The sequence below is a fragment of the Roseimarinus sediminis genome, assembly GCF_050433125.1.
Taxonomy (GTDB): Bacteria; Bacteroidota; Bacteroidia; order Bacteroidales; family Prolixibacteraceae; genus Roseimarinus; species Roseimarinus sediminis.
In genome coordinates this window covers 1-40,737 of the sequence record NZ_JBNPXV010000021.1, presented here as the reverse complement: position 1 = coordinate 40,737, position 40,737 = coordinate 1, and the positions used below count along the sequence as shown (strand labels likewise).

Annotated in this window: 32 protein-coding genes; 3 read left to right on the top strand and 29 right to left on the bottom strand. The window is 36.1% G+C overall.

Annotated features, from left to right (window positions below; translation table 11 throughout):
- Positions 1–366: 366 nt before the first annotated feature.
- The 9 genes from FHS86_RS18230 to FHS86_RS18190 form a co-directional block, all read right to left on the bottom strand.
- The gene (locus tag FHS86_RS18230; RefSeq protein ID WP_429417210.1) at positions 367–750 is read right to left on the bottom strand and encodes a TetR/AcrR family transcriptional regulator; all 384 of its coding nucleotides are present in this window, start codon (positions 748–750) and stop codon (positions 367–369) included.
- A 7-nt stretch (positions 751–757) separates the two neighbouring features.
- Positions 758–1,654, bottom strand: coding sequence for a hypothetical protein (locus FHS86_RS18225; protein WP_429417208.1), 897 nt, complete (start codon positions 1,652–1,654; stop codon positions 758–760).
- 3 nt (positions 1,655–1,657) lie between these two features.
- Positions 1,658–2,107: a DUF2141 domain-containing protein gene (locus FHS86_RS18220; RefSeq protein WP_429417205.1), complete on the bottom strand. Its 450-nt coding sequence runs from the start codon at positions 2,105–2,107 to the stop codon at positions 1,658–1,660.
- A gap of 1 nt (position 2,108) precedes the next feature.
- Complete coding sequence (locus FHS86_RS18215; protein ID WP_429417203.1) at positions 2,109–5,198, bottom strand: efflux RND transporter permease subunit; 3,090 nt, start codon at positions 5,196–5,198, stop codon at positions 2,109–2,111.
- An 8-nt stretch (positions 5,199–5,206) separates the two neighbouring features.
- Positions 5,207–6,259, bottom strand: coding sequence for an efflux RND transporter periplasmic adaptor subunit (locus FHS86_RS18210; RefSeq protein WP_429417200.1), 1,053 nt, complete (start codon positions 6,257–6,259; stop codon positions 5,207–5,209).
- A gap of 13 nt (positions 6,260–6,272) precedes the next feature.
- A complete protein-coding gene (locus tag FHS86_RS18205) occupies positions 6,273–7,628 on the bottom strand; it encodes a TolC family protein (protein ID WP_429417197.1) in 1,356 nt (451 codons plus the stop codon).
- A 6-nt stretch (positions 7,629–7,634) separates the two neighbouring features.
- Entirely contained in the window at positions 7,635–8,186 is a 552-nt protein-coding gene (locus FHS86_RS18200; protein WP_429417195.1) for a hypothetical protein, read from the bottom strand.
- A complete protein-coding gene (locus tag FHS86_RS18195; RefSeq protein WP_429417192.1) occupies positions 8,183–8,773 on the bottom strand; it encodes a TetR/AcrR family transcriptional regulator in 591 nt (196 codons plus the stop codon). Before FHS86_RS18195 ends, FHS86_RS18200 begins: the two co-directional genes overlap by 4 nt.
- Before the next feature lie 77 nt (positions 8,774–8,850).
- Complete coding sequence (locus tag FHS86_RS18190; RefSeq protein WP_429417189.1) at positions 8,851–9,264, bottom strand: histidine phosphatase family protein; 414 nt, start codon at positions 9,262–9,264, stop codon at positions 8,851–8,853.
- Between the two features lie 288 nt (positions 9,265–9,552).
- Between FHS86_RS18190 and istA the strand changes: the two genes are divergently transcribed.
- Positions 9,553–11,100: an IS21 family transposase gene (istA, locus tag FHS86_RS18185; RefSeq protein WP_429417187.1), complete on the top strand. Its 1,548-nt coding sequence runs from the start codon at positions 9,553–9,555 to the stop codon at positions 11,098–11,100.
- Positions 11,101–11,117: 17 nt separating this feature from the next.
- A complete protein-coding gene (gene istB / locus FHS86_RS18180; protein ID WP_429417184.1) occupies positions 11,118–11,858 on the top strand; it encodes an IS21-like element helper ATPase IstB in 741 nt (246 codons plus the stop codon).
- Between the two features lie 216 nt (positions 11,859–12,074).
- Here istB and FHS86_RS18175 read toward each other — a convergent pair whose 3' ends face one another.
- From FHS86_RS18175 to FHS86_RS18080, 20 genes are all read right to left on the bottom strand, one after another.
- Positions 12,075–15,644: a hypothetical protein gene (locus tag FHS86_RS18175; protein ID WP_429417182.1), complete on the bottom strand. Its 3,570-nt coding sequence runs from the start codon at positions 15,642–15,644 to the stop codon at positions 12,075–12,077.
- 48 nt (positions 15,645–15,692) lie between these two features.
- Positions 15,693–16,835 (bottom strand): Pycsar system effector family protein, encoded by a 1,143-nt coding sequence (locus tag FHS86_RS18170; RefSeq protein WP_429417179.1) that lies wholly within the window; start codon positions 16,833–16,835, stop codon positions 15,693–15,695.
- Between the two features lie 7 nt (positions 16,836–16,842).
- Positions 16,843–18,165 (bottom strand): adenylate/guanylate cyclase domain-containing protein, encoded by a 1,323-nt coding sequence (locus FHS86_RS18165; protein WP_429417177.1) that lies wholly within the window; start codon positions 18,163–18,165, stop codon positions 16,843–16,845.
- Between the two features lie 217 nt (positions 18,166–18,382).
- The gene (locus FHS86_RS18160) at positions 18,383–20,833 is read right to left on the bottom strand and encodes a DUF5686 and carboxypeptidase-like regulatory domain-containing protein (protein WP_429417174.1); all 2,451 of its coding nucleotides are present in this window, start codon (positions 20,831–20,833) and stop codon (positions 18,383–18,385) included.
- A gap of 17 nt (positions 20,834–20,850) precedes the next feature.
- Positions 20,851–21,444, bottom strand: a complete 594-nt coding sequence (locus FHS86_RS18155; RefSeq protein WP_429417171.1) for a CDP-alcohol phosphatidyltransferase family protein — start codon at positions 21,442–21,444, stop codon at positions 20,851–20,853.
- A gap of 53 nt (positions 21,445–21,497) precedes the next feature.
- A complete protein-coding gene (locus tag FHS86_RS18150) occupies positions 21,498–22,610 on the bottom strand; it encodes an SDR family oxidoreductase (RefSeq protein WP_429417169.1) in 1,113 nt (370 codons plus the stop codon).
- A gap of 37 nt (positions 22,611–22,647) precedes the next feature.
- Positions 22,648–23,322, bottom strand: coding sequence for a diacylglycerol/polyprenol kinase family protein (locus FHS86_RS18145; protein WP_429417167.1), 675 nt, complete (start codon positions 23,320–23,322; stop codon positions 22,648–22,650).
- A 10-nt stretch (positions 23,323–23,332) separates the two neighbouring features.
- Positions 23,333–24,061, bottom strand: a complete 729-nt coding sequence (locus FHS86_RS18140; protein WP_429417165.1) for a phosphatidate cytidylyltransferase — start codon at positions 24,059–24,061, stop codon at positions 23,333–23,335.
- A 22-nt stretch (positions 24,062–24,083) separates the two neighbouring features.
- On the bottom strand, positions 24,084–24,881 hold the full coding sequence (locus tag FHS86_RS18135; RefSeq protein WP_429417163.1) for a sulfite exporter TauE/SafE family protein: 798 nt from the start codon (positions 24,879–24,881) through the stop codon (positions 24,084–24,086).
- A gap of 15 nt (positions 24,882–24,896) precedes the next feature.
- Positions 24,897–25,607, bottom strand: coding sequence for a DUF6134 family protein (locus FHS86_RS18130; RefSeq protein ID WP_429417161.1), 711 nt, complete (start codon positions 25,605–25,607; stop codon positions 24,897–24,899).
- 158 nt (positions 25,608–25,765) lie between these two features.
- A complete protein-coding gene (locus FHS86_RS18125; RefSeq protein ID WP_429417159.1) occupies positions 25,766–26,104 on the bottom strand; it encodes a cupin domain-containing protein in 339 nt (112 codons plus the stop codon).
- A gap of 11 nt (positions 26,105–26,115) precedes the next feature.
- Entirely contained in the window at positions 26,116–26,703 is a 588-nt protein-coding gene (locus FHS86_RS18120; RefSeq protein WP_429417156.1) for a TetR/AcrR family transcriptional regulator, read from the bottom strand.
- 577 nt (positions 26,704–27,280) lie between these two features.
- Entirely contained in the window at positions 27,281–27,736 is a 456-nt protein-coding gene (locus tag FHS86_RS18115) for a hypothetical protein (protein ID WP_429417153.1), read from the bottom strand.
- Between the two features lie 369 nt (positions 27,737–28,105).
- On the bottom strand, positions 28,106–30,664 hold the full coding sequence (locus FHS86_RS18110) for a TrlF family AAA-like ATPase (protein ID WP_429417150.1): 2,559 nt from the start codon (positions 30,662–30,664) through the stop codon (positions 28,106–28,108).
- 511 nt (positions 30,665–31,175) lie between these two features.
- Positions 31,176–32,729, bottom strand: a complete 1,554-nt coding sequence (locus tag FHS86_RS18105) for a hypothetical protein (RefSeq protein WP_429417147.1) — start codon at positions 32,727–32,729, stop codon at positions 31,176–31,178.
- Positions 32,722–34,377 (bottom strand): hypothetical protein, encoded by a 1,656-nt coding sequence (locus tag FHS86_RS18100; protein WP_429417145.1) that lies wholly within the window; start codon positions 34,375–34,377, stop codon positions 32,722–32,724. The genes FHS86_RS18105 and FHS86_RS18100 overlap by 8 nt, the downstream gene beginning before the upstream one ends.
- A 1-nt stretch (position 34,378) precedes the next feature.
- Complete coding sequence (locus FHS86_RS18095) at positions 34,379–35,410, bottom strand: 3'-5' exonuclease (RefSeq protein WP_429417142.1); 1,032 nt, start codon at positions 35,408–35,410, stop codon at positions 34,379–34,381.
- Between the two features lie 2 nt (positions 35,411–35,412).
- On the bottom strand, positions 35,413–36,426 hold the full coding sequence (locus tag FHS86_RS18090; RefSeq protein WP_429417139.1) for a DUF1848 domain-containing protein: 1,014 nt from the start codon (positions 36,424–36,426) through the stop codon (positions 35,413–35,415).
- A gap of 417 nt (positions 36,427–36,843) precedes the next feature.
- Complete coding sequence (gene asd / locus FHS86_RS18085; RefSeq protein ID WP_429417136.1) at positions 36,844–37,728, bottom strand: archaetidylserine decarboxylase; 885 nt, start codon at positions 37,726–37,728, stop codon at positions 36,844–36,846.
- Positions 37,729–37,904: 176 nt separating this feature from the next.
- Positions 37,905–39,320 carry an ATP-binding protein gene (locus FHS86_RS18080; protein ID WP_429417133.1) on the bottom strand — a complete coding sequence of 472 codons (1,416 nt, stop codon included), beginning with the start codon at positions 39,318–39,320 and terminating at the stop codon, positions 37,905–37,907.
- A gap of 461 nt (positions 39,321–39,781) precedes the next feature.
- On the opposite strand from FHS86_RS18080, the gene erm reads away from it, so the two are divergent.
- The gene (gene erm / locus FHS86_RS18075) at positions 39,782–40,582 is read left to right on the top strand and encodes a 23S ribosomal RNA methyltransferase Erm (RefSeq protein ID WP_088653487.1); all 801 of its coding nucleotides are present in this window, start codon (positions 39,782–39,784) and stop codon (positions 40,580–40,582) included.
- Positions 40,583–40,737: the final 155 nt, after the last annotated feature.

The window sequence follows — 40,737 nt, the reverse complement described above, 5'->3', positions numbered from 1 at the left end:
ACCTTCTTTAAGTACATAGCACCGTAGCGGGATGGATGTAGTTCAACCGAAACTCCTCACTGGGCGCTGCGCGCCGCTCAGAGTTCTATTTATTACCGCCTGGTGTTGATTCATTACAGTCTTGTAAACCATTGTTTTTATTTCCTTTACGATTCATTTTTGTATTACATTTAGTCTTTTTTGATTGCAAGTGCAGCGTTTTTTATTTTTTAAATGTCGTCAAATTTTTGGAAATTTAGCACACCGCGCGTTGGCTTTGCAAGCTCTTTGAAAAAGCTTTGGTTGTAGCGTTGGCTGGTGGGGCTTTGGCAATGTGCTTGCAATAGTAAGGATTAATTAATAAAATTTAATTTTTGCCTCGTGAGTTTAAAATATTTTCTCAATTTCGAACAAGACTACTATCTGATGTTGTTTTTTCCTCCAGTCGTTTGGATACAACTCTTTAATTGTATTTTCAAAAAGGTTTTTGTTATTGTACATTTCAGTAAAAAGAAACCAATTTACATTTGAGTTCACGTCACGCGTTCGTGCGTCAGTCCAGTCAGTCGATTCTATTAATAGAATAATCTCCCTCAAAATTGTCTTGTATAACTTTTCCTTCGTACGAAAATAATAATGAATAACCGATTTGTTCACTTTGGCACTTTCGGCAACCTGTTGGAGTTTTGTGCCGTGATAGCCGTATTTCAGAAAGGTTTCCCGGGCGGCGTTAATAATTCTATCTTCTGTACTCAAGGCAGTTCTATCCATTGTTAATTTAAAATCTTAATTTCTCTGTCATAAAACCAAAGCGAAGCACATCCAGCCGGTGGTCGAAATACATGTTGTAATAATCGGAACCATGATAATACTGAACAAAAAGCCCGATGTCTTCCAAAAATTTTGGGTGATAATAAAAAGTAAGGCTCAGATTTAATCTTTCGGCGGAAAAGGCATCGAGTTGATTGTAATCTCCAAACATCCAGGTGGTTTCCCCTTTTAAGGAAATGGCTGGTCTTTCTCCATTGGAAGAAGGTGAGCCTGAATTTAGCTTAAAAATTGAGAACGAATTATGCCATCGGTAACGACTGTAAATCCCCATTAATTCTTCCTGAATAAAACCTTCGGGGTGAACTTCGAACGAAGTTTTGAAAAACTGGTAGGCATTAAAACGTGTATTTAAATTGGTAGCAATAAAACCCAGTTCTAAAAAGTTGGTGGCAAAACTCCCCGATTTTGTATTAATACTGCCATCCTCCAAAAAGAAATTCCCTTCCTGTCCGTTTGAGTGGTGAGCGACACGGCCAAACAGATTTAAAGCCGGTGTTTTATCCAATTCAGTGAGCCGGTAATATACCGTTAGTTGTGGCATGTAACTGGGCGTGCGCACCGGGAACGATTCTTCCTGGTACATCCTGATGATTATTTGGGGTGTTAAAACCCCCATTAACCGGGAGTTCTGACTTTGCCGCAAATAGAAATTCGGTATCACATTTCCTTCAAACCAAAGCGGTTCAATATTCCCAATATCGACTGGAAAGGTGATGTAACTGTTCCCCTGGTTCACCTGCGAAATCAGAGGTAATCCGATGCCTGCAATTGTTTCGTTTTTTTGTGCGGAAACTGACAGTGAAACAAAAGTGATTAGCAGAAAAAGATAAACCCGATTTTTCATTTTTTAGAAGTATATAATCCTGACATTCATTTTTAAATCATCCAATAATTCGAACGAAGCCTTTTGAAATACCGGGCGGTTTGAAATTCCAATGGATTGGTAATTTGAAAATCCGATTCCTTCTTTTGGAAGCAGTAAGCCCTTTTTTATTTTTCCGTTGGAATCCTCGTCGTGCAGAATATTCACCGCGTATTTACCGGCAGGAAGGTTTTGAAAAGTTAATTCAGAATTCCCGTTTTCTATTTTTGCCGTGCTTTTTCGATAGTATTTTTTGTAGTGTTCATCGGGAAACCCATCCGGGGTGGTGTACAAAGTATATTGCACCACCCCGTTTGAATTTCTCAAATTATTTACCCTAATCGTCAACGCAGGTTTTGGTTCTTCTTTTTTATGAAAGGAAGTGAGTAAGAGAAAAACCATTTGCAGTTGGATTATTATCAGCGCATTTTTCATTTTAGTTCTTTTTGCTGAATTTTTCTTTTACCGAATCCACGGCATAATAAACCACCGGAACCAGAAATACAGTGAGAATCAGGGAAGAAAGCAATCCGCCGATTATCACCCAGGCCAGTCCGTTTTTCCATTCGCTGGCGGTTCCCTGGGCAAGTGCAATCGGCAACATTCCAATGGCCATGGCAAGCGTTGTCATTAAAATGGGGCGCATGCGTTCCTTCCCGGCAATGATTAATGCCTCTGTGTAATGTTTGCCTTCGGCTTTTAACTGGTTGGTAAAGTCAACAATTAAAATGGCATTTTTGGTGACGAGCCCCATCAACATAATTAAACCTAACAAAGCAAAAAGTGTAATGTCGTTGGCCGATAAATTTAGTGCCAGAAACGCGCCAATACCCGCAACCGGAATCCCGAACAGCGCCACAAACGGATAAATATAACTGTCGTATAAAGCCACCATAATCAGGTAAATCAGAATAAATGAAATCAACAAAACCGAACCAAGCGCACCAAAACTTTCGTTTTGGGTTTTTATGTCGGCACCCCAGGTTAGTTTCACATTTTCGGGTAGCGGGTGCGATTCGAGGTGGGCAATAACATCGTCGGCCAATGTTCCCGACGGCCGGCCAAACGATTCGGCGGTGAGTGTTACCGAAGCCTGGCGGTCGAGCCGTTCGAGCAGCGAGGGCGAATTATCCTGTTTTACCTCGGCAAACTGCGAAACCGAAATGGGCAGGTTCATCGGATTTATAATGGTCAGGTTCTGAACATCTTCAAAATTTTTCCGGTTAAAATCGTCGAGCCAGATGCGTACCGGATATTCAGTGCCGTTTTCGGTTAACGAGGCGTTTTCATTACCGGTAAAAGCAGTGCGTAAATTCAGCCCCACATAGGCGGTAGTTAAGCCCAGGCGCTGCATTTTATCTTTATCGGGAATCACTTTGTATTCCGGATTTCCTTCAACCACCGAAAGTTGAACATTATCAGCTCCGGGTAAATTTTCAACCACAGCCTGCAAATCTTCGGCGCTATGCATTACCTCCTGCAGATTGGCACCGCTGAGTGTAATTTTAATGGGCGCCGACTTGGGCAACAAACCAATAAAAGCCATGGAAAAGTTGATTCCCGAAAATTCCGATTCCAGTTCATTCCGCAGCGATTTCATAAAAGCCTCTGTTTTTACATTCCGCTCTTCATCGGGTTTTAGCTGAATGGTAAATTCCGATTTATTGGCCGAACCCACGCCCAAACTTCCAATTCCGGTGCTGGGGCCGGCAATGTTGCTAAACAAAGTGGCTACTTCATCGTGTTGTAAAATGTAATTTTCAACCTCTTGCGAAACAATGTTGTTTTGCTGAACGGTGATGGTTTTATCAAATTCAAGGTTCAGGCGAAATTTGCCCTGGTCGCCGGTCGACATCATTTCTTTCCCAATGATTCCCTGTTTCATCATTCCGGCAGTAAAAACCAGCAATAAGAGCACAATTCCTGTAAAAACAAGTTTGTGGTTTAACACCGACTTTAATTGTTTGCCGTACCACTCTATAAAGGTTACCAGCTGGTGTTCGAACCATAGTAAAAAGCGGTTAAAAATATTGGTGGGCTGCAAATCTTCTTTTTTCCCAATGCGCGACGCCATCCAGGGAGTTAAGGTGAAACCAACCAGCAAACTGGTTAAGGTTGAAGTGATTACCACCACGGCAAATTGTTTGAGCATGTCGGCAATAAACACCTGTAAAAACAAAATCGGTAAAAATACCACCACGTCAACCAGGGTGATGGAAAGGGCCGAAAAGCCAATTTCCATACGTCCGTCCATCGAAGCGGTGCGTTTTTCCTTGCCTTTATCTAAATGTCGCTGAATGTTTTCCAGAACTACAATGGCATCGTCAACCAAAATTCCAATAATCAGCGACATGGCCAGCAAGGTCATCAGATTTAAGGTGTAGCCCAGCAGCCACATCACCGCGAAAGCCGTTATCAGCGAGGTGGGAATAGAAATTAAAACGATGAGCGAATTCCGGTAACTGCGCAAAAACAGCAGCATCACAATTGACACTAAAATTACCGCAAGAATTAAGTCGTGCACCACCGAATCAACGGCAGCAATGGTATTGTCGGTTGAGTCGTCGGCAATAATAAATTTTACCCCGGCTTCCTTGTTTTGCTCTTCAATGCCTGCCAGTTTTTCACGCACCAAACCCGAAACATCAACGGCATTGGCATCGCCCTGTTTTTTCAGCAAAAGCCCAATTCCGTTCACACCGTTATAACGGCTTACCGATTCAATTTCCTTCACTCCGTCAATTACATGGGCAACATCTTTTACATACACCGGACTTCCCGGAAAAGGCATGGCAACCTGAACATTCATAATATCGTCTACCGTGGCAAACTTTCCGGTGAGCCGCACCGAATTGTTTACTTTGTCCGACTGCACTTTTCCGGCAGGTAAATCCAAACCCGAACGGTTGATGGATTCAACTACCTGAGCGAGCGAAATTTTATAGAGCCTGAGTTTTTCCTGGTCAACTTTTACCTGTATTTCCCGTTCTTCACCACCCAGCATCGTAATTTCTGCCACACCTTTCAACTGTTGAATTTGCGGAAGAAAATCATCTTTCATTTTCTGAAAAAATTCTGTTTCCGGCAAATTACTGGTAGCACTAATTGAAATAATGGGCAAATCGTTGGGCGAAACCTTACTCATTACCGGACTCTGAATGTCGGCGGGTAAATCGGTGCGGATGTTGTCGATATAGCGCTGCGCATCCTGCATGGCATTGTCTACATTGGTTCCGTATTTCAGGTTGGCAATAATCACCGAGGCGTTGGGCATCGATTTGGTTTCGAGGTAATCAACTCCTTCGAGGTTCGACAGCGCATCTTCAATTTTCCGCGAAACCGAGGTTTCCACTTCCTGAGGCTCAGCGCCCGGGTAAATGGTTTTAATTACCACAACCGGCTGGTTAAAATCGGGCAGCAGTTCGTAACTCAGGTTTTGATACCCGATAATTCCCAGCAGCGCAAACACGCTGAAAAGCACAATTATCAGGGATGGTCGTTTTATCGAAATTTCTGTAATATTCATCGTTCCAGTTATTTTAGTGTGACTTTGGCTCCGTCGAACAAATTGATAAAACCGTTGCTTACAATTTGGTCGCCTTCAGAAATGCCTTCAGAAATAATTACTTTGTCTTCAAAACGTTCGGAAACAGTGATGTTTTGCAAAACGGCGCTTCCGTTTTTAATGACATACACCTGCGGCTGAATGGTGGTTCCAACCATTGCCGAAGCCGGAATACTAATTTGATTTTTGTTACCACCGGTTTTGGCAGCCACTTTGCCAAACATGCCGGATTTGATTTTTAAATCGGCGGTGTTTTTTAGCGCAAGTTGCACAGGGTAACTGTTCCCCATATTTGCATGGCTTCCTACCATCGTAACTTTTCCGTCGAATAAAAGTCCGGGATATACATCGGCCGAAACCTGAGCGATTTGTCCTTCGTTAAATCTCGACAAATCGTTTTCAGGTACATTCACTGTAAATTTTAAGTTCGAAATATCGGTGAGTTGAAGCAAGGGCATTCCGGGGGCGGCAAAAGCACCCACTTCGGTCATTTTAGCAGTGATGATTCCGTTAAATGGGGCGCGAACAGTGGTTTTGCTGATTTGTTCCAGCAGCGTTGCTTTTTGCACCTTGGCTGTTTGTAAACCCAATTCGGCTTTTTCGAGTTGAACGCCCTGGATGGCATCGGCTTTGGCCAAAACAGTAAAACGCCTGACATCTTTTTCCAGTCCTTCAATTTGAATTTCTACACTTTGAAGTTGTAGTTTTAAAAGCGAATTGTCCAACTGAATAAGTGTTTGTCCTTTTTGAACGGAACTTCCCACATCCACCAGCACATCGGTTACTTTTCCCTGAATATCGGCACTCAATTTACTTTCTTTATTTGGTCCGAAAGTGCCTGAATAAAGGGTTTCCTTTGCTGAATTACCTGCGCTAACCGAAAGGACCTGAACGCTGATTGGTTTTTCTTTATCGTACTGATACACTCTTTTCTCTGTGGTTTCCTTGTTGCTTTTCAGTTTAAAAACGGTAAATGCTACAAGTGCCAGAATGACAACGGTATAACTAATTTTTTTTAACATGATGTTTCTGTATTTAATTTTTTAATGACATATTTCCACTTAATTTTTTTAATTCCAAATCGGCTTTCAGGTAGTCGATTATAGCCGATAAATTGCTGGTTTGTGCTTCCCGCACCGCGTTGTCGGCCAGTAAAATATCAGTCAGGGTTGCTGTTCCTTCTTTTTGCTGCAACACCATTTCGCTGTAAACCGTGTTTGCCAGTTCTATCTGATTTTGCGTGTTTTCAATGGTTTGTCTGTTCACCAACCGAAGTCGTTTGGCATTTTCAATCAGCATCTGGTTTTGGTCTTTTACCAGGTCGATTTGTAACTGGTTGTTTGCAATTTCAAGGTTTTTCTGGTTGATTTTTCGTTTGGTGACGGTTCCGTTAAACAGCGGAACCGACAATTGCAACCCTGCAAAAGCGCTGGGGTAAAAGTTGAGGAAATCGTTGGGTTTTTCGTCGTAACCAAAGCCGGTTTGTCCGTAACTTCCAAACAGCGATATTGTGGGTAAACGGGAATCCTTCAGCGTACTTAATTCGCTCGATAAAAGTTTGTTTTGGGTAAGGGCAATCTGCAAATCAACCGGAAGCGAATTGGGGTAGTCAACCTCCTCCTTGTTTTTAACCGCAGTTTCAATTTGTATTTCCTGCTGAATCGGAATTCCCATCGAAAATTTCAGGGCATTCATTACCTGCTCAAAATTGTTCTCCACCAGTTGGCGCTGCGTGTTTAACTGTTCCTTTTGTAATTCCACTTTCGAAACATCACTTTTTTTAATCATTTGCTGCGTGTGCAAGAGTTTTAAATTTTCGAGCAGTTTGCCGGTGTTCAGCAAGTTGCTGTCGATAAACGCTTTTTGGTGAGTCAGTATCTGTGCATTGTAATACAGGTTCGAAATTTCGAAAAACACTTGTTCTTCGGTTTTTTTGTATTGCAGGCCGTTTAACTCCGAAGCAATTTTTGTGGCTTCAATGCCACCGTAAACCTGCGGGTTGTAAACCGGCATGGCCAGTTGAATGTTTGCACCCATGTTGTGAGGCACGCCCATTTGCACTTCCTTGTACAATCCTTCGGGACCGCCAAAAGCCGATTGCGGCATTAACTGGTATGGCAACCCGGCAAAATACTTGTAATCGGCATTCAGGCTGATTTTTGGAATAAGATTGGCTTTTGCCTCGCTTTGTTTTTCTCTTCCGATTTCCATTTTATTTCGGCTCATTTGTAGGTTTTTGTTGTTCACCTGGGCCGTATCGATACATTGCTGCAATGACCAGGTTTGTGCCTCCCCCGCAGAAAAAACGCTTAAGGCAAGCAGCAACAGGAAAGCGTGTTTTGATATGTGAACATTCACAAACCTGTTTGTCCAAATTTTTTTGATTCTCATTTTATTTTAATCTTTTGAAGTTTGTAATTTTTTCATTTCAAGTATAACTTCATGAAACCGTTGTTCGTCTTTCATAAATGTTCTAAAATCAGACAAGATTTTAGTCACCAAAACAGAAGTTGAAACCCTGGTTTTGAAAGTGTTTTCAGTTTTTCCTTTGTTAATAATATCCCTTAAATAATTTTCGGCCAGTTGGCGAATCCGGAGAAATGAATTCGTGATGCTTTTGTCCTTGTTTTTGAGGTTTTTATCAAAAATAATATCCAGGTAATATGGTTTTTGCAGAAACATAAAGTGCAGCTTTTTGAAAATCATTTTTAGTTTATTTTCGGGTGAATCGCTGCTTTGCTCCATACCACTTAAAAATTGAATAATGTCGTTTTCAAAACTGAGTAAAAGAATCAAAAGTATATCATCATCGTTTGTTAACTGCCGGTAAAGTTGGCTTTCTTTTATCTGAAGCTTATCAGCCAAATTATGAACGGTAAGTTCCCCAACACCCGAATTCATTATTATTCCGGCTGCTTTTTCTATAATTTCATTTTGTTGTGTTTTCATAATTCTTTATTTAAAATCTTTCTCCACATTGCGATTAGCTTTTTCCCATCTTTCTGTAAATCAAAATTATGATTGTTTAATTCCCATTTTTTAACCAACAATCTGAATGAACCCATTGTTAGCAAAGCCAAATCTCTTTCATCAATATCTGTTCTTATTTGGTTTTCATTTTGTCCCTGCAAAATAATTGATTCAATTGTTTTAGTTTGAAGCGTGACGGTTTCATTAATTTTGGCTTTTAACATTTCATCATTCTTGAAAATTTCTTCAGAAAAAATTACCGAAACCATTGACGGAGTTTGTGTAAACAAATCCAACATTCGTGAAAACAAAAAATCTAACTTTTCAGTTGCTGTTGCATTATAGTTTTCAACTATTTCAGAAAGCATAATGGCCATTTCTTTAAAATTACTCAGAACACCCAGTAATATATCTGATTTGCTGGCAAAGTGTCGATAAATTGCCGGCTCTGAAATTCCAATCTCTTTCGAAATATTTTTGATGGTTAACCCTTGAATACCTTTCGTATTTATAAGTTCCAGCGCTACCAGTATTATTTCTGCTTGCCTGTCTGTCTGATTATTCATTGTGCAATTATTTTATTTTCGACAAAGTTAGTGATTATTAACTAACATGCAAATAAAAAATTATATTTTATCGTTTGTTAATCATTTTTTTCAAAGTAGTTCACTGATAGAGTTGAAAAATCGTAGTGATTTATGGGCTTCCATCCCTGTTCTTTTAAAACCCTTTTAAGCTCGCGGTTTACCATACCATGGGCTACTACAATCGTTATTTCGTGTGTGCTTGTATATTCAATTAACTTTTGTGAATAATCCCGGAGCTCTCTTTTGCGTTGCTGGTAATCTTCTTTATCCTTACTGTTTATACCCATCATCCATGTTCCACGCGAAATGAGGAACCATACTTTAACAGGCATTTGAACCGCCGGAAACTTAACAACCGGGTAGTCGAGCTCAACAAGAACACTGTCTTTTTTAATTACCACATTTTCCCCAAATAGTATTGAAGCCGTTTCTGCCGCTCTTTTAAGCGGACTGCAAAAAATGGTATCCACGGTTTCGAAGTTTTCAATTTTTACTTTGATTTCGTTGGCATTGAAATTCCGGATTTGCGCCCGATTGTATTGTTCTTTGTATAAATGCGCAGCGTTTGGCTATTATGGATCGATTTGTGCCACCGATTTCGGTCGGTTAGTGCCAGGTATTTCGGTTCAAACTATGCCAATTTTTACGGTTTGAATTGTGCCACCTGAGATGAAGCCGATCCTTTTACGGTTCGTTTTGTGCCATTTTGAAAGATCAAGTTAAACCTGCTATATCGCAATAAAAAAAAATAAAACGATATGGCCAATACACTTGATTCGATGGACTTGAAACAAATTATTACTTTACACACAGATGGTTTAAGTAACCGAGAGATTGGAGAGCTTTTAGGTATCTCCCGGAATACAGTAAATAACTACATGCAGCTTTTTAAAGCAGGTGAACACACCTTTGAAGAGTTGTTAAAGATGGAAAATCCGCAACTCAAAGAGCTCTTCACTTTCCACACTACCATTAACAACAATCGGTATGATGAGCTAATGGGGTACTTTGACAAGGTTAACCAGGCCAGAAACCATCCCGGTTTTACTTTCCAGTTCCATTACGAGGAATATAGGTTACAGGTCAAGAACCCTTATAGCTATACCCAGTTTTTAGAGCATTACAAGAGAAAGTATGCCAAGATCAAAGGCTCAATGAAGTTGGAACACGAGGCTGGTAAAGAGGTTTATATTGATTTTGCTGGTAAAAAGCTTGAAATAGTTGATAAAGAAACCGGTGAATTAATAGCAGTCGAGGTATTTGTTGCTATCCTCCCGAACAGTCAATATACTTACGTAGAGGCTTGTTTAAGCCAGAAACGTGAAGATATGATCCATTGTATGGGAAATGCCCTGTCTTATTACGGAGGTGTTCCAAAAGCCATCGTGTCAGACAACCTAAAATCGGCCGTTACCCGGGCAAGCAAACATGAACCGGAGATTAACCGCACGTTTAAAGATTTTGCCCATCATTATGGGTGTGTAATAAACCCAACAAGAAGTTATTCCCCACAAGATAAAGCTTTGGTTGAAAATGCTGTTAGCCTTGTATATCAAAGGATTTACTATCCTTTACGGGATATGACATTTTTTAGTCTGGATGATTTAAACCGTGAAATCAGGAAGCTTTTAGGGCCATATAATGACCTGCTTTTTCAACGCAAACAAAGTAGCCGTAGGGAACTGTTCCAATCGGTCGAACGAGCTTATTTAAAGTCCTTGCCCCAAAACCGGTACGAGATGAAAGACTACTGTAGGGCAAAAGTCCAAAAGATCGGGTATGTTTACTTCTCACCCGATAAAAGCTATTACAGTGTCCCTTATCGGCATATCGGGAAATCAACCATGATACATTATACCAGATCAACTGTAGAGGTTTACTTTTACCATGAACGGATCGCTTTTCATAGACGCAATCCTGCCATGGGCGTTTACAATACCAACAAAGAACATCTTAGCAGTAGCCATAAAGCCTATACCGAGTGGAGCCCCGATTATTTTAAAAACAAAGCAGCCAAACATGGTAATAACGTTGTTGCGTTAATAAGTAAACTGGTCGACACTGCAGATTATCCGGAAACAGCTTACAAGAGATCTATGGGCATTATACAGTTACATCGCACCTATGGTTCTGAAAGACTTGACAAAGCTTGTGAAAGAGCTTTGTTTGCCGATACATGTTCTTATAAAAGGATCAGCAATATATTGAAGAACAATCAGGACCAATACCCTTTACCGGAGGAACAATTAACGTTACCTCATATCCCTTCCCATGAGAACCTGCGGGGGGCTTCAGCTTATAAATAATCATTAAAACAAATAATATGGACAATAATCAAACAATCGAAAAATTAAGGCAGATGCGTTTAAGTGCCATGGCCGACCTACATTTGCAACATGTGAAAAACAACAAATTAAATGATGCCACACCTGACGAGTATCTTGCCCTGCTCACTGAACACGAATGGGAAAACAAACAAAACCAGAAAATGAACAGATTAATAAAACAAGCTGGATTTAAACAAAAAGCAGATATTGCAGGGGTTGATCATGCTGTGCCAAGGAACCTTGACAAAAACATGTTTAACCGCTTAGCTACCATGGAATTTATGAAACGAAAAGAAAACATAATTATCACAGGTGCTTCCGGTGTTGGCAAGAGCTACCTTGCGCAAGCTTTAGGACATCATGCATGTATAACTGGTGACAGGGTTGTCTATACTAACACGGCAAGGCTTTTTACCAAGTTAAAACTATCAAAAACTGATGGCACTTACATTAAAGAATTGGAGCGATTGCAAAAAGTCAACCTATTAATTTTGGACGATTTTGGCCTGCAGGCTTTTGATAGTATGTCCCGTGAAATGTTAATGGATATTATTGATGACCGGTATAATAAAATGTCAACAATAATATCATCCCAAATACCGGTATCAGTTTGGTACGACATTATTGGCGAAGGAACAATTGCTGATGCTATTTTGGATAGAATTGTTAACTCATCGCACAGAATCGACCTAAAAGGTGAATCGATGAGAAAAGGAGTTTTAAAATCCGAAAACTAAAAATTTTTGTATTATTGTAACATCTTTCAAAGTGGCACTGTTTGACCGAAAAGAGTGGCACGGTCTGACCGAAATCACCAGCGTTTGAATTTCCCCAACCCGGGTTTTTAATATCAACCTTAGCGTGCCTGATTAAATATATTTTTGAAGGGGGCTGACTTTTACCCGTTAACATCAGTGTTGCAAAAAGCAAAAAAACAAAAATCCTTACCATGATTAAAACTGATAGTTTACAGTGAAATTCAAAAGCTGATCCTCGCTGCTGATTGCATAAGAAACATTTAGTGTTGCCATATCGAAGGGTGAAAACCAAAATCCAATGCCTGTGCCATTGTGCCAACGTTTTGATGTTTCATTTTTTAGCCAAACCCGCCCAGTGTCATTAAAGAATAAAACTCCGATGGTACCATTCATAAGATAAGTTTGAAACTGTTTCATCCGTACCCTGATTTCAGCGTTTAAATAAAGGCTTGCATCTCCATAAAAACGGGTTTCACGATGAGCTCTTAAATTCTCTTTATTCCCAAGTTTTGCCGCCTCATGAAAAGCATAATTGCCATAAAGTTTTTCACCACCTGCGCGGAGTGCATAAACCACCCTCGGCCTCTGCGAAAAACTCAGATAAGTAGTCCAATCGCCCGAAAGTTTGAAAAAATTATCGGTTTGCGCATTAAGTCCAACAAAATAACCGGCCTGCGTTTTTATATGCGTTCCACGGGTTGGAAATGCGGTACTTCCGGCAAATTCTTTTTCTGCTTTTCCATTTTGCCGGGCACCGGTATTTAAAATGTATTTAAAATAAATACCGGCATAAGAATGTGCCAACAAATCGTTATCACTAAGGTTATTGGAGGGAAGAGATATAAACCTGTCGGGAGTTTCCTCTGCATCTGCAAACAAATACCGGATTCCCGGCCCGGCTTTATGAACTTCATTGTTATCTATCCATTTTAAAAAATCCATTTGGGCAAAACTCCGTTTCATCTGCAAACGGTAAAAATCGATGTTGTTTGCATCTGAATTCCATGCGGTCTCATTACCCAAACCAAAAAAATTACCTGCATACCCACTTGAGTTGTAGCCAGCATTGAAATTAATTTCTACATGACGAAGCGGATAAATGTTATATGCATTAAACAGGAGATTATACGAATTAGTTGCCAATGCATAATTACCCATAATTTCGTATCTGCGTTTTTGGTAGCGCGAATATTTGGTAAAAATGGGGCCACCGCCAATATATATTCCATCATCAGGATTAAAACCAGAATAAATTCCCGGATACACAATGTCGTATTCAAAGTTTTCCCGGTCGTATTCCAATTTTTCTTTATCAAATTTATTTCTTATTCTTCTCTGGTTCCCTTCGCCAACTATTGTATTTTTTTTATCATAAAGTGAAACACCTTCCTGAACACCTAAGTTAAAGCCGACTACTTCATCATTATCTTCGCCCCCAATAATTTTTAATTTGATGTTGTCTGAACTGAATCCGTACTTTTCAAACCTGTCTTTGCCCTGCAGTCCATACAGGTTGATTATTTTGGTTTCGTCACTAGTAAATTTCCGGTCAAAAAAACATTCTCCTTTTTCTTCGTTATTCAATAATTTATACCCTCTAATTCGCAGATTTTCATCACCGTAAATAATTTCAAAAAAATCGTTTTTATTGGTTCCGTAAATGTTTACTTCTCTGGCAAGCGATAAGTATAATTTACGGGCCATTGTTTCCAGGTTATCAAGGCGGCTTTTTAAAATCTGCCCGGTTTCCTGGCCACAAATGGAGTAGACTTCAGGTGGAAAGGCCAGCATTGCAGAATCAATTTCACCATTGCCAAGCAGAATCTTTACGGTATCGATTTGGGAAAGCCAGTCGCTCCAACTGCAATTGATTAAAAAAGTACGGTCGAAATAACGTGCGTTAAACGATTGTCCGTCCATGTTTTTGGTCATTTCGTCGAAACCCTGAATTTTTGGGAGCAACCATCTTCGCGCGCTTATCCAGGGCAATATCCCTTCATTTAAGAAGAAAGCCTGATCGCGGTCGCGGGGTATCGGTTTATAAATTATTTTACCGTTTTGTTCAACTCCAGCCCATCTCCACTGGTCATCGTGCCGATCCCAATCGTTAATAAGAACATCGAAAAGACGGGCACGAACCACAGCATTTTTATCTATGGTATAATTGTGGTTTTTGGTAATATTCTCCACGAGGTCTTCGGTTGAAATAACTTTTGCAGAAATTCCGGCACTATCATTTATCGGGTAATCCTTATCAGGTCTCTCTTCAAAGAGAAAAAGTTGATTTGCCACATCGTTTCTGTAAATCCCAAAACGCGGGTCATCGGGTACATAAAATATCTCTGGATTTGTGTGTAAAATCCTGGACTGGTTGGCAAGCCTTGCCACAACCGGCGCTGCATAAGGGTTTGAAGCTGAAATCTGGTCTTGTACGATGTCAACTGCAAAAGTATTTCGCAGCTCTTTTGGCAAGGCCCCATCCACATTTTTATCGACAGATCGAAGCACATATTGCGCACCATTTGTATCCTCAAGCCGCAACGAGTAAGTTTGTTGCCCGCCACCGCGTTTTATAATTCTTAGTCCACCATTTTTGCTCCCAATATCGAAAACCGGAAACTTCACTGGTAATTCCCAGACATTACGGTAATTCTCTCCCAGCAATTTGTATTTTGATTGTGAAATTTTGTACCGATTGCTGGCAATTTCGCTAACACTGTCGGGCAACAAAAAGGTTTCGGTTGTGCCTTGTTTTTCATCCGACAAAGTTTTATTGTAAATTCTTTTAGTGAAAAGAACCTCTGAGCCACTTGAAAAAGTTAATGAACATTCGCCATTGGGGTTAAAATCAAGCCGGGCAAAACCTGTTTGACTGGCGCCAAATTCAACAAGATTTTTTCTCACATATTCCGGCTTGCCCCACGCACCGGAAATAACAAAATGCGACTTTTTGTATTGAAAATACTGCAAATTGGCTTCACCACCCGAAACATATAAAACATCAGGATATTTTTCAAGAATGGAAAGGATACCATTTCTGAATCCACGGAAATCAGGATGCTGGTTGTCGATATTTGTACCAGGTAATTTTCTGAAGAAAGTTTTAGGAGTTTCCAGCATCCATTGTTTTAGCGAAAAATAACCACTTGTATTCCCAAAACTTTTTAATGAATGAGAACCTGCCAAAACAATATGTTTTGACGAATAATTCCGGCGAATGGCATCTTCAATCTGCAACAAAACATCGGATTGAGATTCGATGCCGCACTTGTTAAAACGCCTGTCGAATTTATGTACCCACCAATATGTGTCGAGTAAGATTACTACAACATGTTCATCCAAAATAATTTCTTTTGGTCCCGGACAGGCAGCTTCGGGAAGGTAAACCGGCATTTTAAAATTCTCTTGTAATTCAGTCGCCATCTGAATGAGGAATTCTTTCCCGTTACCCGTGCCATTTAACCATTCAGCCTTTCCCGGAGCAATTAAAATTGGAATTTCAGAATCAGTACCATCAACAGGCAATTGTGGATTTCCTTTGCTATTGATGGTATTTCCGGTAAATAAACAGGCGATGTTGTTTGATTCGTTCAATTGTTTTTTCCATTCGGCCCACAAAGAACTGTCGTTTAGTTCATCGTTTGTGTTTCCGGTAATCAGGATGCTGAAACAATCAGTCTGCTGCGCATAAATATTGCTGCCTAAGAATATTATCCCTAAAAACAGGGAATAAATGAAAGTATATTTTAAACATGTATTTCCCATTCCTAAAATCCTTAACCAAAGGGAATTAATCAGATGAATTTCTTCAATTTAAATAAACACAAACAAAAACGCGGCAACGGTGATTATCAGTCCAACCATAAAAACGTTGTAAGCCCAGCGAAGCAGTTTGTATTTTCTTGCTAAAACTATCCCGAGCGAGTACTGGTCTTTTGTGAGTGTTGAATACAAATACGGATTGTTGTCGATCATTTCACTTATCGCCTTCTCGTAATCTTCAGGTTTCATTTGATAAAAATTTCCAAAAAACAGCAAGTTCACTTTCTGCTGCTGAATATCGTTTTTTGTGAATTTTCTTTTTGAAATATATGGGCGTGTTGAAAGTATGGCCAGCACAATTGTTGACAAACTAAACAAAATGAAAATGACGGTGGGAATAATAATTGTGGACTCTTGTTTAAACTTACTCACCAGGGCAACCAGGGCAATCGAAATTATTATCCCGTTGAGCGAAATCAGAATATTCGATTTGTTATCCGCAATCTGACTCAGGTTAATTTGGTTCCGGGCGGTGAGTTTAAACATAGAATCGACGCCGCGTGAATATTTTTTGGAGTAAATCGCCTTTTCTTCCCGCTTTTTAATCTTTTCTTTTAATTGTTCCAAATTTTTGGCTTTTGTTTCATCAAGTCTGTTTTTACAATAACCGGTGTAGTAAGAATGTTCTTCAAAAAACTTTACAGAATTTTTTTCGAATTCAGCCTTGCTCATTTTCCGGATTCCTGCATCTTTTTGTTCCTGAAATAATTTCGCGGCCAGTTCAAAATAGTTTTCTTGTCCCAAATGCATAAGGTCGGCATCGCACAAAACTTTTTCGGTTAAACAACCTGCATTTTGAGGATAAGTAGTGGCTAAAATACACGCACTAACTTTTGTCCTTATTTCAGAATCAACATTTTGATGCATTAGAAAATTGTCGGCTATTTTGGCGCTTTCCGCTTCGTGCCCCTGATAAGTTTTTACATATCCCGTATCGTGAAACCAGGCAGCAATGCGCAAAACAACCATTTCTTCCTCAGAAAGTCTTTCGCCGGTGCCAATTAAAACGGTATTTTCAACAACATTTTTTGTATGTTCCAGCGTATGATAGAAATATTTCTCTGGTGTTTCCTTTTGCAATAGATTGGCAACAAATACCGCTGCATCATTAAGAATTGTTTCATTTGTTTTCATCATGATATTAATTAAAATTTTTCATGCTCTCTTCGTTCAAAATATAAATTGAAAGTGTTTGGTTATACCCTTTAACCATTACTGGTTGCTGAGGGATAAAAACTACTTTTTCTTCAGGCTCAAGCTGTATAAATACCTCATCCGAAATAGTTAACTGAGCGTTGTATGTTTTGTTGAGTTGTTCGATTCTTGACGCGATAATAACAACACTCCCTGTAATTGAATATTGTTTTCGTAGGGAAGAACCGATGTTACCAATTACCGCCTGTCCGTAATGTAAACCAATTCCTATCTTTGTTTTTGGGATATTTCCTGCTTTATTTTCGCTTTTTACTTTTTCAATTATTTGAATGGCGGCTATTACCGCGTTTTGCGAAATATTACCACTGTCCACGGGAGCGCCAAAAGTTGCCATAAAACCATCGCCTAAAAACTGGTTAATTACCCCATTGTGCATTTGCACAATGTCAATCATAAAATGAAAGAGTTTATTCAGATAGTTCACCACTTCCTCCGGAGTATGGCTTTCAACAAAAGGGGTGAAATCGCGGATATCGAGAAACATAACACAAACCATTTTCCGGGCACCGGATAGTTCATCCTTTTTATCGAGAATACTCGCTGCAATCTGTGGTGAAATTTGCTGCCCAAACAGGTCGATTACTTCATTCTTTTCCTTTACGTTTTCCCAGGAAATTATCATCTTCATTTTAATTAAATTGGCTACAAAACCGGCTGCAATCCCCGAAATTATTAAGATTACACCCTGCCCCAGGTATTGCATTCCAGTTAAGTCGGGGTGAAAACGGTCAACCGGTACATTACTAAATTGGCTCGAATAATAAATTGAAATTGCAATAAATTCGAAAGCAGCCAAAATTCCGGTAAACACCGATAATTTCGCATCGAGCCGCAAGGTGGACAGAACAATAAAAATAAAATAAGTGAGGGTTGCCGGAGACTGCAAGATTACCGTTTGATGCGTATATTCCAAAATAAAAATGAATAAAACAGAAAGCAGGCTGATTTCCGAAAAAACATTGAAATAGGTAAAAACATAACGGTGCTTTATAAACAGTAAAATTCTTCTCCCTAAAAAATAATGAACAAACGACTCGTAAAAAATAATTATAACAGTAAAAATCAGTATAGCATAAAGCGCAATCCGGGTGTTAAACAATTCATAGTATTGTTCGCTGTAAAAAAGATAAATAACAATCAGAAGAAAGGCCTCGAGCGCTAAAAGACCGATTAAGAGCAATGCGCGTAAACGTTCACTTTTCGAAATTTCGATATTGAATAACTCATTGACTGATAAAGTCTCTTTCATCGTATTTGTGAATTACAATTTTATAATCATTCTGAAATTGTATGTTCTTTTTATAATACGACAAAGTTTGTTAATATTAACTAACTTACAAAGTTATTTATATTATTTTTTTTCATCTTTTCCATTTCATAAAGGAGTAATTGCAAAAAGGCTACGATATATTACTATTTTAAAGTTGTAGAATCTCAACTTTATTGTGATATGAAATAAAAATCATTTAAAAGCTCATTTCAGCCCTGAACCGAATTCCGCCCTTGTCGGCAAAACCACTGTTGATATAGGAATTTCCCAATTGACGGACATATTCTACTCGCAGAACTTTAAAAATATTTGTAACTCCAACACCAATTTCAGTATAAGGTTTTTGTTGTTCACTTGAATAATAATCAGGTAAATCGAATACTCCTTTGTAACTATTGTTCAATTTGCCATAATGCGATTTTAGCGAAACCATTTCGCGCAATTTCAAAGTTTTAATAAAAGGAATTTTATTAAAAATTACACCTCCTCCGTTGTAATCGATATGTATATTGGTGTATAAATTATGTGCGAACGAAGCGTGGTGCAAAAGGTTGAACCTGTATTTTGCAAAACCCAGCGACATCGAACCCACAGGCTGGTCGAGCAAATCGTAAGGTGCGTCTCCAAACAAATATCCACCGTTTACCATGTAACGCATAAAAGTTTGTCCCATATTTATTTTCCCCGAAATTGAACCATGCAATTGCGAATAAAGTCCTAACGAGTTATTTTCACCCGTGGGTAAATGGGTTTTACCAATGTCCCAGCTAATGTTAATTACAGGAATTTGGTCGATATAATAAACCCGAGTGAAATAATATTTGTCATAATACTGACCAAACGCCAGTCGAAGATTCATTAATATACCATAGTTTTCATACGTCTGATAATTAATGCCATTTCGTACAAATTGTACTTCGGGCGTACTTTTGCTTGAAAGAAAGTAGGGCGAAATTTCAAGTGTAACATCTTCACGGGCATTGTATTCAAATATCACATTAAAATTTGTTTCTTCCTTTAAGTACGGATTTCGTTCGTACGAAGTAAAGGCGGCAATAAAATTCCCGTTGCCCTTGGTGTTTGGGTTTTTCTTGATGAATCTGAGGAATTTATCTTGTGAAACCAAATTATAATCGTTGGAGTAATTTGCCCTTAAAACAAATTTGTCGGTGGGTAAAGGTTGGTATGCCGCATTTACACCAAATTTGAATTCGTTGTTTTTTGTTCCGTAACCCACGAAACCACCAACTGTAAAATTTGTAAACAGTTCTTCGCCTGTGCGAAGAGGAACGGTAAATCTGTGTCCCTCAATTTCGTTTGTACTGTAAATGTCAAATACAGGCCCGATTTCAATTTTGCCTGTGTTGATGTAACTGGTTAAAACCATGCCGCCAATCGCGTCAATTCCTTTTACTACATCGTTTTCTTTAAGTTTATCAATGCGCAGGTATGCATCTTCATCCAACTGAGTGGAAGTAAATTCGGGCTGGTTTTTCCATTCGCGTGCACGAACATTGTTTAGTCGTTTTGCGGTAGAATACTGCGTAGTTTTATTTACTAACCAATTTCCTGCCGAGATTTCGTTGATACGTTCGGAATCGTATTTCGAAACCGTATCTTTATTCATCGCCAATGACATATTAAAACTAATTTCTTGGTTGTTGTAAAACCAGATATTTTCGTCTTCCGTTTGTTTATATGAAACTGTTGCCTGAAAACCGTTAACAAAATTTATGTTTGCTTCTTTTTGAATGTATGCATAAATATGGGTAAGTGCAAACGTTTCTCCATCAACGGTAAAGCGGCCTGTAAACAGTGGGTTGTATTTATTTTTTGGAGTAAACGAAAAACTGTAAAACAACTTCCCGTCAACCATAGTGCTGTCGTTTAAAAAAATGTCGTAATTCAATCTTGCTGTATTACTAATGGGCGATGAGAAACCACGACCCAGAATATTTATCTGTTCCTGATAAAAATCGAGGTCAACCACTACATTCAATAAAATCAGGCTTTCGATGGTTTGGTTCAGTTTTGGAAAAATACCGTCTTTTTTAGTGTACACAATACTATCTTTATGATTTCTGTTTGAGGTTCCTAATTCAGCAAGGTAAATCGGTGAAAACTTTAAATCGTGCCCATCCATTTTGACGGTTACTTCATCTAAATTATTGATGATTCGTTTAGTACGGGCTGTCGAATCCAGTGCAACGTAAACGGTAGTACGGGCAAAAGTTTTGTAATTGTTTACCCGTTCCATATTTTCCTGATTTGATTTTTTGTGTTCAAGAATTTGTTTGAACAATACCTTTGCTCGGGAAACTTCTGGTTTTACGCGCACTTCGCCCAACTCTTTCACATTCTCAACCAACGAAACTGATATGGGCATCATAGTTCCTTTTTCAATTTTAATCTCCTTTTGAAAATAGCCCACCGACGAAAAGCAAAGTGTATCTTTTATCCCTAACGGTAATTTGAAATCGCCGTTAATATCTGACATCGTCCCCTGATTTGTTCCTTTAAACCAAATGTTTACAAAAGGCAAAGGTTCGTTTGTTTTTGCATCTGTTACATTTCCTATGATTTCATTGCCGAACACGCCAAATGAAGAAAATGCCAGAATAAGTAATATTAGGATTTTATACCTCATTATAAATAGAGAGATAACTATTGTTCTGTTTTCGATTTTATTAACCAATACAATCCTTTTACTCCAATTTTTATATCATCGAGCCGCAGCAACACAAGAATTTTTTCGACGTAAGCAAGCAATCCCCAACCCACAGCGAGATAATACATCCAGGGATAAAAGCCGAAAACAAAGAGTATAAAGAAAAAGATGCTTTGCACATAACCTGCCGAAACTGCTGAGTACAAATGCAAACCCGGAATTTTTCCAAAGCGGAAGAAAGAGACAAAATAGCTCAAAATAAATACACTTAGGAAAAGGTATAAAAACCAAGCGTGAGGTTCGATATCCACCCATTTAAAAACAAACAAACCCAGAATTGCCATTGCGTAAGTACAAATATCGGCGAGGTTGTCTAACGCCGCGCCAAAATTGGTTTGCAATTTGAAATATCGGGCAATATTACCGTCGAGTACGTCGCTTATCAAGCTTAAACAAAGTAATACCACAAACCAACTTTCACGACCGGTGAGCGCCATAAAAAGGATAACAGGAAATACTAAAAGACGGTATAAACTGATGAGGTTAGGAACGTTTAAAACGCTTTCCCCTTTTATAATTATTTTTTTCATTTTGATTATTTTAGAAAATTTAAAACAAGAATAAATATGATAACTTACACCTATTATAGTGCTGAAACCATCGCCCCTTTTTCTTTTTGTGCAGCAAGGTTTCCGATAAAATACTCCAGCATTTTGTAAACTGAATTTTCACTTACTTCGTGACCTGCAGCCATTAGGATTTTGTCTAAGTTTTTAGTGTCGAACTGCAAATTCGTGTCAATGTAATTTTCGGTAAAAGTCATACCTGCGGAGATTATTCGTTCCAAAGCGTTCATTTCGTTTCGTTCTAACCGTCTTTCAGGAACAATATTTACAGGTAATAACTCGCTAATGCTTCTTATGATATGAATGTTTTTTATCTGATTTTTGGCGCTGAAATTCATTATTGTCGGTACATATTTTACTTCCACCGTCCGTATTAGATAATTGACAACCGTATCGATTGGAATTAAATTTTGGGTTGACGTGGGATTAACATGTACCCGCACTGTTTGATTTGGGTGACGAAACGCCAGGCTGTGCATCCGTTTTGCAAAATCGAAAATACCATAATCTGTTTTTGTAACACCTGTTTTATTATCGCCAACCACTTGTGACAAACGGATAACATGTCCGCTCAACTCGTCTTTTTCTATGTGTTCTTTGACAATATTCTCGGCAATACGTTTCGATTGTTCATAATAATTTCGAAAGTTTTCTATGCCTTCGTTAGGGTAGAATTTCTCCTCGAAACGTCCTGTAAATCTTCCGCAAGAATAGGCGGTTCCAATATAAAAGAAGCGAGAATTTCCTTTAGCATATTTCAAAAATACATGGATTGAATTTTCAACACCCATAACATTGGTTGCAAAAATTTCATCTTTCGATTTTAAATCGAATTTCAAACTGGCGGCAAAATGGAAATAGTCCACCTCTTCGTTAAAAAATTTCTCTAACTCTTTTGTCGGAATCAAAAAATCATTACCTAACAGCGAGTAAGCAACTACTTTCAGGTTGGAGGCATTTACATATGCGCCATCGTTAATTTCGGTCAACATATTTATCATCCTTTCCTCAGATGAAGATTTAATGCCAGGCCGAACAAGTGCAACAACTTTATAGTTTCGTTTTAATAATTTATTGATGAAATTAGAGGCTACATATCCATTTGCCCCGTTGACAATAATTGTTTTCATAATTCTTTTTTTTTAAAATGGTTTAAATAATCTCATTTCATAGGAATAGGATTAAAATCAACACTACACTTAAAGGAATTGTTAGGTTGTCAGAGCCGCGCCAGCTAATCAATTCGGCAAATGTTCCTGTTATGGCAATAGTTATAGACAGCCAAAATGTTTTTAGGTCAAATACCTTAAAATGAAAATAGAATGCGATAACGCTGATAATAAAACCAGACACCAGAAATGCACCAGAACCCAAATATGTTTTTGCCAGTTTGCGACCAAAGATTTTAATCTTGCCATTATAATTTTCAATGTTAGTACCTAATATCGAAGCCATGGGGTCGCTAATTGCGAGTATTAACATGGGCAGAATGAACACAAACTTATTGTCAGATAAATCGGAAATTAGAAATGTGATATAAATTGAGAGCGGCAATAAATAACTCCCCATCGATTTACGTTCAATATCATGAATTGATTTTAATTGTTTAATCTGATGCGTAATAAAAAGTACAGCAAAAAATACGCTCGCCAGGATTAAAACGTACCAGTGCGATGAAAAAATATATGGAAACGGTACTACTGCAAGCGTTGCAGTAAAGTGTGCAAATTTTCGTGTGAATTCGCCCTTAACTTTGAGGCGACGATAGTTTAACTCATTGAAAATCAACAAAAGGCTGATTCCAGCCAAATAAACAAATGAAAGTATAATTGTATTTATCATTTCTTTTTCTTTAAATGTTTAAAACATATTGGTTGAAGGCAACCCATGCCCCGGCTACAATTAAACTGTCAAATCGGTCAAGAAAACCACCATGACCGGGGATTAAATTGCTGTAATCTTTCACATTAAATTTTCGCTTGTAAAACGAGGCTGCCAAATCGCCCGTAAAAGCAAAAAACACCACCCCCAGGCTAATTGCAGTTGTTTTTAAATCGGGTTCTGTAAAAAGATTGCTAAGAAAGAATGAGCTTGTAATAGCAATTAATCCGCCACCAATTAAACCGCCCAAAGTTTTATTGGGGCTGGTTTTTGGGAATAGTTTCTTGCTCCCAAAAAGTTGACCCGTAATCTGGCTAAAACTGTCGAAAATAGAGAGTACGATGAATGAATACAGGATTAGCTCTTTTTGCAAGTTGCCAAAAAGCAAAAAACCTGTTGAAAAAGTTCCGTAAACAAGGAGCGAAAGAAGGTAAAACCAGTTGTTCCGATAACCCGATTTCTGGAACAGCCGGAACATTTCAAAAAATCCCACGCCAATTATTAATATTGATAAATATTGAAATACAAGCGGATTGATGACAATACTAAAAAACAGGAAGTTGATGATAATGAAATACACTCCAAATTTAGTGTAGCTTTTTAGTGCAACTCTGGAGTCCTTTTTTCGGTTTATGATATAGAAACCTATCCCTCCCAGAAGAAAATAAATAAGAATTATATAGTAAATCGTTTGTATCATATTCAATATCTGGTTGTTTTGTTTAACCCATAATCATTAAAATTCCCAACACTACTATTATTGCGGCATACAAATACCTTAGTTTATTTTCCGATTTATCAGTTTTTAATTTTGACAGGAATTTGGGTCCGATTACAGCTCCAATAACCGAACCCGCAGTTAGAAAACTAGTTAATGTGAGGTCGATTTTTCCAATAAAAAAGTGTGCTCCAACGGCAAAAATGGTATTGCTCAAAACCACCAGTAGTGAAGTTCCGATTACTAATTTTAAAGGCATGCGAATTGCAAATAAGCCAGCCAAAACTGGTGCTGTTCCACTTGTTCCGAATGTTCCTGTTATCGCTCCAGCAAAAAACCCGAAAACCGAACTCTGCATATTTCTCGAAAATCCTGTTAATACCTGTTTTCCAGTTTTATTGTTTTCTGCACGTTTCTTCTTCCATGTTGTCACAAAAAGATTTGATGCAATTACTATGGAATAAATTCCAAAACCGATTTTAAGTTGGTCGGCGGTTATAATACTTGTAATTGATGCGCCAATAAATGCCCCTAAAATTCCTGCAATTGCAAATTTTAGCCCCACCTTAAAATCGATATTTCCTTTATTAAAATGCCCTAACGAGCCAACAATGCAAATGGGCAAAGTCGCTACCAGCGAAGTAATTACCGCAGTTTGGGCAGGTACTCCAATCAGTAAGGTAAGTATCGGTAGAATAAAAAATCCACCGCCACCGCCCAGAATTGTACCGAAGAAACCAATAAGCAACCCAATCAAAGGAAGGAGGTAATAAACGGATTCTATTTGCGAAAATTCAAACATTAATTTTACTTTTTATTACTCATTTACGTGTATTAACTCTACCGTTCCCAGTGCATGTCGCATAATCGCCTTTTGTAATACACCATTTTCATAGAAATACCTGTTAAGCAACTTTCCTTTTTCATTTTTTATAACATAAGTGTGATTGTCCTCCGGAGAAATTTGTCTCATTTCAGCATTCCTCTCTTTGAATATTCGTCTAGTGGTTTTGGGCTCATTGAAGTATATTAAACTCCCGCTATAAGTAATTAACCCGCTAAAATTTGTAGTGTCTCCATTTAGAATAAGCTCGTATGCATCATTCGTATAACTCATACTCATAATGGAATTCAACTTCCCATTTTTATAAGTTTCAACATTTGCATTTTGTAGAACTCCCTGATGGTATTCTGTTTTCTGAACATATTTAATTCGATAGGAAAAAAGAAGATTTATCTCTACCGCTGTAATCGCATCAATATTTACATTACCATCGATATTTGTCTGAACGACAGAGAACTCACCAACATTTGCGCCTAACATATATATATTATATTTGGCAATTAATGTCACTGGTTTTGCGGTTACGGAAGTAAAAAAAACAAAAGTAAACAACAGAAAGAATACACATTTCATGTGCTTTTTCCCCTTTTTTACAGAACAATCAATATTCGCAGTTGAACCATTTTTGGGCAAATTGTTTTTGGATAATTGCTTCCTGTTTATCCTTATGTTCACTTTATTCATACTTGCAAAAATTTATTGTCTTCGTAATCACTTTCTTCTAAATCTGATTGAAAAATTATATTGTCCGAATTCCATTATTTTTGGTTAGTTAATAATAACTAACTGATTTGTGTCAAAAAAAAGCTCAGCCGCCCTGAGCTCCTATTATTTTTAGCGCCTTACAACAATTTCGACTGAGTGCTTGGTTTAGGTGCTTTAACCACTAAAATACGTGCAATATTTTTGGAGTTATTATACAAACAATGCACAATCTCTTTTGGACTTTCGACAAGGCAGTCTGCCTGCACTTCAATTTTTTCTTTACCAACAAGAATTTCGGGTGTTCCTTCCAGTACATAGAAAAAAACATCGACTGGTGTTAGGTGTGGTTTTAGTGCTTCGCCGGGCTGTAATGTAATGTGCATGGCTTGGGCCGAATCTTTATCGTACAATTTCCGAACCTCAACTTTGTGCGGTGTTTCTTCCATTTTAATGTCGTTTACTATTCTGATTTCCATATTTTTAACTTTTATTTTTTTACTAATATTTCTATTGAATTTGAAAGTTCATTTCCTTTTTCGGGCAGATTAAATGAGTGACCTGACATTTGCCATTGTTTAACAAACAAACGAAGTGTTCCCATTACAACAATAGCCAAATGCTCCGCATCAACATCGGCACGGAGTTCGTTTTTTTCCTGACCGGCTTTAATAATGCGGGTTAGCGTAACAAAATTATTATTCATAATTTCAGAAACCTTCTTCACCAAAACCGCTTCATTTCTGAATAATTCCTCCGAAAAAATAACCGCCACCAGCGATGGCGAGTTTGAAAATATCCTGAACTGGTTTTGAAACAGATGGTTTATTTTCGTCAATCCATCGCCTTCTGCATTCAGTTCAGCAGTAAAAAGCCTTTCCGTGTTCTCTTTAAAATAGTTTAAAATAGCCACTAAAATCTCAATTTTATTTTCGTAATGACGGTAAATAGCCGATTCGGAAAAGCCAATTTTTTTTGCCAGGTTTTTGATGGTTAGTCCCTGAATTCCGCTTTCCGCAATTAATACGAGCGAAACATCAATTATTTCTTTTTGTCTGTCGGATAATTCAGAAGTCATTTTTTTCAATTCTATTAAGTTAGTGAATATTCACTTCGCTAATATAAGACATTTAACTTGAACAATGCAAATAAATTTGTAGTTATTTTTAATAGAAAGAGAATTAGCGGATTACAATTTGTGATTGTTTTAATTCTGGTTTTTTTGAATGGGGTTGGTTTTGCTAAATATCCTAAGTAATTCTTGTTTTTCGTGGGGTATTAGGATTGCACTCTTTGACAAAGCTTTGGTTTCAGCGTTGGCTTGTGTGGCTTTGGCAATGTGTGCAATGTGGGTGGGCAATTGTTAAAAAATGTACGATGGGCAAAAAATAAAAAACATTGGGTCAACTTGAGTGTCGGCTTTCCAGTCTTGTCAATATTTCTTTTTTCTGTCCTTTCACAATGGTTTACTTTTCAATTTATGTCTGTCGTTTCTGTTTCCTACACTTGGCGGTAACGGAAAATTGTTTGTTGTCGTTGCGGATTACGTGTGATTATCTGTCCGGATACGGACGGATAATCGTGCGAGAATCCGAACAACGAATACGCACCACCACCGCTATGCAATAAACAAAATGTTGTGTGGTCGTTGTTTCTTAATCCTTTAAATAAACATGAGTCCCAATACAATCCCTACAATTTAAATCATATAAATATAAATAAGTGGTGTCATCCTCTTGATTTATAACAAACTCTTGTTCTTCTTTGTCAATGAAACGATAAATTTTATAGATCTCAAGTCCATTTGCCAATCTGCCAGTAGAGTCAATGCGATAATAAGTATCTATTGTGATTTCTGAATCGATAAACTCCTTGAATTTTCTATCTGCTTCAAAGGATATTTGTTTGGAAAATCCTTCTGATTCAGGTGTCAATATAGTCATACCCCAGCCTCCTCCATGAGAATTGTTCCATGTCCATGTACCATGAATTTCACTCAAGTTGATATTGTTTTTTGATAAAAATTCATCAGGTGATGGTTCTTCAATATCATTTTTGCAATTATAAATCAGTAACGATAAAATTAAAATTATCAAAAAATTATGTTTCATGTCTTGTCAGGATTATATTATTAACAGTTTAAAGTCATTACTATTATGAGTTTTTTTTTGTTTTGTCAAGGCTTTTAGATTCTGCAAAAATTTCTGTGATGCTCATTTCAATGCCACACAACGTTGAGTGTATGGTGTCGTGCGGGATTACGAAGCGATTTCCTATCAGTTTACACCAACCTTTTTTACGAGCCACAAACGCTCGTAAACCGCTGAAACCCGCATGCACTATACACATTGTTGTGTTTTCGTGCTTTATTCTCCGCAGTCTGCCCGTGCGTTTGGGCAGCCATACTCTTTGACAAGTTTTGGATAGTGCGCTGGCTTTTTGAGCGACTTGGCAATGTGTATGGTTGCGAAGGGCTGGCACTATTCCTTTATATTATATTTTTGTTCTCTCTTTTTAAATGCCTCGTTTCCTCCTTCTAGGATTTCACATACATGTTCTCTAATCCCTTGTGACCAAAGTGTAATTGGTATTGAATTATCCTTGTCCTTTGTAAACTCCAAACCACCTGCAACATATTGGAATTTAACACTATCAACATTCGGGCTTTTCTCATCCTGCTGATTTGCAACAATAATTTGTTCAGCATCTGCACTAACAACAACATTTGAATTATGTGTCACTAAAATAATTTGTCGTTGTTTCTTTTTGTCAACAAGATATTTTACAAGCTCATTGTAAATTGCTCTATTGTCAAGGCTATCTTCAGGTTGGTCAATGAGAATTGGACATTCTTTTTTACTAAACTCTAGTAATAATTTAAGAATCACAAAAGCTTGCTTTCCTTGTGACATATTATTAAAAGCATCACTCTGGTATTTCAAATCAAAAGTGACTCCAAACCAGTTAGTTGAAAGCAATTCAACAGTAACGTCTTGATTACTATTACCACTCTTATATTCAATTTGATTTCCTAATGCTCGGTTTAAGAAATCAGTACTAACTTCGTCTGTTTTTTTTATGTAATTATCATAAAAGTTTGCAATAAAATCCTGACGTTCTTTTCCTTGCTGATTTAATCGCGAAGTCAAAAAATCACGTAACATGTCCTTGTTAAGAAATATCTTTGGAGAAATTTCTATACCACTGCTTGATAAATTCAAATCCTTTTTTAGTTGAACTATTTGATTCTTAAACTCCATGTGTTGTTTAATCACATTAGCTTTTAAAGTATTTCTTTCTGTGGCTTTTGCTTTAAGTTTTTCCTCAATCGTTTTTATTTCAGACAACTTTGTTTGTTCTGATTTTAAACGTTCTGTTAGTTCTTGATACTGTTTATTACTTTCAATGACTTTTTGTCCAAGTTTATAGGCATCTTTCCCTTTTTCAACCTCTATTTCCTGTTGAAGCCTAGACTTTTCTTCGGAAATCACTTTCTCTCTAATTGCTAATTGAGCCTTCCACTTCTCTTCAAATTCTTTCTTTATCGCTTCAAAATCAGTCAGTATATTAGTTCTAAAGTTTTCTGACAATGAAGAAAAGCTATATTGAAATGATTCGTTAAATAATTGTTGTGTTGAAATATGTTTTAGTTGGATAATATCTGAATCAATAACTTTAATTCGATTTTCTTTTTCAAATATTGCTTTACTAATTTCTTTATAGGTGGTCAATTGCTCCTCTGTAATATCTACTTTACTTTTCGTAAGTTTTTCGTTGATACTTTTGATTTCAGTTTCAACACCTTGCTTGTCGCCCTTTTGCTTTAGCACTGAATTAATTTCAAAAATTTCTTCTTGAATATTGAAAAGGCTTCGAATTGATTGAGATAGTTGATTTTTATTTGAAGTTGTAAAACCTTTATATGTCTCGAAATATTTTTCTACATCATAATCCTCAATAATTCTTTCAATTAGGGAATCTCTTTTCTTTGAGTCCGATGCAATTTCAAACATATAGCTTTGAGGAAAGAAGTCAATATCTCTTTCGGTATCTATTTCTCCATCCTTCCATGTTACCTCAATATTATTCGAGTGTTTATTAATGAAGTCTTTATCAACTTGAACTCCACCTTTTTGAGCAATACAAGAAAGCAATGTTGATTTCCCAGTTGCTCTACCTCCAATTATAGTATTTAGGTTTTCATTTAGGAAAATTGTTTGATTCCAGAATCCTTGTTCTGATAGCTTTATAGAATCAATTGCATAGTAACCTCGTTTTTCTTCTGGTTTATTTTGTTGGACTTTTACACGTTCTAATGGTTCATAGATTAATTGTTTTAATCCCTCGAATGTCGTGTCAGCCTTAATCCATAGGTTTTCTTTTATCTCATAATTTCTTGGGTCATGATTGTCTGAGCAAAGCACAAGTGGTTTGAAGCCGATATGAGGAAACACTTTTTCTATATGTTCTTGAATATCCTCTATTTTTCCAATTTCATAAAAATGAGAATAGCCAGCTATTTCAGTTTTGATAGCCATGTTGACAGGCATTTTATTTGTAATAACATGGTCTAGTCCCTGTGTTTTATTTCCTGTATGTAATGACACTAATCCTTCATTTTCCTGAGCAAATTCAAGAATGTCATTGAAGTCCCAATAAATAGTATCGTCACTTTCCTTTGCTTTTGCTTTTTGGTTAATCATTATAACCCTAAATTTCTCAGATAACTCATCAATGTCCGTAAGCTCTGAGAATATTAAAATCACATGAAGATTGCTTGCTCCTTTGTCAGTTCTTAACTCAACTCCTGGAAATATTGTGATATCTGGAACAAGTGCTCTTAAATCTTTTATTCTTTGGTTGTCAATCAAGAAATGGTCTGTTATAGCTACAGCTGAAATATTATTCTCAATCCACGCTTTGGTCAAAAGTTCATTCGCATCATCTCCCTTGTATGCATCATACGAAGATGCTGTATGAACATGTAAGTCCCATTTTCTCCATTCAGAGCCTCTCTTGAATTTATTGTAATCTGTCATATTCAATTTCTTATATCGTTTTGCTTGGGCGTCGGCAAAAATTTGGCTCTTTTGCAAGCTGAAGCATTGGCTCGTGGGTTAGGGCTTGCAAATGTGCCAAATGTGCGTTGGCTTTTATTGTATGGGTCTCTCTTTGCATGAAACACAACGGACAGCGGTATGTTTTTGTTGCCGATTTCGGAGCACGTCACTGTCAAGCCACGATGAAGTTTGAAGCGAGCCACAGCCGTTGATTTCAGCACTATCTCGGCAATAAAATATACCGCATGTTACCGCCTGGTGTTCTGTCTTCCAGTCTTGTAAACCATTGTCATTATTCAGTTTCCGTTTCATTGTCATTTTACATTCTTTCTTTTCTGTCGGCTGGTGTGTTAGCGTTTTTTTTAAGTGTCGGCAAATTTTTTAAAACAATTACTCTCGGTGCGTTGGCTTTGCAAGCTCTTTGACAAAGCTTTGGTTAAAGCGTTGGCTCGTGGGGCTTTGGCAATGTGCTTGCAAATAGCGTGGATTGTCATAATTCTACTTTAAATACTTTTATTACTCTTGTCCATTTGTTATTGCAACCATTTTCTGTATATTCTTTGCAATTAAAGTAAGTGCCATGAGATATTCTATGTTTATTGTGTGTATTATTGCAACACCAAAAATCATCATTTGGATTCTTTGAACTACTAACATCAAGCAATAATTCAAAACTATCGTATTTGGATTCAAAATTCCTTTTAAAGGATTCTAACCGTTCTGTTTTAATTTCATCGATATATGGACTTGCACAAACAAAATAATTAGTGCCAGATTGAGTACATTCAATTATATCTATCAAGTGGGTTTGCGAATAATCATCTATATCGAGAATATTGGAGAACAAATGAACTGTAATATCTGCTGGTGTGCCTGTAAAATCTGATTCATCAAGTTCATTCAGTTTTTTGCATATTGTTCTTATGGGTATATTTTGATTATATTTTCTAATGTGTAAAGCTGCTCTTTTTAATGAAAGTTCAGACGGCTCAATGAGAGAAATATTGCGGATAATTTCAGTGCCAAATTTTTCAATGAAAATCATACTACCAAAACCTTGTCCGCAGCCCCAATCAACAATATTTAATTCTGTTGAAAAGTTATCGGGTAAGGGAGCCAATGCTGCTTCTAACTTAGCTTTGTGCATATTTCCAAAGCGTTTCATATACTCATATAATTCGGCTTCTGATTCGAGTATTTTCACGCCCCTATTAGTGAGATTACAACCATCAGCATGACGAACCGAAACAGAACGAATTGAATCAAAATCGATTGGAATAGGAATGAGTTCTTTTGAATAATCTGTATTAATTTCAATAAATAAATCTTGCCCAATAACCTCTGTTTCAACATTGTCACTTGGAACAAAGACAAATATTTCTTCTTTACCAAGTACTCTATCAATGATACTCTGCACTAGAACATATACTGCATCCTTGTCTTGTATATTAAAATTTATAAGTTCTGTAATTGTTTCGGTTAGCAAAAATTGATAGTCCTTATTATCTTGTGCATTGGTTATTTTCCTTTTTACTTGTTCAAGAAATTGAAAAGGAGTATCATTGACAATAATCCCATAGTAATTTAGAAACGTAGCAATAGCTTTACTATCATTATCTTCCTCATTGTCAATTGCGAGTTGCAAATTCTCACAAATAGAATCAAATCTTTCTATAAGTTCAGAATTTGTATTTGGCCGTGGGTATAAAAAATGTAATGCAGCCTTTTGTCGACAATTAATTGGTATTAAATTATCAGTAAGTATTCTATGAATATGAGGAGTTGCAGCAATAAAATTGAATCTCTCGCAATAATCCAAAAGCATCAACACAAATGATTTTGCATAACTCTTGGAATAATCCAATTGCGAAATAATACCGTGTTTTAAAAGAATAAATTTTTCAATTGAATTTTTTGCCAATAATAAACTACCATAATTTGAATTGTAAAATTCATTTACAGTTAGCATATTTGCATTTAGATATTTATCTAATGCTTCTCTAGAATTAGCAACTTCAAAAAGTTTATCAAAAATACTATTCATTGAACAAATTATTATCTTTTGTTGACATTAGCAACATTATTATTTCATCTTGCTTTATGCCATTAGGTAAATTAATCCCACGTTTTTTTGCTTCATTTTTAAGCATTGTTTGTGTTTTTCCTTTATACGCAAGAACTTGTTCAACAATGGATTTTATATCTTCTTGTAGTTGTTGATAAGGCATTGGTTCTGAAACAATTGATTTTGTTTCTTTCTCTTCTTTTAAGACATATTCCTTTTTAGGCGTTTTATTACTTTGTAATTCCTCTATTTTTTTTCTCTCATTAAATAATTCATTTTTAATCTTTTCATTTTCTTCTTTTTCAAAGGCAATTTTATTTTCATAATCTCCTTCCAATTCATTTTTTACATCTTCATAAATAGCTTCGCCCAATTCTTGAAAAATTTGAGGTAATGTTTTCTCTACGAGTTTATTTGATTGAAGAAAAAAAGGGAGTTTTTCTGCCCACCATTCGTTGGATAATGGTTTTGGGGGCTTCTTGCCAATAACTAAAACATCTAAAATTTTGTAATCTGTTTTTTTGCCAATTTTTGAAAATTTCATTTTTGGACACCAGTTGTCTAAATATTGAAAACTAATTGATTTTTTCTCATTAAAAACATATTGATAAATACTTTCTATTGTATAATAATCTATCTGACTATTTAATTGGAATTTTATTATTTTTTCAATTCTACCAAGATTATATTTATTAGAAAAAACTGAGTATCCTCTGTTCATGCCGTAGCATAGAGCGATTCCTTCTGATTTACCGGTTTTAATGTCTGATTTAAAATTAGATAATATCAATTCTTCTATTTTCTTTTTCTTTGATTCATTTCCGACTCCATATGTATTTAATACTGCAATAGTATAAGTCCATTTTTCTAAACTGCTTAGGTCAACTATGCGTGTAATTTTATCTTTCTTTATTATTTGTTTTTCTTCTTTTGCAATACTATTAACATCATTTTCATCAATCGTTTTGCTTAAATAAGGAATAATTTTATCAAATCCATTTTTACCAGTAAATACACCTTGATATCGTGTATCAATATTACTTTTTGCATACTCTAAATCTTTTTGAATATTTTCATTGAAGAATGAAAGCGTAGCAAAATAATTTTCAGAATAATTCATATATTCTTCACCAGCTAACCGCATTAATGAAAATCCACCTAAATAGCTATCAAAGTTTTTTAATTTGTCAATATAAGAGTTTACAAAAATATCTTGTGGTTTCTGAAAATTATCTGCTTTGGGGTTATCAAAGCTTTTTACAACATCAATCAGGTCATTTGGAACAAACGCTGTACTCATAACAATATTAGTAATCGTATGTTCTTTACGCTCCTTACTTGAAAAGTATATTTTTTTTACTCTTGTTATTGGCAATGGCTTTTCAAAAAGGAACCAACCATTTTTAATATCAATCAAATCTTCCGTTTCTTGTTTTGTTATTACAAGCTCTAAACAACAATCAGTTTGTTCAGTACCAAAATGTGTTGTTATTAATAGGAACTCATTAAATCTATCTTGCAAGTCTTCTTGCTTGTTGTAAAAATATTTACTTGGCTTTATACAAGCACAACCGAAGTAATGGGCAAGAGAAGCAGAACTTATTGGGAAATAATATTTAGTTTCCATTTTAAATATATGATTTATCTGTTACTGATTTTAATTGAGGCATATCATAATGGCTTATTAAATAGAGGTTGCTTCGTGCTCTTGTGGCAGCCACATAGTAATCTTGCCATTCGACATTAAAAGAACCACAAATCTCATTGTATTTATGAAAATTGGGAATAATTACTGTGTCAAATTCTAGTCCTTTAGCTGATTTGAATGTGGTTATGTGAACATTTTTAATACTACCACAACCATTGGGAAATCTAGTTGAATCTTCGTAATAAATACTAAAATCGGTTATTTGTTCTTTAATTACATTTTCAAATAATTGAGCATCACTTTTCCAAGGCACAAGAATAGCAATGTTATGTGTATCAGACCTGAATGAGTTTATTATTTCAAAAATTGAATTATCTTGTTTGCTATTTGTTTTATCATATCTATCCCCATTTGAGATAAGAAGTATTGGCAACTCTCCAATATTATTTGCTAATCCAGAAATTGTTGCTTGAGGAATATAAGCGTTTGGAAATACAACTCTTGCGAATTGCATTATGCGTTGTGTGCTTCTAAAGTTTCTGTCTAAAACATAAGGTACATTAGAATTAAATAATTCTTCTAATTGACTTTGATGTGAACACTGATCGGGATAAAGTATCTGAGAATCATCTGCACCATATGATACATTTGAAATACGTTTAATATCGTTATAATAATTTATTGGCAAGTCTTGTGCTTCATCAACAATGACTTCATTCAAAGAGCTACCCATTTGAGGTTTTCCTCGCAATGAAGTTTTTACATTATTAGCAGCATTTTGATTTTGTGTAGTACAACAAGCACTTAGATATTTAGCTAATGTTGTTGTATAAGTAAGCAATAAACTTTTTTTTCCTTTTTGATAATTTGAAATATGTCGCCATAATGAAACCACACTTTTCCCAGTCCCAGGCCCACCGGACAATGCAATTTGTTTTGTTTCATTTAGTGCCGCTTGTTGCGGAATTGTAAGTTGTGTAATTTGCGGTAAATTAAAATAATATCCTGCCATAATTATTTGATTGTTTCGTTATTGGGATTCTGTTTATGTTGTTTCCAGTTTGCAAGAGCAATTTCTTTTGAAGCGTTTGCATAGCAATATTCACAAAGATGTGGGCATGTGTTGTACTCTCCAATATCTTTGCTAAAAATACATCCACAAAATTCACGTTGCCCTTTATCCTTATTGTTTTTCTTTTTTTCAATCCCTCCTTTTGGGTTAAAGATGTCGGGAGGAGTTATTTTTACTCCTAAAAAATCCATTAATATTTTATCGTGCGGAAAGAGTTTTATCATTAAATCATCGTCAACACATTTATTATGAATGATTCCATATTTTTCTAATGGTATCTTTTCGGCACAAGTTCCGATTTCAAATTTCCATGTTTTATTTAACTGTTGAAGACCTGCTGCGAATTCATTCATACGTCCTTCGTTAAATTCCTGATAATTTATAGCGTTTTTTCTGAGATTGTTTTGAACCTTTTTGTATAACTTAATATCGGCAAAGCTAAAAACCATTTTTTCTGTATGATTTTTCAAGTTATTACCAATATTTTCTACTTTTTTCAATAGCTCATCAACACCAATTTTATCTGTTAAAATCAATGGGTCAAAACGCCAAATAACTTTACCCTTTCCAATACGTTCCGATAATTCTATGAATGTTTCAATCCTTGATTGAACATTGGGGACATTGGGTTCAAGTTTCTCAATGTCATAATCATTTAAAGTATATTGAAAATAGTAATTTTTAATTCTTTCATCCAAATAGTCCAAATGTTTTAGCATTGATTTTGGATTCTTTGACCAGAATATGATTAGTCTAGCTTTGTTAAATGAAACATATAATGGAACTCCATTAAAAGGGTTTTTCCATTTTACATAGCCCTCTTTGATTCTTTGAATAAACCAATCTGAATAAAAAGCAGGGATATCTGTTGAGCGACTGGCAGAAATGATAATTGGGGCTTGAGCTTCAACAACTTCACCGTCCTGTTTTGTTATGTTTATTTTGTCCCAATTCATTTAATTACAATGTTTTAAAATTTTCGTAAAAGTACAAAATTTTGGTGTGTCGGCAAAATTGCACTCTTTGACAAAGCTTTGGTTTCTGCGATGGCTCGTGAGGCTTTGGCAATGTGTGCAATGTGGGTCGGCAATTGTTTTAAAAAATGTGCGGTGGCAAAAAAATAAAAAACATAGGGTCGGCTTGAGTGTCGGCTTTCTGGTCTTTTCGATATTTTGTTTTTCTGTCCTTTCACAATGGTTTACTTTTCAATGTCGTTGTCTGTCTCTTACACTTGGCGGTAACGGTGAGTGTATGGTGTCGTAAGGGATTGCGGACTTCAAACCTATCAAGTTACCACCCAAAATTGATGCGGGTGATACCGCTCGAAAACCTCTGAAACCCTTATGCACTATACACATTGTTAGCAACTGGTGTTAGTTTTCAATGGCTATTTCTTCCCCCATTTTTATATATGTTTCTAAATTTAATTTTGTGTTTTCTAATAAGTCTTGATTTATTTTAAAAATACTCGAATCAAATATTAATACAACTGTAGAACCACCAAATGAAAAATATCCCATTTCTTCACCTTTATTTGCAAACACATTGGGTTTATAAGTAGAATTAATAGAACCAACCATTGTTGAACCTACTGAAACAATTAAAATTTCTTTCTTATTGTTTATATTTAAACTACATATTTCTCTTTTGTTCTCGCAAAATACTTTTGTTAAATTACTGAACAATGCATAAGGTGAAACCGAACAGTAATTTCCTTTAATTTTTATAGATTTTGAAGGTTTCCCTTCATAAGGGAAATGATATCGGTGGTAGTCATTAGGTGCTAAACGAAGAATTGCCATTGAGGAATTTTGATACTTCTCTGCTAAAAATTCATCTGCTAAAAATTCAGACAATGTAAATTTTCGACCTTTTATGTAAAAATTGTTTAAATCTGAAATCTTTTCAAAAGTCAAAATTCTTCCGTCTCCTGGCGATATCAATCCATTCCCAATTTTTCGTGCATTAGGCTTTAATTTTCGGCAAAAGAAATCATTGAACGATTTAAACTCCTCAATTCTTTTTTCTAACTCATTTATATTAATCTGAAAATTGTCAACGAATGATTTAATTTTTCTAATAGACGAAGGTTTATCCATCATTCTTCCGTACCATTCAGTAATTAGTTTGCGTTTAACAATTGGTAGTATTGTTTTATTTCCCACAGGATTATTATAAAGAAATTTCAACAATCCTTCTACAGGAGGATGTTCTATATGAATTTTCTTATTTTCTCTGTCTATATATTTAATTTCCATATTGAACCTATTTATTGCTTAGCCTCTTTCTGTCACACTTGTTGCTAACGGTTCGTATAAGAATAGTAGCCGACTGCGTGGCACTTTCCTGTCAAGTTACAGAAAAGTTGAAGCGGGCTACAACCCCTGAATTTACTGATGAAACGGCTATTATTTTTATACATTGTTAGGGTGCGTTATTTCCTGTTTTTCTTAAGCATCTCATTTTGCATATTTTCAATACGTTTTATTTGTTCTATTCTCCTTGAGAAATACGTATCCAATTCTTGGTAATATCCTTCAAGAAATTTGTCTGTGATAAGCATTGACATTGGAAATTTCTCAACAAAATCACTTGATAAATCAAATTTTCTTCGTTTTTTCAAATCTCTCTCTTTTTGCTCAATATCTTCTAATGCAAGCTTCATTTTAACAAATGCTTGAAAAAATGGACTAGAAAAAGAATATTTTTTTGAGTTTCTATCAAACCTGATTACCTCGTCATATTCTATTGAAATTAATTCATTTAACCTCTCGTCAAATACAGGTTTGGGCAAGGATTGAACCTTCTTAGTCTCTTTAAATAATTCATTTCCGCCAATAAACTCTTTTTCACATTTGAAAAGTGAAACTATGATGTCTTTTCTGTGACGGTCAGTACAAATCCTATCATAAATCTTTGTATAAGTATCTGTGTTTTTGCGAACAAAAGAGCTCACTGCTGTCTTGAAATCTTCTTCTCTAATCTTTGTAGTAAATAGTTTTGATTTAGTCAATTCCTTATTATAGCAAATGTCATAACATATTTGATGACATACAGATGCGAGATTATTGGAGTAATAAATTATTTTGTTTTTTATAGGGCCATTAAAGCTTACATTCATATAGTTGAATCCCTTTTTAGCTATTTGTTCTAATTCGGTATCTTTCAAAAGCGGGACATAAATCTCAGCAATACGAGTTGATAAATTACTATCCAATTCAACTAATTCTCGTGCAGTGCCAACTGCTCCAATGCATACAATTTTAACATTTGGATACTCAGTTGATGTGTCAACAAATATTTTTAAAACATCTGCAATCTTCTTTTTCTCAACATCATTGACTTTATGGAAATCTTCAATAATCCAAATGCAATTAGCAGCTCCTAAAAACTCTGCGAGTCTTTGAGTTGTAAGTTGAACTGGAATAATTCGTTTGCTTGTAGTACCTTCTTCTTGAGTCAAAGTGCCAGAAATTGCAGCTCCAATTTCACTATATTTTGCAATCAGTTCACTTTTAATACTACTAGATTCTTTACAGGATTTTTCCGAAGTATAATACAAGTCTAATTTATCAAAAGCATTAAGTAATAAATCATTTAATGTAGTCGAACTTTCGCATCTACTTGTTATTTTCCTGATTTTTAATTCATCCAAGATATTGTTAATTATCGTGGATTTTCCGCAACCAGAATGTCCATACAAAACTATCTGCATACCTGGCATTTCCAGAAATTTTTTTAAATCCCTCTCTAATTCAAGTCTTTCAACATATGTGAGTCGTGCTATTGAACTCGGAGTAAATACATTTTTTAATCTGTATGTCCTAAAAAGTCTTAATAGTATGTTCATATTTAATTGGTTGTGTGTTAGTTTATAATGCACCCTAACGGATTGGCGGTATGTTTTTGTTGCCGATTTCGAAGCACTGTCCTGTCAAGTTACACGAAAGTTTATTAGATGTAGAAACGCTGAAACCCGCACTATCTCGGCAATAAAATATACCGCCTGTTGTGCGTACGGCTTTTATTTTTTTCATTTTTTTTTGCAAATTAAAACAAAGTTACTAATTTTGCATTCAATTATTTAATTTTTTTTTCATTATGTATTACAGCAGACCTTGGACGACTATCTAAGTGATAGACAGTCCCAAATAAAATTCCTATAATCTTTTTGGTAAGACAAACAGTCTATGCCTTAGTGTGTCGTCATTTTTAATGAATGCATTGCTTTGTCATAGTTGCGCTGTCAGGTAATACTGTCTTTCACTTCGCTGTGATTTGAATTCAAGTATTCACCTGTAAGAAGTCATAATGAATAAAAATAAATTACCTGTAAGATTTACGGGTCAGCACTTTACAATTGACAAAGTGCTAATTGAAGATGCAATAAAACAATCAAGAATTAATCAAAACGATACGGTCTTAGATATTGGTGCAGGAAAAGGATTTCTAACTGTACATCTACTACAAAAGGCAAAATTAGTCATTGCGATTGAGAATGATTTTGAGTTAATAACATATCTAAAACACAAGTTTAAACAAACTCAAAACATTCAAGTTTTTGGATGTGATTTCAGAAATTATAAAATTCCTAATTTTTCGTTTAAGGTTGTTTCTAATATACCATTTGGTATAACATCAGAAATTTTAAAAATATTGATGTTTGAAAATATGGAAAATTTTCAGGGCGGTTCAATTTTCCTGCAATTAGAACCTGCTAAAAAGTTATTTGCAGACAAAATCTTCAATCCTTACACTATCCTATATCATACATTTTATAGTTTGAAGATAGTTTACGAAATAAATCCTAATAGTTTTATACCTCCTCCAACTGTTAAGTCTGCTTTTCTTAAAATTGAACGAAAACCTTTACATATTGATTTTAATCAGAAAGTCAAATATTTAAATTTCCTATCCTTTCTGTTACAAAAACCTAATTTATCTGTCAGAACGGCTTTAAAATTAATATTCAGAAAAAGTCAGGTTAATGAGATTTCCGAAAAATTTGGAATTAATTTGAACTTAAAAATCGTGAATCTATTTCCAAGTCAATGGGAAGAATGTTTTATTGAAATGCTGAAAGTTGTTCCTGAAAAGTTCCACCCTTCATAATCAATTCTTTTTTGTCAGGGAGTATTTCCATCGTGGGTGTCTTCTTTTTAGCTGACGCACAACTAGTTTATATATCTCACTTTGTCGTCTTTTTCTTGTTTTTTATGTTCATTAGCCTTGGTGGCGAATGGATCGCAATGGAATGAAGTATTCGC

Excerpts from the sequence above, each read along its gene's own strand:
- FHS86_RS18110 (WP_429417150.1), bottom strand. The coding sequence starts at position 30,664 with ATGACAGATTACAATAAATTCAAGAGAGGCTCTGAATGGAGAAAATGG.
- FHS86_RS18090 (WP_429417139.1), bottom strand. The coding sequence starts at position 36,426 with ATGAATTGGGACAAAATAAACATAACAAAACAGGACGGTGAAGTTGTT.
- FHS86_RS18100 (WP_429417145.1), bottom strand. The coding sequence starts at position 34,377 with ATGGAAACTAAATATTATTTCCCAATAAGTTCTGCTTCTCTTGCCCAT.
- FHS86_RS18225 (WP_429417208.1), bottom strand. The coding sequence starts at position 1,654 with ATGAAAAATCGGGTTTATCTTTTTCTGCTAATCACTTTTGTTTCACTG.
- FHS86_RS18175 (WP_429417182.1), bottom strand. The coding sequence starts at position 15,644 with ATGGGAAATACATGTTTAAAATATACTTTCATTTATTCCCTGTTTTTA.
- FHS86_RS18195 (WP_429417192.1), bottom strand. The coding sequence starts at position 8,773 with ATGAATAATCAGACAGACAGGCAAGCAGAAATAATACTGGTAGCGCTG.
- FHS86_RS18080 (WP_429417133.1), bottom strand. The coding sequence starts at position 39,320 with ATGAACATACTATTAAGACTTTTTAGGACATACAGATTAAAAAATGTA.
- FHS86_RS18130 (WP_429417161.1), bottom strand. The coding sequence starts at position 25,607 with ATGAATAAAGTGAACATAAGGATAAACAGGAAGCAATTATCCAAAAAC.
- FHS86_RS18135 (WP_429417163.1), bottom strand. The coding sequence starts at position 24,881 with ATGTTTGAATTTTCGCAAATAGAATCCGTTTATTACCTCCTTCCTTTG.
- istA (WP_429417187.1), top strand. The coding sequence starts at position 9,553 with ATGGCCAATACACTTGATTCGATGGACTTGAAACAAATTATTACTTTA.
- FHS86_RS18160 (WP_429417174.1), bottom strand. The coding sequence starts at position 20,833 with ATGAGGTATAAAATCCTAATATTACTTATTCTGGCATTTTCTTCATTT.
- istB (WP_429417184.1), top strand. The coding sequence starts at position 11,118 with ATGGACAATAATCAAACAATCGAAAAATTAAGGCAGATGCGTTTAAGT.
- FHS86_RS18095 (WP_429417142.1), bottom strand. The coding sequence starts at position 35,410 with ATGGCAGGATATTATTTTAATTTACCGCAAATTACACAACTTACAATT.
- FHS86_RS18170 (WP_429417179.1), bottom strand. The coding sequence starts at position 16,835 with ATGAAAACAAATGAAACAATTCTTAATGATGCAGCGGTATTTGTTGCC.
- FHS86_RS18115 (WP_429417153.1), bottom strand. The coding sequence starts at position 27,736 with ATGAAACATAATTTTTTGATAATTTTAATTTTATCGTTACTGATTTAT.
- FHS86_RS18125 (WP_429417159.1), bottom strand. The coding sequence starts at position 26,104 with ATGGAAATCAGAATAGTAAACGACATTAAAATGGAAGAAACACCGCAC.
- FHS86_RS18230 (WP_429417210.1), bottom strand. The coding sequence starts at position 750 with ATGGATAGAACTGCCTTGAGTACAGAAGATAGAATTATTAACGCCGCC.
- erm (WP_088653487.1), top strand. The coding sequence starts at position 39,782 with ATGAATAAAAATAAATTACCTGTAAGATTTACGGGTCAGCACTTTACA.
- FHS86_RS18105 (WP_429417147.1), bottom strand. The coding sequence starts at position 32,729 with ATGAATAGTATTTTTGATAAACTTTTTGAAGTTGCTAATTCTAGAGAA.
- FHS86_RS18200 (WP_429417195.1), bottom strand. The coding sequence starts at position 8,186 with ATGAAAACACAACAAAATGAAATTATAGAAAAAGCAGCCGGAATAATA.
- FHS86_RS18140 (WP_429417165.1), bottom strand. The coding sequence starts at position 24,061 with ATGATACAAACGATTTACTATATAATTCTTATTTATTTTCTTCTGGGA.
- FHS86_RS18205 (WP_429417197.1), bottom strand. The coding sequence starts at position 7,628 with ATGAGAATCAAAAAAATTTGGACAAACAGGTTTGTGAATGTTCACATA.
- FHS86_RS18215 (WP_429417203.1), bottom strand. The coding sequence starts at position 5,198 with ATGAATATTACAGAAATTTCGATAAAACGACCATCCCTGATAATTGTG.
- FHS86_RS18145 (WP_429417167.1), bottom strand. The coding sequence starts at position 23,322 with ATGATAAATACAATTATACTTTCATTTGTTTATTTGGCTGGAATCAGC.
- FHS86_RS18165 (WP_429417177.1), bottom strand. The coding sequence starts at position 18,165 with ATGAAAGAGACTTTATCAGTCAATGAGTTATTCAATATCGAAATTTCG.
- FHS86_RS18210 (WP_429417200.1), bottom strand. The coding sequence starts at position 6,259 with ATGTTAAAAAAAATTAGTTATACCGTTGTCATTCTGGCACTTGTAGCA.
- FHS86_RS18120 (WP_429417156.1), bottom strand. The coding sequence starts at position 26,703 with ATGACTTCTGAATTATCCGACAGACAAAAAGAAATAATTGATGTTTCG.
- FHS86_RS18155 (WP_429417171.1), bottom strand. The coding sequence starts at position 21,444 with ATGAAAAAAATAATTATAAAAGGGGAAAGCGTTTTAAACGTTCCTAAC.
- FHS86_RS18150 (WP_429417169.1), bottom strand. The coding sequence starts at position 22,610 with ATGAAAACAATTATTGTCAACGGGGCAAATGGATATGTAGCCTCTAAT.
- FHS86_RS18220 (WP_429417205.1), bottom strand. The coding sequence starts at position 2,107 with ATGAAAAATGCGCTGATAATAATCCAACTGCAAATGGTTTTTCTCTTA.
- asd (WP_429417136.1), bottom strand. The coding sequence starts at position 37,728 with ATGGAAATTAAATATATAGACAGAGAAAATAAGAAAATTCATATAGAA.